The 48,836-nt window shown below is 58.7% G+C and carries 42 protein-coding genes and 1 tRNA gene (1 of these 43 running past the window's edge); 27 read left to right on the forward strand and 16 right to left on the reverse strand.

The annotated features are described in order from the left end of the window. The 3 genes from AAHA39_RS14645 to mscM form a co-directional block, all read right to left on the reverse strand. A protein-coding gene (locus AAHA39_RS14645; protein WP_201929108.1) for a methyl-accepting chemotaxis protein crosses the window boundary here: on the reverse strand, positions 1 to 253 show its start. Its footprint begins 1,625 nt before the window's first position; 253 of the gene's 1,878 nt are visible here — the first part of the coding sequence; its start codon is at positions 251 to 253; its stop codon lies off the left edge, out of view. A gap of 153 nt (positions 254 to 406) precedes the next feature. Next, positions 407 to 1,090 (reverse strand): glycerophosphodiester phosphodiesterase, encoded by a 684-nt coding sequence (locus AAHA39_RS14650; protein WP_320657261.1) that lies wholly within the window; start codon positions 1,088 to 1,090, stop codon positions 407 to 409. A gap of 26 nt (positions 1,091 to 1,116) precedes the next feature. Further along, positions 1,117 to 4,398: a miniconductance mechanosensitive channel MscM gene (gene mscM, locus AAHA39_RS14655; protein ID WP_320657260.1), complete on the reverse strand. Its 3,282-nt coding sequence runs from the start codon at positions 4,396 to 4,398 to the stop codon at positions 1,117 to 1,119. A gap of 155 nt (positions 4,399 to 4,553) precedes the next feature. Between mscM and AAHA39_RS14660 the strand changes: the two genes are divergently transcribed. Further along, positions 4,554 to 5,888 (forward strand): MATE family efflux transporter, encoded by a 1,335-nt coding sequence (locus AAHA39_RS14660; protein ID WP_320657259.1) that lies wholly within the window; start codon positions 4,554 to 4,556, stop codon positions 5,886 to 5,888. Positions 5,889 to 5,944: 56 nt separating this feature from the next. On the opposite strand, the gene AAHA39_RS14665 is transcribed toward AAHA39_RS14660, so the two are convergent. Further along, positions 5,945 to 6,766, reverse strand: coding sequence for a M23 family metallopeptidase (locus tag AAHA39_RS14665; RefSeq protein ID WP_320657258.1), 822 nt, complete (start codon positions 6,764 to 6,766; stop codon positions 5,945 to 5,947). Between the two features lie 263 nt (positions 6,767 to 7,029). Between AAHA39_RS14665 and AAHA39_RS14670 the strand changes: the two genes are divergently transcribed. Then, complete coding sequence (locus AAHA39_RS14670; protein WP_320657257.1) at positions 7,030 to 7,806, forward strand: BPSS1780 family membrane protein; 777 nt, start codon at positions 7,030 to 7,032, stop codon at positions 7,804 to 7,806. Between the two features lie 65 nt (positions 7,807 to 7,871). On the opposite strand, the gene AAHA39_RS14675 is transcribed toward AAHA39_RS14670, so the two are convergent. Continuing rightward, the gene (locus AAHA39_RS14675) at positions 7,872 to 8,771 is read right to left on the reverse strand and encodes a LysR family transcriptional regulator (protein ID WP_041210011.1); all 900 of its coding nucleotides are present in this window, start codon (positions 8,769 to 8,771) and stop codon (positions 7,872 to 7,874) included. Between the two features lie 123 nt (positions 8,772 to 8,894). Between AAHA39_RS14675 and AAHA39_RS14680 the strand changes: the two genes are divergently transcribed. The 4 genes from AAHA39_RS14680 (at position 8,895) to oxyR (ending at position 13,335) form a co-directional block, all read left to right on the forward strand. Then, a complete protein-coding gene (locus AAHA39_RS14680) occupies positions 8,895 to 9,755 on the forward strand; it encodes a Vmh family MBL fold metallo-hydrolase (RefSeq protein ID WP_041210044.1) in 861 nt (286 codons plus the stop codon). Between the two features lie 78 nt (positions 9,756 to 9,833). Beyond that, positions 9,834 to 10,472, forward strand: coding sequence for a DsbA family protein (locus AAHA39_RS14685; protein ID WP_320657256.1), 639 nt, complete (start codon positions 9,834 to 9,836; stop codon positions 10,470 to 10,472). Positions 10,473 to 10,643: 171 nt separating this feature from the next. Beyond that, positions 10,644 to 12,284 carry a methyl-accepting chemotaxis protein gene (locus AAHA39_RS14690; RefSeq protein WP_320657255.1) on the forward strand — a complete coding sequence of 547 codons (1,641 nt, stop codon included), beginning with the start codon at positions 10,644 to 10,646 and terminating at the stop codon, positions 12,282 to 12,284. A gap of 151 nt (positions 12,285 to 12,435) precedes the next feature. Beyond that, on the forward strand, positions 12,436 to 13,335 hold the full coding sequence (oxyR, locus tag AAHA39_RS14695; protein ID WP_108570795.1) for a DNA-binding transcriptional regulator OxyR: 900 nt from the start codon (positions 12,436 to 12,438) through the stop codon (positions 13,333 to 13,335). Positions 13,336 to 13,385: 50 nt separating this feature from the next. On the opposite strand, the gene AAHA39_RS14700 is transcribed toward oxyR, so the two are convergent. Next, entirely contained in the window at positions 13,386 to 15,845 is a 2,460-nt protein-coding gene (locus AAHA39_RS14700) for a penicillin-binding protein 1A (RefSeq protein ID WP_104014096.1), read from the reverse strand. Positions 15,846 to 16,143: 298 nt separating this feature from the next. On the opposite strand from AAHA39_RS14700, the gene tapM reads away from it, so the two are divergent. The 19 genes from tapM (at position 16,144) to AAHA39_RS14795 (ending at position 34,429) form a co-directional block, all read left to right on the forward strand. Next, a complete protein-coding gene (gene tapM, locus AAHA39_RS14705; protein ID WP_320657254.1) occupies positions 16,144 to 17,208 on the forward strand; it encodes a PilM family type IVa pilus assembly protein TapM in 1,065 nt (354 codons plus the stop codon). After that, positions 17,196 to 17,774, forward strand: coding sequence for a PilN family type IV pilus biogenesis protein TapN (gene tapN / locus AAHA39_RS14710; RefSeq protein ID WP_041210017.1), 579 nt, complete (start codon positions 17,196 to 17,198; stop codon positions 17,772 to 17,774). Before tapM ends, tapN begins: the two co-directional genes overlap by 13 nt. Further along, the gene (tapO, locus tag AAHA39_RS14715) at positions 17,771 to 18,367 is read left to right on the forward strand and encodes a PilO family type IV pilus biogenesis protein TapO (protein ID WP_033112649.1); all 597 of its coding nucleotides are present in this window, start codon (positions 17,771 to 17,773) and stop codon (positions 18,365 to 18,367) included. Before tapN ends, tapO begins: the two co-directional genes overlap by 4 nt. After that, complete coding sequence (locus AAHA39_RS14720) at positions 18,367 to 18,900, forward strand: pilus assembly protein PilP (RefSeq protein ID WP_033112648.1); 534 nt, start codon at positions 18,367 to 18,369, stop codon at positions 18,898 to 18,900. The genes tapO and AAHA39_RS14720 overlap by 1 nt, the downstream gene beginning before the upstream one ends. A gap of 16 nt (positions 18,901 to 18,916) precedes the next feature. After that, positions 18,917 to 21,118: a type IV pilus secretin PilQ gene (locus tag AAHA39_RS14725; protein WP_320657253.1), complete on the forward strand. Its 2,202-nt coding sequence runs from the start codon at positions 18,917 to 18,919 to the stop codon at positions 21,116 to 21,118. 191 nt (positions 21,119 to 21,309) lie between these two features. Continuing rightward, on the forward strand, positions 21,310 to 21,828 hold the full coding sequence (gene aroK, locus AAHA39_RS14730; protein ID WP_033113859.1) for a shikimate kinase AroK: 519 nt from the start codon (positions 21,310 to 21,312) through the stop codon (positions 21,826 to 21,828). A gap of 14 nt (positions 21,829 to 21,842) precedes the next feature. Next, positions 21,843 to 22,922 carry a 3-dehydroquinate synthase gene (aroB, locus tag AAHA39_RS14735; RefSeq protein WP_156853139.1) on the forward strand — a complete coding sequence of 360 codons (1,080 nt, stop codon included), beginning with the start codon at positions 21,843 to 21,845 and terminating at the stop codon, positions 22,920 to 22,922. Further along, positions 22,915 to 24,495, forward strand: coding sequence for an SPOR domain-containing protein (locus tag AAHA39_RS14740; protein WP_320657252.1), 1,581 nt, complete (start codon positions 22,915 to 22,917; stop codon positions 24,493 to 24,495). The genes aroB and AAHA39_RS14740 overlap by 8 nt, the downstream gene beginning before the upstream one ends. Positions 24,496 to 24,565: 70 nt before the next feature. Further along, positions 24,566 to 25,438: a Dam family site-specific DNA-(adenine-N6)-methyltransferase gene (locus tag AAHA39_RS14745; protein WP_033113856.1), complete on the forward strand. Its 873-nt coding sequence runs from the start codon at positions 24,566 to 24,568 to the stop codon at positions 25,436 to 25,438. 163 nt (positions 25,439 to 25,601) lie between these two features. Next, positions 25,602 to 26,276: a ribulose-phosphate 3-epimerase gene (gene rpe / locus AAHA39_RS14750; RefSeq protein WP_041210023.1), complete on the forward strand. Its 675-nt coding sequence runs from the start codon at positions 25,602 to 25,604 to the stop codon at positions 26,274 to 26,276. Continuing rightward, entirely contained in the window at positions 26,263 to 26,931 is a 669-nt protein-coding gene (locus AAHA39_RS14755) for a phosphoglycolate phosphatase (protein WP_182925985.1), read from the forward strand. The genes rpe and AAHA39_RS14755 overlap by 14 nt, the downstream gene beginning before the upstream one ends. 42 nt (positions 26,932 to 26,973) lie before the next feature. Beyond that, entirely contained in the window at positions 26,974 to 27,978 is a 1,005-nt protein-coding gene (trpS, locus tag AAHA39_RS14760; RefSeq protein ID WP_019446357.1) for a tryptophan--tRNA ligase, read from the forward strand. 119 nt (positions 27,979 to 28,097) lie between these two features. Next, positions 28,098 to 28,313, forward strand: a complete 216-nt coding sequence (locus tag AAHA39_RS14765) for a hypothetical protein (protein WP_019446358.1) — start codon at positions 28,098 to 28,100, stop codon at positions 28,311 to 28,313. A gap of 21 nt (positions 28,314 to 28,334) precedes the next feature. Continuing rightward, positions 28,335 to 28,916, forward strand: a complete 582-nt coding sequence (locus AAHA39_RS14770; protein ID WP_320657251.1) for an aminodeoxychorismate synthase component II — start codon at positions 28,335 to 28,337, stop codon at positions 28,914 to 28,916. Between the two features lie 276 nt (positions 28,917 to 29,192). Then, positions 29,193 to 30,410, forward strand: a complete 1,218-nt coding sequence (locus AAHA39_RS14775) for an aspartate aminotransferase family protein (RefSeq protein ID WP_041210025.1) — start codon at positions 29,193 to 29,195, stop codon at positions 30,408 to 30,410. Positions 30,411 to 30,485: 75 nt separating this feature from the next. After that, on the forward strand, positions 30,486 to 31,505 hold the full coding sequence (astA, locus tag AAHA39_RS14780; protein ID WP_043850131.1) for an arginine N-succinyltransferase: 1,020 nt from the start codon (positions 30,486 to 30,488) through the stop codon (positions 31,503 to 31,505). Positions 31,506 to 31,577: 72 nt separating this feature from the next. Beyond that, positions 31,578 to 33,047, forward strand: a complete 1,470-nt coding sequence (gene astD / locus AAHA39_RS14785; RefSeq protein ID WP_320657250.1) for a succinylglutamate-semialdehyde dehydrogenase — start codon at positions 31,578 to 31,580, stop codon at positions 33,045 to 33,047. Between the two features lie 64 nt (positions 33,048 to 33,111). Next, positions 33,112 to 33,909 (forward strand): DUF1338 domain-containing protein, encoded by a 798-nt coding sequence (locus tag AAHA39_RS14790; protein WP_071913116.1) that lies wholly within the window; start codon positions 33,112 to 33,114, stop codon positions 33,907 to 33,909. Positions 33,910 to 34,171: 262 nt separating this feature from the next. Beyond that, positions 34,172 to 34,429 carry a hypothetical protein gene (locus AAHA39_RS14795; RefSeq protein WP_320657249.1) on the forward strand — a complete coding sequence of 86 codons (258 nt, stop codon included), beginning with the start codon at positions 34,172 to 34,174 and terminating at the stop codon, positions 34,427 to 34,429. A 97-nt stretch (positions 34,430 to 34,526) separates the two neighbouring features. On the opposite strand, the gene AAHA39_RS14800 is transcribed toward AAHA39_RS14795, so the two are convergent. Next, positions 34,527 to 35,123 carry an HAD family hydrolase gene (locus tag AAHA39_RS14800; protein WP_041210029.1) on the reverse strand — a complete coding sequence of 199 codons (597 nt, stop codon included), beginning with the start codon at positions 35,121 to 35,123 and terminating at the stop codon, positions 34,527 to 34,529. Positions 35,124 to 35,294: 171 nt separating this feature from the next. Between AAHA39_RS14800 and AAHA39_RS14805 the strand changes: the two genes are divergently transcribed. Next, positions 35,295 to 36,659 (forward strand): MDR family MFS transporter, encoded by a 1,365-nt coding sequence (locus AAHA39_RS14805; RefSeq protein ID WP_042029753.1) that lies wholly within the window; start codon positions 35,295 to 35,297, stop codon positions 36,657 to 36,659. Positions 36,660 to 36,770: 111 nt separating this feature from the next. On the opposite strand, the gene nifJ is transcribed toward AAHA39_RS14805, so the two are convergent. The 8 genes from nifJ to pnuC form a co-directional block, all read right to left on the reverse strand. Beyond that, positions 36,771 to 40,316 (reverse strand): pyruvate:ferredoxin (flavodoxin) oxidoreductase, encoded by a 3,546-nt coding sequence (gene nifJ, locus AAHA39_RS14810; RefSeq protein ID WP_342690023.1) that lies wholly within the window; start codon positions 40,314 to 40,316, stop codon positions 36,771 to 36,773. A gap of 228 nt (positions 40,317 to 40,544) precedes the next feature. Beyond that, complete coding sequence (locus AAHA39_RS14815; protein WP_320656631.1) at positions 40,545 to 42,185, reverse strand: alpha-glucosidase; 1,641 nt, start codon at positions 42,183 to 42,185, stop codon at positions 40,545 to 40,547. 199 nt (positions 42,186 to 42,384) lie between these two features. Next, positions 42,385 to 42,765: a DUF1622 domain-containing protein gene (locus AAHA39_RS14820; protein ID WP_033115688.1), complete on the reverse strand. Its 381-nt coding sequence runs from the start codon at positions 42,763 to 42,765 to the stop codon at positions 42,385 to 42,387. Positions 42,766 to 42,826: 61 nt separating this feature from the next. After that, positions 42,827 to 43,747: an alpha/beta hydrolase gene (locus AAHA39_RS14825; RefSeq protein ID WP_320656632.1), complete on the reverse strand. Its 921-nt coding sequence runs from the start codon at positions 43,745 to 43,747 to the stop codon at positions 42,827 to 42,829. Positions 43,748 to 43,834: 87 nt separating this feature from the next. Continuing rightward, positions 43,835 to 44,161 (reverse strand): N(4)-acetylcytidine aminohydrolase, encoded by a 327-nt coding sequence (gene yqfB / locus AAHA39_RS14830; RefSeq protein WP_320656633.1) that lies wholly within the window; start codon positions 44,159 to 44,161, stop codon positions 43,835 to 43,837. A 42-nt stretch (positions 44,162 to 44,203) separates the two neighbouring features. Then, entirely contained in the window at positions 44,204 to 44,875 is a 672-nt protein-coding gene (locus tag AAHA39_RS14835; protein ID WP_320656634.1) for a Crp/Fnr family transcriptional regulator, read from the reverse strand. A 104-nt stretch (positions 44,876 to 44,979) separates the two neighbouring features. Next, a complete protein-coding gene (locus tag AAHA39_RS14840; protein WP_320656635.1) occupies positions 44,980 to 45,705 on the reverse strand; it encodes a nucleoside phosphorylase in 726 nt (241 codons plus the stop codon). Between the two features lie 3 nt (positions 45,706 to 45,708). Beyond that, positions 45,709 to 46,425 (reverse strand): nicotinamide riboside transporter PnuC, encoded by a 717-nt coding sequence (gene pnuC / locus AAHA39_RS14845; RefSeq protein ID WP_320656636.1) that lies wholly within the window; start codon positions 46,423 to 46,425, stop codon positions 45,709 to 45,711. Between the two features lie 259 nt (positions 46,426 to 46,684). Here pnuC and AAHA39_RS14850 point away from each other — a divergent pair, with 259 nt between their 5' ends. Further along, entirely contained in the window at positions 46,685 to 48,517 is a 1,833-nt protein-coding gene (locus AAHA39_RS14850; protein ID WP_182925993.1) for an SLC13 family permease, read from the forward strand. A gap of 175 nt (positions 48,518 to 48,692) precedes the next feature. On the opposite strand, the gene AAHA39_RS14855 is transcribed toward AAHA39_RS14850, so the two are convergent. Further along, a tRNA-Leu gene (locus AAHA39_RS14855) sits at positions 48,693 to 48,776 on the reverse strand. Positions 48,777 to 48,836: the final 60 nt, after the last annotated feature.

Consider the following 48,836-nt stretch of genomic DNA (forward strand, 5'->3'; position numbering starts at 1 on the left):
GGGCCAGATGGCTGATGGGATTATCCTCTTTGGCAAACGCCTCCTTGGTGGAGCTGACCATGTTGACGCGGGCATCGAGCCAGCGGGATATCCCCTTGACGTTGGCGGCTGAACTTTCGTCGATAAAGCTCCAGATCAGTCGCTGGGTTTCGCTGCGCAGCTGCGAGGTGTTGTACCAGACCTGCAGGCCGGTGATCACCAGAATGATGATCCCGATAGCCAGAACAAGTTTGTTTTTAATGGATAAGTTCATAGTTACTTCCTTGTGAGCGTCAGTCTGAAGTGTGTTCGAGCGAATTATTGTTATGTGCCATCTCTTATCGGCCGAAGTTGGACTCTTTTTATCCCGGTCTACGACTTAAAGTTAGCGGTTAACCTCACGCTTATCCATACGGATGCTGGTTGCTCACTGCGTTAAAAAACGGTCGGGCCGATTGGTGAAGATGCCGTCGACCCCCATAGCGGCCAGCTGTTGCTGGTCGGCAAGGTGATCGACCGTATAGACCAGTACCTTTAATCCACGGCGATGTGCATCATCGACCAGTGCAGCATCGATGAAATCAACATCGCAATTGATGGACCAGGCTCCCAGCTTTTCGGCAAAGTGCGCCAGTTCGAGCGGCAGATTGGCCGTAAGAGCGCCAATCCGGATATCGGGTCGCAGGGTCGCAAAGCGAGCCAGCTCTGGATGGTGGAATGAGGAGACCACCCATTGGTTGGCGGTGAAGCCGAGCTCGTTCTCGGCCCGTTTGGTCAGTGCCGCGACGGCATCGGCGGTATTGGTACCCTTAAGTTCGATATGCAGCTCACAGCTGCCGTCAATCAGGCTCATCACCTGCCACAAGGTCGGAATGCTCTCCCCCTCGCCAGCATCGAGCTGTTCCAGATAGGAGCGGGATTGCTCGGTCAGAACGCCCTTGCCGTTGGTACAGCGCTCAAGCCGCCGATCGTGGAATACCCACAGCTCGCCATCGGCCGCCTGCACGTCGATCTCGATAGCGGTGACCCCCAGTTCCAGCGCTTTGGCCATTGCTTTGAGGGTGTTCTCGGGGGCCAGGCCGCTGGCCCCCCGGTGAGCAATGATCTGCATGGTTTGCTCCTTTCTCATTGGCCGGGTTAGCCCCTGCTCAAGTGAATATCAATCTGTTGGTGGGGCAGGGTGAGCCCCTGTTGCTGCATCTTCTCCAGCACCAGCGAGTGAACTTCGTGGGTGATGGGCATCCGATGATCCATGTTGTTCACGTAGAGCCGGATCTCGTAGATCAGTGCCGAGTCGGTGAACTCGATCAGGAACACTTCGGGAGTCGGGGTATCGAGCACCAGTGTCGATGCCTTGACCGACTCTTCCAGAATAGTCTGAACCAGTTTGGGATCCCGGGTCAGGCCGATGCGGATCCGCAGTCGTACCCGGGTGATGGCATCGGAGAGCGACCAGTTGATGAACTGCTCGGTGATGAAGGCCTTGTTGGGGACGATGATCTCCTTGCGATCCCAATCCACTATGGTGGTGGCGCGAGTCTTGATCTTGGTCACTGTGCCGGTCAGATCGCGGATGGTGACGGTATCACCCAGCCGGATCGGTTTCTCGAACAGGATGATGAGGCCAGAGACGAAGTTGGCGAAGATCTCCTGCAGACCGAAACCCAGACCGACCGAAAGGGCTGCAACCAGCCACTGGGTCTTGGACCAGTCGATGCCGAGCATCGAGAAGCCGGTGAGGGCGCCGATCAGGATCACCAGATACTTGCTGGTGGTGGTGAGTGCAAAGCCGGTGCCGGGGGAGAGGCTCAGATGCTGCAGCAGGGTCAGCTCCATCAGGCTCGGCAAGTTGCGAGCGGTGACCACGGTCAGGATGAAGACGAAGGCGGTCAGCATCAGATCCTGCAAGGTGATGGCTGAGAGCTGCTCTATGCCGCCAATCTTGCTGCTGACCTGCCACACCTCGATGTTGCTGAGGAAGCTGAAGGCGGAGTTGAGATCCGACCATTGCACCACCACCAGCAGGGTGAAGCCGAGCATCAGCAGAGTGCGGATCAGCCCTAGCGACTGGGTGCTGAGGGTATCGAGGTCAAGCTCGGTCTCCTCGACCACATCCGGGATCTCCGAGCTCAGTTCCTCGTGCGATTCATCCCGGCCGCGCAGGGCCAGGATCTCCGCCCGCTTGCTCTTGGCCCGATCGAAGGCCAGCCGGCGACGCTGGATCAGCATCCAGCGTCTGGCCAGATAGTAGACAAGCAGGCAGCCAAGCCCCATCAGCAGGCTCAGCTCCAGCTGCCGTAGCAGAGTGCGCGAGGTATAGAAGTAGCCAAACAGAGTGCCGATCACTGCCAGCAAGGGGGCCAGCATCAGGCTGTTCCAGATGAAGTGGTGCAGCAGGTGTGGTTTGGTCATGTCGCTCTGGCCCCAGGTGAGCGGCAGCCGCTCCCGGTTGAGACGGGCGAAGAAGAGCAGTAGCCAGAGGGCGCCGATGATAAAGGCCAGACGTCCGAGCGAGTCGTAGAAGGCGTGCTCCTGATAGCTGTTGGCCATCCCCTGCACGAAAAAGCTCGGGATCAGTACCAGCAGCAGGGTGCGAAACTGTCCCCACACTTTCTGCACCTGCTCTTTTGGCCAGCGGAAGTGGTGGATCAGGATCCCCTTCTCAAGGGTGAGATGACGAGCCAGCACCAGTGCCAGCAGCAGAAACCAGATCTCGCCTAGGCCGCGGCCGATAGCCACGGCAAAGGGGTATTGCCAGGCACCGCCCAGCAGCCCCCGCACCATCAGTACCATGGCGGGGAGCGGCATGGCTGCAAGCAGAGAGCGCAACAGCAGCCGGCTGGTAAGGCTGAACTTGTCCTGGGTTACCTTGCCGATCCGTGGTGCTATGTGGTCGCAATATTGGGTCAGATGGCGAGCCAGTTTGAACCAGCTCCAGGCCAGTACCAGCAGTCCCAGCGTGGCCAGGGTCAGACTGAGTGGCGTGTTTTCGGCGATAGCGTGGGGGACTTGCAGCCAGTTCTCCGGATTGAAAGCCAGCGAGAGGGCGGCAGGCACCCCGAGCATGACGGAGGGGGTGAGCGGCCGCACATCCGGCATCCAGAACAGGTGACTGGCGCTGAGCTCACGGATCTCGTCGATCTTGCTGTTGCGATGGCTGTAGAGCAGCTTGAGTCTGGTTTGCTCCTGAATCAGGGTGTCGGACGCGTCGTTGAGACGGGTCAGCAGCTGGCGGCGAGCCTTGAGCAGATTGTCGAGCACTGCCTGCTGCGGGCGGTCAAGGGAGACCTCTTCATTGGCGAGGAGCTGGTCGCGCAACTGGCGGGGATCCTTGAGGGTATCCTGCTCGGTCTCGTACTGGTATTTGGCCATGCGGGCGCTGACGATTTCGGATTCGAGTTTGTCGAGGGGGTAGTAGGCGGGCAAATCGGCTAGCTTGCTGCGCAGGTTCTCGCCGTAAGCGTCGCTTATCTGCAGCCATTCAAGCTGCTCGCGCACTGAGTTGACCAGTTCGTTGAGCTCAAACAGATTCTTGTCGACACTGCGCTGTCTGTCCTGCACCTCTTCGATCTGCTCCTCCAGCCGGCCGAGCTGGATGGAGAGAGCCTGATTCTGTTGCTGCTGCTCCAGCAGCAGGGGCATATCGTCCGAGAGCTGTTTGCGCAGTCGCTCGCTCTCTTCCAGTGCCTGCTCGGTCTTCTCCCGACGCAACTGGTTTTGCTGGGCCATCAGGGTCGCTTGCCACTCGTCCTCATCGGCAATGGTCAGATTGAGCTCCTGCAATTTGAGTTTGCCAAGATCGCTGCGCTGCTGGGCCGAGAGCTGCTCCAGCTCCAGCATCTGGATCCGGTCGGAGATACTCTGCTCCTTGATCCGGGTCAGCAGCAGCTGTGCCTCCTGCAGCCGATCCGATTCGCTGCTGAAGTTGAGTCGCTCCAGCTGACTGCGGGTGACTTGCAGCTGTTTGCGCAGATCATCCACCCGCAGATGGTAATCCTGCCCGGTGCTCTCCAGCTGATTGAGGCTGTCCATGATGCCCTGACGCTCTTTGCGCAGCATCATCTGGCGGTTGCTGCTAAGGCCAATGGCCTGGCGCAGGCTCTCCTCCTTGAGACTGGAGAGGGCTGGACGGCTCTTGGGCTGATAGTTGCGCAGGCTCTCCTTGAGGCGGGCCGACTCCTCGGGATAGTCGATCAATACCTGCTGATAGGCTTTGCCCTGCTCCCGGTAACGTTCTGCTTCCCGGGCAAACTGCAGTGCCTGCTGATAGCTCTCCCTTAATTTCTGATTTTCCGGCGTATCGCTCTTGGGGACGCTTTGCAGCAGCGCTTCGGCCTGGGCGATGGTGTCATCGGCCTGTGCATTGGTCGTGAGCAGAGCGAGGGAAAGAAGCAGGAGGGCGAGCAGGCGTTGCAACATGAAGCACGTGTCCGTTCATAAGAGGTTGCCCTAGCCTAAAGCAGGGGCAGAAGAGGGTAAAGCGTTCAATATTAATGATTTGTAACACAAATAACGGGCGATCCCGGCCCGATTTGGCTATTATTCTGGCCGTTTTTCCCTCCATTGAGCATTTTATGTCCGCAGTCGATCTGGGCACCGCCCCTCTTTCCCGCCTCTTTTGGCGCTATGTCACCCCGACCGTGGCCGCCATGCTGGTCACCGGCATCTATGTCACCATCGATGGCATCTTTGTCGGCCATATTCTGGGGCAGGATGGCTTGGCCGGACTGATGCTTGCCTATCCCATCTGCGCCGTGCTTTACGCTGTTGGTGCGCTGATCGGCATGGGCTCCTCCTCGCTCGCCTCTTTCTATCTTGGCAAGGGGGAGCAAAAACGGGCGCGCCATATCGTCGGCAATGCACTGGTGATGGTGCTGGTGGCCGCGGCCGTGCTCGCCTTCATCGGCATCAACTATGGCGATGAGATGCTGGCCTGGATGGGGGCAGAAGGGGATATTTTTACCGCCGGTCTGGCCTATCTGCAGTGGTATGCCTGGCTCGGCGTCTTTGCCGTGCTCTCCATGGCCTTTACCGCCCTGCTGCGCAACGACGGGCGGCCGGGACTGACTACCTGGATCCTGGTCGGGGGCGGCCTGCTCAACGTGCTGCTCGACTATCTGCTGATGGCAGTCATTCCATGGGGGCTGGCGGGTGCCGCGATTGCCACCATGCTCTCCCAGGCTGTTACCGGTGGCCTCTGTCTGTGGCACTTCTTTACTCCGCGCAGCAAGTTGCGTATCGGTTGGGATACCCTGCTGCCCGACTGGCGGCTGATGCTGGAGACGGTGAAACTCGGCTTCTCCAGCTTCCTGATGTACCTCTATCTCTCGGTGGTGCTGGCGCTGCATAACAAGGCACTGCTGGCTGTCGGCACCTCTTTGCATGTCGCTGCCTACGGGGTGATCAGCTATACCGAGGCCTTCTTCTATCTCATCTTCGAGGGGATTGCCATGGGGATCCAGCCCATCGCCAGCTTCAATGCTGGTGCGGGCAACTGGCAACGGGTGTTGCGGATCCGCAATCTGGCGCTGGGGGTGACCGTCGCCATCGCTCTTTGTGGCATGGTGCCGCTCTACCTCTGGCCCGAGGGGGCTGTCTACCTCTTTGCTGGCGACAATGCGACTCTGCTGCCGGTGGCAACGCTCGGGATCTGGCTCTACTTCTGGGGGCTGCCGATGGAGGGATTGCTGCTGGTGGGCGCCACCTATTTTCAGGCGATCAACCGTCCCCGCATTGCCTCGCTGCTGACCGGTGGCAAGCTGCTGCTGATCGGTGGCTTCCTGTGGGGATTCTCGACCATGTGGGGCGTGGCCGGGGTGTGGCTGGCACTGCCGACCTGCAGCACTCTGCTGGTGTTGCTGATGTGGCGGGCGATGCGTCAGGAGTCCGGCTCCCACACACCGGTCTAGTCAGAATACCGGGCGTTTTATACAACAAAGGCAGCCATTGGCTGCCTTTGTCATTATCAAGGCTTGAACGCGCCGATAAAGATGGCGGGATCGACCCGGGTGTCGTTGAGGCTGACGTTCCAGTGCATATGGGGCCCGGTGGCGCGACCGGTTGAACCGACCCGTCCGACAATGCCGCCGCGCGGCAGACTCTGGCCGAGCTTCACATCGATTTTCGACATGTGGCAGAACATGCTGATGAGCCCCTGACCGTGATCGACAAAGACGGTATTGCCGTTGAAGAAGTAGTTGCCAATCAGGATCACCTTGCCGGCAGCGGGGGATTTGATCGGGGTACCGGCGCCGACGGCGAAGTCGAGCCCGGAGTGCGGATTGCGTTCCTCACCATTGAAGAAGCGGCGCAGGCCAAACGGGCTCGACAGCGGGCCATTGACCGGCTTGTCGAACATCAGGTTGCTCGGCTGGTTTGGACTGAAGGTCTGGTAGGCATGGGTTTGCTCGGCCAGTTCACGGTTGATGCGGGTCATGTCTTCGGCGAGCGGATTGACCTGACGGCTGTTTTTTAGCTTGATGTGCTGCTCGCGGTAGTGCTTCGGCGTAACGGTGAAGGCGAGGGTGCGACCATCGCTTGTGGTCAGGTTTTGGTTACCAAGCGGGCTTTTGAGGGAGATGCCTACGATGGCGACCCACTGGCCATCTTCCTGCACGACCAGTACGGGCTTGCCCTGATAATGGGCTTGTGGCGCCGGGGATGCCTTGCCAAGGGGGACAACGGCCACGCCGCCCGGCACCGGATGGTTGAGCAGACGGCTGATAAAACCTTCTGCAAGCGCCGACTGGCTGGCCAGCAATAATAACAGACAACACACAACTCTCATGACGATACCACTCGCTGTTAAAACGCCTCAGATGGCGGAAAGTGCGCCCCGTGGGCTGGCTGATTGGCCTGCGGGCGCAGGGAGACGATTTTGCCCTCTCTGCGTAGTTGCAGCCAGTGCCGGGTGGTGAAAAGAGCGGACAATCGGGGTTGGCTGCGTCAGGTTTTATGTCGCTGACACCCCGCTTCGCCATTGAGTCACTGGTGTCCAGCCTCTAGAATCGGCATCCGGCACTGATGCCTGCGATACACCGAGGAGACGACATGAATGGATTATCCCCTTTGCGCCAAGCACCGGCCCGCCACCCGCTCAGCCGTGGTTGGGTATGGGTTCGCAGCGGGTTCGATATCTTCAACAAGGGGATGGGTGCCAGCGTCGCCATGGTGGTGTTCTGGTTCGGCGTTGGCATGGTGCTCGACCTGCTGCCAGCCGGTGGGCTGATCTCCCAACTGCTCTACATGGTGTGGGGGGCGGGGTGGGCCGTCGTGGCTGCCAGGGGATACCGCGGTGAAGCGCTCAACTTCAACGACCTCTTTGCCGGTTTTCGCCACAAGCTGACCCCCCTGATGCTGGGTGGTCTGCTGGTATTGGCACTTTTCACCCTGATTGGGCTGGTTTGCGTGGGGTTGCTCTCCATGTGGGGTCTGCTTTCGGTGCTGACCCAGGATCCCGATAGCATGGTGGTCTCTGCTCTGCAGGTGCAGCAGCTGTTGATCGTGCTGCTGGTGGGGATGATGCTGGTTATTCCGGTGCTGATGGCGGTCACCTTCGCTCCGGCTCTCATCTATTTCCACGATATGGGTATTTTGCAGGCGGCTCGCCTCAGCTTTGCCGGTTGCTGGCGCAACATGTGGCCCTTCTTCTGGTGGGGTATCCTCTGCGCTATCCTGCTGCTCTTTGGCGCTGTGCTGTTACTGGTGGGTCTGCTGGTGGTGATCCCGGCGCTCAACTACTCCATCTATGTGGCGTACCGTGACATCTTCGTCGATGAAGAGGGGGAGGTGACGCCTCCGGTGACTCCGTTTGGCTTCGAAGCCTGACGCAGCCTTGAACAGTTGATTAAAGAAGGGGCCCTCTGTGGCCCCTTCTGCATTGCCGGATGTTGTCACTCCCGCCAAAGCGGGTCGGCCGCCATCCGGGCCAGCAGAAAATCGAGGAAGCTGCGCAGCAGCGGTGACATCTGTTTTCGGGTGGCATACACCCCGTAAACGCCGAGTCGCTTGGGCTGCCACTGGGTCAGCAGAGGAACCAGCTCTCCCCGCTCAAGATAGGGCTGGGCCGAGTAGCGTGGTTGCAGGCTGATCCCGGCACCGCCCAGGGTCGCCTCCAGCAGCAGGTTGGAGATATTGGCACTCAGGTTGCCGCTGACCGGTACCGACTCGGGGCCGTCCGGGCCGTTGAACTCCCACAGACTCTTGCCGAAGTAGGTGTAGGTGAGGCAGTTGTGCAGTGCCAGATCCTGCACTTTTTGCGGTGCCGGGTGGTTGGCCAGATAGGCCGGGCTGGCGCAGACCACCGAATGGCAGGTGCCAAGTCGGCGAGCCACCAGATTGGGGTCGAGATCGTTGGTGATGCGCACCGCCAGATCGATCCGCTCCTCAACCAGATTGACGGTTCTGTCCAGCAGCAGGATATCGATGGCGGTGCCCGGGTATTGCGCCAGATAGTCGTTGGCTGCGCCAACCAGCAAGGCTTCCGAGAGGGAGTAACTGCTGGTGATCCGCAGTTGCCCCTTGGGGGCATCATCCCCCTTCACGGCGATCTGCTCCATCTCCTCTCCCAGCGCCAGCATGGCGCGGGCCCGGTTCAGCGCCTCCTCGCCCGGGCCGGTCAGGCTCAGACGCCGGGTGGTGCGATGCAGCAGCCGGGCACCCATCCAGCTCTCCAGCTCGGCCAGATAGCGCGACACCATAGCGCGCGACATATCCAGTTTCTCGCCGGCGCCACTCAGGCTCCCCTGTTCGACTACGCTGACGAAGACCCGTAAAGCGGTCAGTCGATCCATGTATGGCTCTCTATATGTTCGATTTGTGCAACAGTGATGCGCTGTTAGTGCTGTATTTGCACCTTAAGTGATCTAATAAACTCTGTCCATCAAATGAACCCCCGAATGATTAATGAGGAAAACATGATGAACAACCTGATCCGCAACCTGACTCTGACCACCACCCTGCTGAGTGGCGCCGTTCTGGCGGGCCCGCTGAGCGTGACCGTTTACAACCCCGGTGAAAAGGCGATCTTCCCGGTCTCCTCCTCGCTGGTAGCGGGCGATAAAGAGGCCATCCTGATCGATGCCCAGTTCGACGTACAGAATGGTCAGGCGCTGGTCGACATGATCAAGAAGAGTGGCAAGCAGCTGACCACCGTTTATATCAGCGCTGGCGACCCCGACTTCTACTTCGGTCTGGAGCCGGTACTGGCAGCCTTCCCGAACGTGAAGGTGCTGGCCGACCAGCACGTGGTCGACCACATCAAGGAGACCAAGGATGCCAAATTGGCTTACTGGGGACCGATCCTGGGCAAAGGGGCACCGAAGAGCCTGACCGTGCCGCAAGTGATGACTGCCAGCCAGCTGACCCTTGATGGTGAGAAGATCGAAATCAAGGAGATGAACACACCGAATGCTTACCTCTGGGCGCCTTCCATCAAGACCGCTTTTGGTGGTGTGCCGGTTTACCACGGGGTGCATGTCTGGATGGCCGACAGCCAGACCAAAGCGGCCCGCAGCAACTGGGTTCAGGCTCTCGACAAGCTGCTGGCGCTGAAACCCGAGCGGGTAGTGCCGGGCCACTTCCTGGGGGCTGAACCGAAAGGGAGCGAAGCTGTGACCTTTACCCGTGGCTATGTGCAGCGTTTCGAGCAAGAGCTGGCGAAAGCGAAGAATTCTGGCCAGCTGATCGATAGCTTGAAGAAAGCCTACCCCTCCCTGCCGGTTGACGATGGTCTGGCCATCGGTGCCAAGGTCAATACCGGCGAGATGAAGTGGTAATTCACTGAGCCGTATCCCTGTGTTTTTTTACCGGGCCAGAGGGCCCGGTTTTTTATCCTGAATGTGAAGAGAGATACCATGAAGCAACAGAATCCCGTTCTCCATTATGTTTATGACCCCCTCTGTGGCTGGTGCTACGGTGCGGCGCCCCTGCTGCAAAGTGCCGCCACCATTACCGGACTGAAGATTGAGCTCCATGCTGGCGGACTCTGGCTGGGTGTGCGTCGTCAGCCGATGGGCGAAGCGCTGCGCGACTATGTCCGGCCTCATGATCAGCGGATCGAAGCGCTGACCGGTCAGCCTTTTGGCGAGCGTTATTTCAACGATCTTCTGCTGCGTGAGGGTTGTCTGCTGGACTCCGAACCGCCGATCCGTGCGGTACTGGCAGTCACCGCACTGGGTGGTGATGGCCTGAGCATGCTGCACCGGATCCAGCAATCCCATTATCGGGACGGGGTCTGGGTGGGCTCTGCCGAACATCTGGCCACGCTGGCTGCAGAGCAGGGGATCAGTGAAGAGGCGTTCCAGCAAGCCTATCTGCAGGCCCCTCTGCTGCAACATCTGGCTGACAGCCAGGGGTGGATGAAGAGGGTTGGTGGTCAGGGCTACCCCACGCTTGGGCTGGAGTGCGATGGCAAGCTGAGCCCTGTCCGAGTGTCCGACTTTTTGGGCGACCCAGCCGGGTTACGTCAGCAGTTGCTGGAGCTGATGAAATAGTTATTAAAGTGTGAACAGACAAGGAGCCTTTAGCGCGGAGGGGGCAGGCCGATATTCCGGTATGCAGAAGCGATATGAAACACTTCGATTTTCTGCTTGCAGGCTATGCTCTATATGACCATTCCCGAAGGATGTCGCGGGAGTGAAGACCTATTTCAAGGAACCCCTCCTATGTTCAAAAACATGTCTATTGGTCAGAAGCTGAGTGCTGGATTTGCCATTCTGGCTTTGCTGGTTCTGGGCTTGGCCTGGTTCTCCATCAGCCAGTTGGCCAAGCTCTACGGTGATACCGAAACCATTACCACCAATTTGCTGCCTTCCACCCGCTATGCCAGCCAGATGCACGTGGCCATTCTGGATGCTCGTCGCTCCGAGCTGTCTCAGGTGATTGCGGGGCTCAACAAGGATGCGCAGGAGGTGAGTGAACGGACGCTCACTTTCAACAAGGCCAAGCAGGCGTTTGATACTGCGGCTCAAAAATATGGTGCAATGCCTTTTACTACCGATGAAGAAAAGCAGACCTATGAGCAACTGCTGAGTGCTGGCGCCAAATATTTCTTGGTGCATGAGGAGTTGGTCAATGCGTTTGCTGCCGGTGATCTCGATAAAGTCAGAAGTCTGCGCAAAAACGAGACGAGAGCTGCGTTGGAAGAGGCAGGGGCCAAATCACTGCGACTGCGCGAAATCAACAATGAAATCGCCGAGCAGATGACCAAAGGGGTGGCCGATCTTTACGACAGTGCCAGAACCATGAGCATCGTCGTCAGCCTGATCACCCTTGGCTTTGTCGTGGTGATTGCCTGGTTGCTGACCGGCCAGATCCGCAATCCGGTGATGGCTCTCCTTGAGCAGACTCGCAGAGTCTCTGCCGGGGATCTCACCTCTCGCATTGATATGCAACAGTTCAACAACGACGAATTGGGAACGCTGGCCAAGGGGTTTGGCGAGATGCAGACCAATTTGCGAACTCTGGTCAGCGAAGTATCAGGTTCCGTGGTGCAACTGAGTTCGGCTGCCGAGGAGATTAGCTCGGTCGCCAGCCAGTCTGCCAACAACATGCATTCCCAGCAGCATGAACTCAATCAGCTGGCAACGGCGATGAACGAGATGCAAGCCACAGTGCAGGAGGTATCGCGCAACACCAGCGATGCCGCCAGTGCGGCCACTTCTGCCAGTGAAACTGCTGAACTGGGGGCCAAGACAGTCAATGACTCCATCCAGCGCATTGAGCGGGTGGCGAGTGCTATCGAGAGTACCGCGGTGGTGATCCGCCAGTTGGGTGATGACAGTCGCAACATCGGCATGGTGCTGGAAGTGATCCGCGGCATTGCCGAGCAGACCAACCTGCTGGCGCTTAACGCGGCTATCGAGGCTGCCCGTGCCGGTGAACAGGGGCGCGGGTTTGCGGTGGTGGCGGACGAGGTGAGAACCCTGGCCAAACGTACCCAAGACTCCACTTCCCAGATCAACAACATCATTGCCGAGCTGCAACAGCGTGCCGAGCAGGCTGGCAGCACCATGCAGCAGAGCCAGGATCTGATGAATACCACTGTGGCCACGGCGCGGGAAGCTGGCGAGTCAATCTCCCAGATCAGTGGTTCGGTCAGCAGCATCTCTCACATGAATATCCAGATCGCGACAGCGACCGAAGAGCAGGGGGCGGTGAGCGAGGAGCTCAACCGCAACGTGGTCAATATCAGCCACGCCTCCGAGGAGGTCGCTTCCGGTGCAACCCAGATGGCGCAGGCGTGCAACGAACTGAACCATCTGGCGACCCAGCTGCAGGAGATGGTACGCCGTTTCCGGGTTTGATTGTTACAAAAGCAAGGCCGACAACCGCAAGGTTGTCGGCCTTTTTTATTAGCGCAGTAAGATGTCGTAAGCCCTGGGATGGCGATAGCTTGTTCCTGGTGCGTATATTGGGCATTCTGTTGACCCATTTGCCGGGCAGGACCCTTGCTGTATGAACCTTCGTGATCTCGAATATCTGGTGGCACTGGATGAGGAAAAGCACTTTCGCAAGGCGGCCGAGCGCTGCTTTGTCAGCCAGCCAACCCTGAGCGGCCAGCTACGCAAGCTGGAGGATGAACTCGGGGTGATCCTGATTGAGCGCACCTCACGCAAGGTTCTGTTTACCCCTGCAGGGGATGCCATGGCCCAGCAGGCGAGACGTGTGCTCAAGGAAGTGCGTGAGCTCAAGAGTATCGGCCAGCATTTTTCAGAACCCATGTCGGGGGAGATCCATATCGGATTTATCCCGACGGTGGGGCCTTACCTGTTGCCCCGTATCATTCAAGCCCTGCGCGAGAGCTTCCCCCAGCTGGAATTCTACCTCTATGAAGAGCAAACCCAGAGCTTGCTCAAGCGGCTGGAGGAGGGAGAGCTGGATTGCGTCATTCTGGCCGAGATGGCTGGCATGGAGGGCTTTGGCTCTATCCCGCTTTATCACGAACCGATGTGGCTGGCAGTGCCTTGCCAGCACCCGGAGGCAAGAGCCAAAGAGGTGCCGCTCGGACATCTCAAGGGCAAAAAGTTGCTGATGCTGGAGGATGGCCACTGCCTGCGGGATCAAGCTATGGGCTTCTGCTTTGCCGGCGGCATCGGTGAGGATCAGCGGTTCAAGGGAACCAGTCTGGAGACACTGCGCAACATGGTGGCTGCTGGTAGTGGCATGACCCTTATCCCCCGTCTGGCCGTGCCTGCCGATCGTGATGAAGGGGGCGTCAGTTATCGACCTGTTATCGATCCGGTTCCCGGTCGCACGATCTCTTTGCTCTACCGTCACTACTCGGTACGTCGCCCATGTTTCAATGAACTGGCAACCAAAATCGCGGGCTTGATGAAGGTCGCTCTGGCGCAATAAAAAAACCGGCAGCGCAGGCTGCCGGTTTGATTTGAACCATTTGAGCTGATTTAGAAGATATCGTCGGTGGAGACGGGGCCTTCTACATTCGGATTATCTCCGCCATACACCTGATTGCCATCAGAGGTCGGTGTCGCATAGCGGGTCGGTTCGGTTCCTTCCTTGAAGTATTCATCGGTACCGCCACCTGTGGCCAGCAGTCCTGTCTCACTGTCAATCTTGACGGTCATGATCCCTTCCGGCACCGGCATCTTGTGCTCGGGGATATTCTTGAGCGCCACCTTCATGAAGTCGATCCAGATAGGCTGAGCTGCGCCACCACCAAACTCGGCACGGCCCAGACCACGCTGGTGGTTGTCAAACCCGATCCAGGATGTGGCGACAATATCCGGGGTATAGCCGGAGAACCAGGCATCACGAGATTCGTTGGTGGTACCGGTTTTACCGGAAATATCGTGACGCTTCAGGTCACGCGCTGCACGCCAGCCGGTACCGCGCCAACCGTTACCACCCCAGATGGCGGTGCTCAGGGTATCGGTAATGAGGAAAGAGCTCTGGGCACTGATGGTATGCGGAGCTATGGCAGCAGTGGCACTGGGTGCAGCTCCTTCAGTGGCAGGTGCAGTTTGTACGGTCTGCTGCTGCGGGTCGCTCTGCTGTTCGCAGGTGGTGCAGGCGATCGCCGGATTGGCTTGATAGAGGGTGTTCTCCTGGCTGTCGGTTACCTTGTCGATAAAGTAAGGGGTGACAAGGAAACCGCCGTTGGCCAGTACCGAGTAGCCGCGCACCACTTCAAGAGGCGTGAATTCGGCAGCGCCCAGCGCCAATGCTTCATGAGGTGAAATGAAGTCGCGCGGGAAACCGAAGCGGGTCAGGCCGTCGATATAGGTATCGAGGCCAATGGCGCGCATCAGACGTACCGACATGACGTTCTTGGACTTGGCGAGACCCAAACGCAGCGGTGTCGGACCATCGTAGACGGCCGGCGAGTTTTTGGGTTGCCACATTGGCCCCTTGGAGGGATCCCACTGGTTGATCGGGGCGTCGTTGATTAGTGACGCCAGGGTATAACCATGCTCCAGCGCGGTGGCATAGAGGAAAGGCTTGATGTTGGAACCAATCTGGCGACGTGCTTGATCAACCCGGTTGAACTTGGAGAGTTCGAAGCTGAAGCCACCGACCAGCGCTTCCAGCGCACCATTTTTCGGGTTCATGGCAACCAGTGCCGCGTTGACATCCGGGATTTGAGCCAGCAGCAGCTCTTCGCCCTGCTCGCGAACCCAGATCCGGGCGCCCACTTTCAACACATCCCGCGCTGATTTGGGGGCATAGCCCTGGCGGTCGTCGGTAATAAAGGCGCGAGCCCACTTGATGCCATTCCAGCCAAGGGTGGCTTCTTTGCCATTTTTTAGAACCAGGGTGGCATTACGGTCATCCAGCTTGGTGACGACGGCAGCCATCAGCGGATCATAGGTAGGCTGTTTGGCCAGATGGGCGACGATCTGCTCGTAGTCCCAGCTCGGCTCGCCAGCTTTCCACAATTGTTCGCTCGGTCCGCGGTAGCCGTGGCGCATGTCGTAGGCAAAGACACCATCCAGCAGGGCCTGTCTGGCCGCGCGCTGACGTTCGGCAGAGACGGTGGTGTAGACATGCAGGCCCATGGTGTAGGCATCTTCACCAAACTGCTCGACCATTTTCTGGCGCACCATCTCACCCAGATAGGGGGCATGCAGGGTCACTTCGGCGCCGTGATAACGAGCCTTGATCGGCATCTTGGAGGCTTCGTCAAACTGGGCCTGAGTGATCTTGCCTGTTTCCAGCATCCGACCCAGCACCACATTGCGGCGTGCAAAGGCGCGCTCCGGCGAACGGATTGGGTTGAGCATGGAGGGGGCCTTTGGCAGACCGGCGATGATGGCGATCTCGTCGAGTCCCAAATCTTTTACTTCTTTACCGAAGTAGACCTGGGCTGCTGCGCCGACACCAAATGCACGGTAACCAAGGGGAATCTTGTTGAGATAGAGCTCGAGGATCTCATCTTTGGAGAGGTTTTGCTCAATCCGCCAGGCAAGGAAGACCTCCTTGATCTTGCGGATCAGGGTCTTCTCGTTGCTCAGGAAGAAGTTGCGGGCAACCTGCTGGGTGATGGTACTGGCACCCTGACGGGCTTGGCCGGAGACAGCCCAGACAGTTGCTGCGCGCAGGATGCCGATGGGGTCGATCCCCGGGTGCTCATAGAAGCGGGCATCTTCCGTTGCCAGCACGGCATCGATCATCGGCTTTGGAATTTCATCCAGACGCAACGGAATGCGACGGATCTCGCCATATTGGGCGATCAACTCGCCATCACGACTATAGACCCGCATCGGAGTTGCCAGTTTGACGTCACGCAGTGCAGTAACGTCAGGCAGTTGAGGCTTGATGTAGAAGTAGATACCGATGAGGCTGGCAACACCCAGCACAGCACCCAGCATCATGACAATAAACAGGCGAACGAGCCATTTCAGCATGGAAGAACTACCAATCGTCTTAAAATTAGCCAACGGGCGCAGAGTATAGCCCTTTTGCTATCTGGAATTCGAGGTTTTCCTGTGGCGAGCCACCCACCTCGAAGGATGCGAGAGGTTAGCACTCCGGGGCGCAATAACCAAGGAGACGCCTTCCGATTAAGAAAGCGAGGCAAGTCACTTTTCGGTATAAACTTTATGACATTGATAGATAGAGCATTTAGGATAGCCAAAGACCTCTTCGGGTGGGCTGTCCTACACTCAACCCAGAAACCAAACCCAATAACGCATGGATGTGTATATGTTTGGGCTATTCAACAAGGGATCCCTCCTCCCGTTGGTGGGCGTTGATTTTGGCAGTCAGACCATCAAGGCGGTCACCCTCAGTGGACGTCCCGGCAAGCTGCATATCGATTCCGTCGCAGATATCGTTACCCCGAAGGGGACACTGGTGGATTACCAGTTACAGGATATCGAGCGAGTCAGCCAGTCCCTCAAAAGCCTTAAACGCCTGCTCCCCGGTAACAGCGACTATGCCGCCACGGCTGTGACTGGTTCCAATGTGATCACCAAAGTTATTCAACTTGATGCCGCTCTCAGCGATAAGGAACTGGAGAATCAGGTTCAGCTCGAGGCCGAGCAAATCATTCCTTTTCCGCTTGATGAGGTCAGCCTCGATTTTGAGGTGCTGGGTAATAGTCTTAACAATGAAGAACGTCTTGATGTGCTGCTGAGTGCAGCACGAACCGAAAGTGTGAATGGCAGGGTTAGTGCGCTTTCAGAGTCAGGTTTTATGGTCAAAGTGGTTGATATCGGGTCACACGCACTGGGACGTGCTGTGGTGACTTGTCTGCCTGAGCTGCTGGAAAACGAACGGCCTGTGGGGGTAATTGATATCGGTGCCACCTCAATGACCTTTGCTGCACTGGTTAAGGGAGAGGTTATCTACTCCCGGCTGCAAAACTTCGGTGGCGATCAATATAGCCAGGCACTCTCCTCCTTTTATGGCATGACGCTGGAAGAAGCAGAGCAGGCCAAGACCAAGGGCACGCTACCGGTGGATCACGAACTGGATGTACTGATGCCCCATATCAACTCACTGCTTCAGCAGGTTCGCCGCAATATTCAACTCTTTTGCAGCTCTTCCGGCTATCGGGAAGTGTCCAGGCTGGTGTTGAGCGGTGGAGGGAGCCTGTTGCCGGGCCTGGTGGTGCAGCTGAAAGAGGAAGTCAACTGCGAGGTATTGCACCCGGATCTCTTTGCCTTGTTTGGCAAACCCAAAAGTGAAGTCGAGCAGTCACATGGTGCCAAATATATGACTGCTTTCGGGCTGGCCTTGAGGAGTTTCACTCCATGTCAAATATAAACCTCCTGCCCTGGCGCGAGGTACGAGCACAGCGCCAGAAGAAACAGTTCGGTGTCTTATTGGGAGCCTTTGTGCTGGCGACGGTTGCACTCGGGTTTTTTGTCGACTGGTTGGTTGAACATCAGGTGGGCTCACAGCAGCAGCGAAATCAGCGTCTTGTTCAGGAGATGGCTATTTTGGATGCGCATCTGGGTGAGATCCGGTTGCTCAAGGAGCGGCGCAAAGAGCTGATCGACAGAATGCAACTGATTGAGCAGTTGCAGATGCGCCGCAACTTGCCGGTTCGCCTCTTCAACCAACTGCCATCTTTGGTGCCTAACGGGGTTTATCTCAACACTCTCGCCTTGCAGAACAATACGATAGATGTAAATGGCAAGACGGAGGCATATGGTCGGGTAGCCAGCATGATGCGCAGGATTGATGCTTCCGGTTGGCTGGGGCAGTCCAAGATCAGCACTATTTTTACTGCCGACGTTGAGCCTGTTTCCCTCAGTCAGTTTTCCATGATGTTCCTTATCGCCAACAATGCGGCAGCTGCCGATGATGCGAACAAGGAGAAAAAATGAATCTGCAGCAACTCAATGAGCTGGATTTCAACAACATAGCGAGCTGGCCCAAGGCTGCAAAAGTGATCTTTATTCTGTTTTGCTGTGTGTTGACTGGTGGGCTCCTCTACTACTACGTGATAGCCAATTCACTGGCTGTGCTGACACAAGAAACGGAGAAGGAGACTGAACTGAAGTCTCAGTTTGAGAGCAAAGCGATGCTTGCTGCGAACTTGGGGGTATACAAGGCTCAGATGGTTGAGCTGGAGCATCTGGTTGATACCCAGCTTAAGCAGCTGCCCAATACTCATGAAGTAGCGGGGTTGCTGGATGACATCAGTTTTATTGCCACTGATAACGGCTTGAAGCTGAATCGAATTAATTGGGAACCTGAGGTGAAACACGAATTTTCGACCGAGCTTCCCATGCGTATCGAGGTGGTAGGAACCTATCATGAACTTGGCAAGTTCACGGCTGACATGGCGGCGTTACCTCGCATCGTCATCCTCGACTCCTTTACGCTCGATCAGAACAAGGATTCGGGAGACCTGATCTCGATGTCGATGCTGGCCAAGACCTACAAATATAACGGCAAAACAGTGGGGTCTAAATAATGAAGCGTATCTGCTGGTTGTTACCTGCTCTCCTGCTGGCGGGGTGTGGTGGCCAGGAGGACATGGATTCCTATATTGCCGACGTTAAAGCAAGGCCGCCAATCCCCATTGAACCATTGCCGGAGCTCAAGCCATTTTCTCCCATGCACTACCAACAACAGGAGTTGCGTAGTCCCTTCATGATGCCTCAGCCCGAGGCGAGCAGTGGGGCAGAGAATAGTGCCAAGCTAAAGCCTGATTGTGCACAAGTAGTAAGCGATCGGGAAAAAGAGGTGCTGGAGAATTACTCGTTGGCCAGCCTGTCGATGCAAGGTTCATTGGCCAAGGCCGGACAATTGTGGGCGTTGATCCGAACTCCCGATGGTCAGTCTATGCGGGTCGGGCTAAACCAGTATATGGGGCTTGATCAGGGGCGGGTCATCAAAATTACCGATACTGCAGTGGATTTGCTGGAAACCATACCGGATGGGAAGGGGTGCTGGGTAACAAGAGAAACCCAGTTGGCCATGGCCAATACGCAGGCAAAACAATAATCAGGGATGAGCAGCAATGAGAAGAACAATGGAACATGTAACCAAGGTGGCCCTGCTGTTTTGTGCCAGTGCCTTTACCCAGGCCTGGGCGGTTGCAACCCTGCAAGAGATCAAGGTCAATCCTCTGCTTGCTGACCAACTGCAGCTTGAATTGAGTTTTAGTGAACCAGTCAGCAGTTTTACCGATCGTCTCTCTTACCAACCCAATCAGCTACTGTTACATATTCCCGGTGCAGTAGGTGCCCTCAAGGTCAATCCGTTACCAATCCAGAGACAGGGGGTTGATAACATCAAGGTGGAGGGTAAAGGCGCCGGACTTGATATCAAGATCGCGCTTGATCAGCTGGCCCCCTACCAGGTACAGCAGCAGGGGAGCAAATTGCTGGTATCGCTGGGGGAGGGGGCATCAACTGCGTCTTTTAGTGCACAGAGTGCTCTGCTGACCCCAGCTGCGACACCTGCTTCTACTTCAGCAACGCCTGTCACCACATCGGCATTGATCAATTCCAACGTTGTAGCCAGTTCGCAGTCTATTCAACCGCAGGCGGCCTCAACGTCCTCAGCCAAACCCGTTCTCAATAATTATCAGAACAGCGGCAGTGGCGCCTATTTCAATACGGTAACTGGCGTTGATTTTCGTCGTGGCAAGGATGGTCAGGGCGAGTTTCTGGTAACACTGGACAACAGCTCCGCAGCGGTGGATGTGAGCAGTCGCGGCCAGACTGTGATGGCCAAATTCCACGGTACCAGCGTGCCTGACGGCTTGCTCAACCTTATCAATGTGCAGGATTTCGCGACCCCGGTTTCTCAGGTCGAAGTGTCCCGTCAGGGCAGTGATACCCTGTTCGAATTATCGGTAAATGGTCAGTTTGATTATCGTTATGATCAGGCAGACAAAATGTTCACTATCGAGGTGAAAAAGCGCACGGCTGCGGCTGGTTCCAAGCAGTATCAAGGAAAACCCATCTCATTGAACTTTCAGGATATTCCTGTAAGGACCGTGCTGCAGCTCATTGCTGACTTCAATAACCTAAATCTGGTTACCACCGATTCGGTGTCCGGTAACATCACGCTGCGTCTTGATGGCGTACCCTGGGAGCAGGCACTCGATATCATCCTGAAGGTGCGTGGGCTGGATAAGCGGCTGGACAACAATATTCTGCTGGTTGCTCCTGCTGACGAGATTGCTACTCGCGAGAAACAGCAGTTGGAGAGTCGCAATCAGGTTGCTGATCTGGCACCGCTTTACACCGAATATCTGCAGATCAACTATGCCAAAGCATCTGAAGTCGCGGCGTTGCTCTCCTCCCAGAGTACCAAGCTGCTCTCGTCCCGCGGTGCGGTCAGTGTGGACGAGCGTACCAACGTGCTGGTGGTAAAGGATACGGCTGAGGTGATCAGCAATATCAAGCGAATGCTGGATATTCTCGATATACCTGTCAAGCAGGTCGTTATTGAAGCTCGCATGGTGACCATTGACGACGGCTTCGATGAGGCGCTCGGGGTGCGTTGGGGAGTGACCAAGAATGATGGCCATGGCAACAGCACCTCGGGCTCCATCCAAGGTAACGATACTTCGGGTAATAACAACGGTACGTCGGCGATTACCAGACCTACCGTTGATGATCGTATGAACGTCAATCTGCCTGTGACCAATGCTGCAGGCACACTGGCCTTTCAGGTGGCTCGTCTGGCTGATGGCACGCTTCTGGACCTTGAACTCTCTGCGCTGGAGAAGGAGAGCAAGGCCGAAATCATCGCAAGCCCCCGGGTAACCACCGCCAACCAGAAACCGGCGCTGATTGAGCAGGGTACCGAGATCCCCTATGTGGAGTCCTCTTCCAGTGGTGCTACCTCTGTTACCTTCAAAAAGGCGGTACTGAGTCTGAAGGTGACTCCGCAGATCACTCCCGACAACCGGGTGATCCTCGATCTGACCGTGACGCAGGATACCAAGGGTGAGACAGTGCCGACCGGCACTGGCGATGCGGTATCCATCAACGCCCAGTCCATCACCACCCAGGTGCTGGTGAACAATGGCGAGACCCTGGTGCTTGGCGGTATCTACCAACAGACCATCAAGAGCGATGTGACCAAGGTGCCGCTACTGGGGGATATTCCCGGATTGGGGGCCCTGTTTCGCAAGACAACCAGCGAGAACAAAAAGCGTGAGCTGCTGATTTTCGTCACACCCAAGATAGTCACCGACGCTTTTTGAATGCTTTACATGTGAGGGTAAAACACATATAACCTTACGCCCCAACAAGGCTGGGGCGTAAGGGCTGCGGTTGCCAGTCCCGATTTCTATTGAGATAATCCCCCACCTGATCCATCGCAAGATAAGGTTCACAGGTACCCCGATCCAGTATTTATCGGGGTCGTACAGTTTGTAATTACTAACGAAAAGACATGGCTGAGAAACGCAATATTTTCCTGATAGGTCCCATGGGTGCGGGCAAGAGCACCATAGGTAGACATCTGGCAGAACAACTGCACATGGAGTTTTTCGACTCAGATCATGAGATTGAGCGCCGCAGTGGTGCTGATATCAGCTGGGTGTTCGATGTTGAAGGCGAAGAGGGTTTTCGGATCCGCGAAGAGAAGGTGATCGGCGAGCTGTCCGAACAGCAGGGTATCGTGCTGGCGACCGGTGGCGGTGCCATCAAGAGTCGCGAAACTCGCAATAAACTCTCTGCTCGTGGCATCGTGGTCTACCTCGAAACCACCATTGAAAAGCAGCTGGCGCGTACACAACGCGACAAGCGTCGCCCTCTGCTGCAGACCGAAGAGCCAGCTCGTGAAGTGCTTGAGCGTTTGGCACAAGAGCGTAATGCCCTGTATGAAGAGGTTGCCGACTTTGTTGTGCATACCGATGAGCAGAGTGCAAAAGTGGTTGCCAATCAAATCGTCAAGCTGATCGGTATGTAAACAAGAGGACGTCCATGGAACGGTTGAAGGTTGAATTGGGTGAACGCAGCTATCCCATCGAGATAGCTGCAGGCTTGTTGCAGCGTGCTGATGTGCTGACATCGGCTATCAAGGGCAAGCGGGTAATGATAGTGACCAACACGGTCGTTGCCCCGCTCTATCTTGAGCTGGTTACCTCCCGACTCTCCGGTTTTCAGGTCGAGCACCTGATCCTGCCGGATGGCGAGGCTTACAAGAACCTGGCAACCTTCGAGCAGATCATGTCTGCTCTGCTTGAAACCAACCATGGGCGCGATACGACACTGATCGCTCTGGGGGGCGGTGTGATCGGGGATGTGGTGGGCTTTGCGGCAGCAAGCTATCAACGTGGCATTCCTTTTATCCAGATCCCGACCACCCTGCTCTCCCAGGTTGACTCCTCTGTGGGCGGTAAAACCGCTGTCAACCACCCCCTCGGCAAGAACATGATTGGGGCTTTTTATCAGCCCAAACAAGTTGTTATCGATACCGAATGTCTGAGTACCTTGCCCGCCCGCGAATTTGCCGCAGGGATGGCCGAGGTGATCAAGTACGGCATCATTTGGGATGCTGATTTCTTCAGCTGGCTGGAGCAGAACATGGTTCTGCTGCAACAGCTTGATCCTGCCGCGCTGGCCTACGCCATCAAGCGCTGCTGCCAGATCAAGGCGGATGTGGTCGGTCAGGACGAGACCGAGCATGGCGTACGAGCACTGCTCAATCTGGGCCACACCTTTGGTCATGCTATCGAAGCGGAACAGGGCTACGGCAACTGGCTGCACGGTGAAGCGGTGGCGGCCGGTATTATGCTGGCTGCCTGGACGGCTCAGGCCCGTGGCGAGATGACCGAGCTGGAAGTTGCTCGCGTTCGCGCTCTGCTGCTGGCGGCAAACTTGCCGATCAAGGCACCGGCCGAGATGGATTTTGCTGCTTTTATTCGCCATATGCGTCGCGACAAGAAAGTACTGGAAGGCAAGCTGCGTCTGGTTTTGCCGGTCGGTATCGGTCATGCACAGGTGGTTGCAGATGTCTCCGACGCAGAGCTGTTGGCGGTGATCGAGTCAGGTCGTGAGTAAACTCCTTCAATTTCCTTCCCAGCGGCAGCTGGTTGACCGGCTGCTGCATCTGATTGAGTTCAATCACCCTTTTATCTTTCTCTCCGGCAAGCCCGGGAGCGGTCGCGGTACCCTCTGCGAGTCATTGCTCGGCAAACTGCCGGAAAAAGTACGCGTCGTCAGCCTGATAGGCACTCCTGCCATGAAGATGGTGGATGTGCGTCAACTGCTGTTGCCTCAAGTGGTGGCCCGCCCGTTGTTCAACCCGCAGGATGCGCTGGCTGACAGCTTCTTTCGCATGCTGGAGGGGAGCAAACCTGCCACCCTGTTGCTGATGATTGAGCGGGCAGACGAGCTGCCTGCCGAGCTGCTGGGTGAGCTGTGGGCCATCAGCCGCCACAACGATACGCTGGCGGCACCGCATCGCCTGGCCATCATCGTCTCCGGGAGCGATCACTGGTGTCGCAGCCAGCGGCCTCTGCTCAAAGGGCGAGCCATGCCGGCGCTGGAGCTGGAGGTGCCGCCACTGAGCCCACCGGAGCAACGCATCTTCTTGTATGAAAAGGCCAAAGAGCTCAAGATCCCCACGACCCTCTTGCCCAAGGTCAAAGTGGAAGAGATCCTGACTACGGCGAATGGACATCCGTCCACCATCATGCAGTTATTGGAGGATATCATGACCGACAGAAGGCCCAAGAAGCGCCAGGCCGAGTTGCCCGTCAAGAAGATTGCCACCGTCATCGCGGTGGTGGCTGGTGGTCTGCTGGCGATGAGCTATCTGCTGCCTGCGCTGTTTAGCAGCGACAGCAAACCTGCCATGCAAGACCCGGCTCAGACAACCCCCTTGCCCATTCAGGTTTCAGGCGGCGATCCCCTGACCGTCGGCAGTGGCAATAGCAGCCAGCAGGCTGCGCAGGATAATGGCAGCGGCGGTGCAAGCAGTGCCACTGGCGTAGTGAAGGATTGGCAGCCGGAGGCCAAGGTACTGCCCAAGTCGGTCGACAGCGATACCGTCACGACCGAATCCACCAACTACGAGGGGCGCCGGGTGGTGATCTCCGATGAGGTGGTGCAAAAGCTGATGAGCGAGCCCAAGGTGAGCGGTGCATTGCCGACCGATGTGGTTGACGAGCTGACCGGCAAAGGCCCTGCGGTGGCGAGTGGTGCTGGTGCGACTGGCACGGCCACGACCACTGCCAAGGCAGTGACCAGTGCGCCGGTTACCGCAGCGAGCAAAACTGCTACGCCTGCGGCAACCACCCGCAGTGAACCGGCCGCCGCGCCAGCGCCCAAGGTGGAGCTCACGCCCGTGGCGACTCTCACCAAGAAGCCGCGCAACCACTACAGCATCCAGTTGATGGGGGCGAGCAACACCAAGGCGGTGGATCAGTTTGTTGCCGAGCATGGTTTGGCGGGCAAGGTGTGGGTCTATCAGACCAAGTTCCGCGGTAGCCCCTGGTATGTGGTTCTGCAGGGGGATTACGCTGGTTTGAGCCAGGCCAAAAGCGCCATTCGCAAACTCTCCCCCGAGCTGCTGAAAGGGCAGCCCTGGCCCAAGTCGTTTGCACAGGTACAAAAAGAGCTGAAGCAATAGCCTTGATACCGGATAAGGGGGTAGAATCGACCCCCTTTTTGGGTCTTGCCTTCTTACACACCGGATTTCCATGAAAAAAACACGCGCTTTTTTAAAATGGGCCGGGGGAAAATACTCCCTGGTTGAAGAGATCGCCGAGCGTTTGCCAGCCGGGCGTGTGTTGCTGGAGCCTTTCGTCGGGGCCGGTTCTGTTTTTCTCAATACCGACTACGACGCCTATGTGCTCAATGACATCAATCCGGATCTGATCGCCCTCTATAACCATCTCAAAGAGACACCGGATCATTTCATCGACGAAGCGCGCAAGCTGTTTGTGGCCGAGCATAACCACAAGGCTGCCTACTACCGGCTGCGAACCCAGTTCAACCAGACCGATACCAGCTTCGAGCGCTCCCTGCTGTTCCTCTTCCTCAACCGCCACGGCTTCAATGGCCTGTGCCGTTACAACAAGAAGGGGGGCTTCAACGTCCCGTTTGGTTCCTACAAAAAGCCCTACTTCCCGGAGAAGGAGCTGTGGGCCTTTGCCGAGAAGGCACAGAAAGCGACCTTTATCTGCGAAAGCTACGCCGATGCCATCAAGCGGGCCGAAGAGGATTGGGTTATTTACTGCGATCCTCCCTATGCGCCGCTCTCGACCACGGCGAGCTTCACCACCTATGCAGCCGGCGGCTTTACGCTGGACGATCAGGCGGTACTTGCCCGTCTGGCGCGGCACACCGCGGCCCATAAGGGCGTGCCTGTTCTGATCAGCAATCACGACATCGAACTGACCCGCGAGCTCTATCGCGGCGCCCGTCTCGACGAGATCCTGGTCAAGCGCACCATCAGCCGTAACGGCGGTACCCGCAACAAGGTGGCCGAGTTGCTGGCGCTCTATCCGCCCGGAATCGAACCTGAGCAGGGCTACTACCCCAGCGACAGCGAGCTGCTGCCGCTGAGCTAGCAACAAGACGGCACCTTCGGGGGCCGTTTTTGTTTGGCGAGCCGACCTGAATGGAAGCAGGGTAGGGGATTGCCCCATTTCTCCCGGTTTCGAGTCGTTTTCGCCCGCCATTTACGTTAAAATTGCGCCGCTTTTTCTCCCTGGCTGCCAATGGATGATGCTGATGAAAGACTTTCTGATTGCCCCCTCGATCCTCTCTGCCGATTTTGCCCGTCTGGGTGACGACGTAGCCAAGGTACTGGCTGCCGGTGCCGACGTGGTTCACTTCGACGTGATGGACAACCACTATGTCCCCAACCTGACCATTGGCCCCATGGTTTGTCAGGCGCTGCGTGACTTTGGTATCGAGGCCCCCATCGACGTGCATCTGATGGTCAAGCCAGTGGATCGCATCATTCCCGATTTTGCCAAGGCGGGTGCTTCCCTCATCACCTTCCATCCGGAAGCCTCCGACCACGTTGACCGCTCTTTGGGCCTGATCAAGGAGATGGGCTGCCAGGCCGGTCTGGTGCTCAATCCGGCCACCTCACTCTCCTGCCTCGAGTATGTGATGGACAAGCTGGATGTGATCCTGCTGATGTCGGTCAACCCGGGCTTCGGTGGCCAGAGCTTCATCCCCGGGACCCTCGACAAGCTGCGTCAGGTGCGTCGTCTGATCGACGAGAGCGGCCGTGACATTCGCCTCGAGATCGATGGTGGGGTCAAGGTCGACAATATCCGTGAAATCGCCGAAGCGGGTGCCGACATGTTCGTCGCCGGCTCTGCCATCTTCGGCAAGCCCGATTACAAAGCGGTGATCGACCAGATGCGTGCGGAGCTGGCTCATGTCAAACGCTGAGCGCGCATTTGATCTGGTGCTGTTCGACCTGGACGGCACCCTGATCGACAGCGCCGCCCAACTGGCGCTGGCAGTCAATCTGACTCTGGCTGATCTGGGTCTGGAACAAGCTGATGAAGCGGTTATTCGTACCTGGGTCGGCAATGGTGCCGACAAGCTGATCCAGCGGGCCCTTGCCTATCGCGAGGCCGACCCCGAGCTGTTTGCCAAGGCCCGTCCGATCTTTTTCCAGCACTACAACGCCTGTTTGCTGCAGGGATTGGCCATGTATGATGGGGTTGCCCGGAGTCTGCGCCGCTTGCAAACCCTGGGCTACAAGCAGGCGATCGTCACCAACAAGCCGAGCGATTTCGTGGCCCCTATCCTCGATGCCCTTGGCATCAGCGATTGCTTCGAACTCTGGCTTGGCGGCAACTGCGTGCCGGTCAAGAAACCGAGTCCGGAGCCCTTGCTGCACGCCTGCCAGGAGCTGGGGGTGAGTCCGGCTCGTACCCTGATGGTGGGTGACTCCGAAAATGATGTGCTGGCTGCCAAGGCGGCCGGCATGAAGGTGGTGGGGCTCACCTACGGTTACAACTATGGCCGCCCCATTGCCGACTCCCGGCCCGACTGGGTGTTCGAACACTTTTCCCAGCTCGATGCGCTGCTGAGCTAAGCGCGCCGCCGGACTGGCTGAATTACAAGGATTACTACTCTTATGACCAAACCAATCGTATTGAGCGGGGCGCAGCCCTCCGGTCAGCTGACCATCGGCAACTACATGGGCGCGTTGCGTCAGTGGGTCAATATGCAGGATGAGTACGACTGTCTCTACTGCATCGTCGACCTGCATGCCATCACCACCCGCCAGGATCCGGTTGCCCTGCGCAAGGCCTGTCTCGATGCGGCCGCCCTCTATCTGGCGGTCGGAATCGATCCCAAGAAGAGCACCGTTTTCATCCAGTCTCACGTGCCGCAGCACGCCGAGCTGGGCTGGATCCTCAACTGCTACACCCAGATGGGTGAGCTGTCGCGCATGACCCAGTTCAAGGACAAGTCCGCCCGTTTCGAGAACAACGTCAACGTCGGCCTGTTCGGTTATCCGGTGCTGATGGCCGCTGATATTCTGCTCTATCAGGCCAATCAGGTGCCGGTCGGCAACGACCAGAAGCAGCATCTCGAGCTGACCCGCGATATCTGCACCCGCTTCAACAACCTCTATGGTGAGGTGTTCACCATGCCGGAGCCCTTCATTCCGACCGAAGGGGCGCGGGTGATGAGCCTGCAGGATCCGACCAAGAAGATGTCCAAGTCTGATGACAACGAGGCCAACTTCATCGGCCTGCTGGAAGATCCCAAGCAGATCGTCAAGAAGATCAAGCGTGCGGTGACCGACTCCGACGATCCGGCCGTGGTTCGTTTCGATCCGGAAAACAAACCGGGCGTCTCCAACCTGCTGACCCTGATGTCCGGTGTGACCGGCCGCTCCATCCCCGAGCTGGAACAGCATTTTGAAGGCAAGATGTACGGTCACCTCAAGACCGAAACCGCCGAGGCGGTTGTCGCACTGCTGGAGCCGATTCAGGCCCGTTTCAATGAGCTGCGTCAGGATGAGGCCCATCTGATTGCGATTTTGGCCGAAGGGGCACAAAAGGCGCGTGAAAGGGCTGAAAAAACTTTGACCAGCGTATATGATGTAGTCGGCTTCGTTCCTCGAGCCTGACATACTGGGAAGGTGTAGTAGAAGAGAGCTGGGTATTTGCCTGGCTTTCTTTATTTTCCCCAGCTCTATTTTTGTTTGATTTTATTATTCCAACCCGGGATATATCCCCAAGAGTACCCATGTCTGTTCAACCGAATATTTCAATTGAAGAGCTGAGTGACAAAGGTCACTGGCTGCGCAAGTTTCGCAAGGCGAAAAACCTCAATACACTGCAATTGATGGTCTCCAATGCCATCGACAAGCATCACAAGACCGCTGCCATCGCTGCCGCCATCTATCTGGCCGAATGTCAGCGTGAGCGGGAAATGGAGCAGGGTCGTTTTCTCGATCGTTAATTCTCCGCTGCTGGTTATCTCATGTTGCTGTTAATTGATAACTACGACTCCTTTACCTGGAATCTGGTGCAATATTTTGGTGCGCTGGGTCAGGAGGTAGAGGTCAGACGCAATGATGAACTGACGCTGACCGATATCGAGCAGTTATCTCCCCGTTTTCTGGTTATCTCTCCCGGCCCCTGTACTCCCAACGAGGCAGGTATCTCTCTCGACGCCATCACCCATTTCGCTGGCAAGCTGCCCATTCTCGGCGTCTGCCTTGGTCATCAGTCGCTGGCGCAGGCGTTTGGTGCCCGCGTGATTCGCGCGCGTCAGGTGATGCACGGCAAGACCTCCCTCATTCGCCATCGCGGCGAAGGGGTATTCTGCGGCCTCAAGGATCCCCTGCGGGTGACCCGATATCATTCGCTGGTGGTGGAGCGCGAGACGCTGCCCGACTGCTTCGAGATCACCGCCTGGAGCGAGCATGCAGATGGCTCGTTCGACGAGATCATGGGGCTGCGCCACAAGACGCTCAACATCGAGGGCGTGCAGTTCCATCCGGAGAGTATTTTGAGCGAACAGGGCCATTTGCTACTGGCCAATTTTCTGACCCGTTCATAAAAAGTTGTGACCGCCTTCTCAATATCGAGAGAAGGCAAAAAAAATTTCTCTGACACTTTATTCACCCCCTCTCCTGCCCAAATTATCTCTTGCCAAGCCCCCCTGAGTCGTTATGCAATGCGGTTGCCTAAAATATCAGGGGCAGTCGAACATTGTTCCTTACAGGCCCTCTTGTTACAGACTTTTTACTTTATTTCTGTGATAATCCCGTCACGTTTACACGGATTTAACTTTTGGGCGGTGGATTATTCTGTCGCCGAATCGAAGGAGAGCTATATGTCAGAGTTGTTGGCAGTGACACGTGAAGTGTTTGATGAAGTGATGGTTCCCAACTATGCACCGGCCAAGATCATCCCGGTGCGTGGCGAAGGATCACGTGTCTGGGATCAGGATGGTCGCGAGTATGTCGACTTTGCCGGGGGCATCGCCGTAAACGGCCTTGGCCACTGCCATCCCAAGCTGGTCGAGGCCCTGAAAAGCCAGGGCGAGAAGCTGTGGCACCTCTCCAACGTGATGACCAACGAGCCGGCCCTGCGTCTGGCCAAGAAGCTGGTCGCCGCCACCTTTGCCGACAAGGTCTACTTCTGCAACTCCGGCGCCGAAGCGAACGAGGCCGCCCTCAAGCTGGCCCGTCGCTACGCCATCGAGAAGTTCGGTGAGCAGAAGACCCAGATCATCGCCTTCAATCAGGGCTTCCACGGTCGCACCTTCTTTACCGTCAGCGTCGGCGGTCAGGCTGCCTACTCCGATGGTTTCGGACCCAAGCCCGGTGACATCACCCACGTTCCCTACAACGATCTGGCCGCGCTGGCTGACGTGATCTCCGACAACACCTGCGCCGTGGTGATGGAACCGCTGCAGGGGGAGGGGGGCATCATTCGTCCCACCGACGAGTTTGCCAAAGGGGTGCGCGAGCTGTGCGACAAGCACAATGCCCTGCTCATCTATGACGAAGTACAGTCCGGTGTCGGTCGTACCGGCGAGCTCTACGCCTATATGGGGCTTGGCGTCACGCCGGACATCCTCACCAGCGCCAAGGCACTGGGTGGCGGTTTCCCCATCGGCGCCATGCTGACTACCAACGAAATCGCCTCTTACCTGAAAGTGGGCACTCACGGCTCTACTTACGGTGGCAACCCGCTCGCCTGTGCGGTGGCGGAAGCGGTGATCGATGTGATCAACACCCCGGAGGTGCTGGCGGGTATCAAGCAACGCGAGCAGCTGTTCCGTGATGGGCTTGAAGCCATCAATGCCAAGTACCACTGCTTCAGCGAAATCCGCGGCAAGGGGCTGCTGCTGGGCGCCGCTCTGAGCGAAGAGTACAAGGGGCGCTCGCGCGACTTCCTGTTGGCCTCCATCGATCAGGGGCTGATGGCGCTGGTTGCCGGCACCAACGTGGTTCGTTTTGCTCCTTCGCTGGTGATCCCGGAAGCGGACATCAAGGAGGGGTTGGCCCGCTTCGAGAAGGCGGTCGCCCAGGTGGTTAACGCCTGATCCAAATTGAGGTGGGGAGCCCTCCCGGCAGGAGCCGGGACCCCACCTGACGTCAATGAAAGGGAGTTGTCATTTATGTTGGTTATCCGTCCCATCGAGCAAAAAGATTTTGCCGGGCTCAAGACCTGCGCCATCGAGTCCGGCACCGGCATGACCTCGTTGCCCGTCAACGATGAGCTGCTGCAGCGCAAGATCGATGCTTCCACCCAGACTTTTTCCGACAAGCCGGCCGGCAAGGGGGACTGCCTCTACTTCTTCGTAGCCGAGGATCTCGAGACCGGCGAGATGGTAGGGACCTGCGCCATCGATGCGGCTGTTGGTCTCTCCCAGCCGTTTTACAACTACCACATCGGCAAGGTGGTGCACTCTTCGCCCAAACTCGGTATCTACAATGTGGTCGAGACGCTGACTCTCTCCAATGACTACACCGGCAATACCGAGCTTTGCACCCTGTTCCTGCGCGAATGTGCCCGCGAGGGGCTCAACGGCCGCCTGCTCTCCAAGCACCGTTTTCTCTTTATGGCCGAGCACCCGGAGCTGTTTGACGAAACCGTCTTTGCCGAGATGCGCGGCGTCTCCGATGGCAATGGCCACAGCCCCTTCTACGAGTGGCTGCAGACCCATTTCTTCTCGATGGATTTTCCCACCGTTGACTACCTTACCGGGATCGGCAAGAAGCGCTTTATCGCCGAGCTGATGCCCAAGTACCCCATCTACGTCAACTTGCTGAGCAAGGAGGCGCGCGCTGTTATCGGCCAGACCCACGAGAAGACCCGTCCGGCTATCAAGATGCTGCAGGACGAGGGATTCGTGAATCGCGGCTATGTCGATATCTTCGATGCGGGGCCGGCGGTCGAATGCGAATTGAAGAACATCCGCAGCGTGCGTCGCAGCCAGAAACTGCGAGTGCTGGTGGGCGAGCCCATCGGCGGCCGCACCCATCTGCTTTGCAACAGCCGTTTCGAACAGTACCGCGCCTGCTACGGCAATATCCGGGTCGATCTCGACAAGCACGAGGCCATCATCCCGCCCAAGATGGCGGCGGCACTCAAGGTGCAGGATGGCGACATGGTGCGGGTAGTCGACCTCGACTGAGGCAGACAGGACCAGCAAACCGATTATCAAGCAGGCAGCCGAGGCTGCCTGTCAGCGACAGGGAGTGAATGGATGAGCCAGTTAGTGCAATTTATCGACGGTCAGTGGCTTGCCGGTGAAGGCAAGCCGTTCGAGTCACGGGATCCGGCCAAAAACGAGGTGATCTGGCAGGGCGCTGCCGCCAGTGCGGCTCAGGTCGATGCGGCCGTCAAGGCTGCCCGCGCCGCCTTCTACCACTGGTCTGATATGGATCTCGAGGATCGCCTGACCATAGTGCGTCGCTATGCCGACCTGCTGGGTGAGCACAAGGAGGCGTTGGCGCTGACTATCGCCCGCGAAACCGGCAAACCGCTGTGGGAGACCCGTACCGAAGTGGCCGCCATGCAGGGCAAGATCGCCATCTCCATCCGCGCCCATGACGAGCGCACCGGGACGGTGGAAAACCCCATGCCGGGCGCCAAGGCGTTTGTCCGTCACAAGCCCCACGGTGTGGTGGCGGTCTTTGGCCCCTACAACTTCCCGGGCCATCTGCCCAACGGCCATATCGTGCCAGCGCTGATCGCGGGCAATGCCGTGGTGTTCAAACCCTCCGAGCTGACCCCCATGGTGGCGGAAGCCATGCTCAAGGTGTGGCAGGAAGCCGGGCTGCCCAAAGGAGTCATCAATCTGGTGCAGGGCGAGGTCGAGACCGGCAAGGCGCTGGCTGGCAACCCCGATATCGACGGCCTCTTCTTTACCGGCTCCTCCCGCACCGGCCATTTCCTCCACCAGCAGTTTGCCGGCCAGCCGGGCAAAATTCTGGCCCTCGAGATGGGCGGCAACAACCCGCTGATCGTGAAAGAGGTGAGTGACATCGACGGGGCCGTCCATGCCATCGTCCAGTCTGCCTTCATCACTTCAGGTCAGCGCTGCACCTGCTCGCGCCGCCTGTTTGTCGAACGCGGCGAGCGTGGCGATGCCCTGGTCAAGCGACTGGTCGAGGTGGTGGGCAAGATCAAGGTCGGCCTCTACGACGCCGCCGAACAGCCGTTTATGGGGGCAATGATCAGCGAGAAAGCGGCGATTGGCATGGTCGAAGCACAAGCCAACCTGCAACAGCTGGGCGGCGAGAGCCTGCAGGTGCTTGAGCACCTGAAAGCGGGCACCGGCTTTGTCTCCCCGGGCATCATCGACGTGACTGCGGTCAGCACGCTGCCGGACGAAGAGTACTTTGGCCCGCTTCTGCAGCTCATTCGCTATGACGATTTCGATGCGGCCATCGATCTGGCCAATGCTACCCGCTACGGCCTCTCGGCCGGTCTGCTGGGTGACAAGGAGGCGGACTGGAATCACTTCTTCAAGCGGATCCGCGCCGGCATCGTCAACTGGAACAAGCCCATTACCGGTGCTTCCAGTGCCGCGCCTTTTGGCGGTATTGGCGCTTCCGGCAACCACAGGGCGAGCGCCTACTACGCCGCTGACTACTGTGCCTATCCGGTTGCCTCCGTGGAAGACAGCAAGGCGGCTATGCCTGAGCAGCTCTCGCCGGGCCTCTTCTTCTAAACAGACAACTACAAGGGGCACCCGTCGGGGCCCCGTTTCGTACCCGCAATCAAAGGAAAGAGAGATGCAAAAGGATATCGACACCCTGTTCAGTCATCTGTGGGACAACTACATCAAGGTGACGCCGAGCGCCCTTAAAGTGCATGCCCTGCTGGGGGGCGGTGAGCCCATCATCAACGACCACATCGCCTTTCGGACCTACAACCTGCCCAAACTGGGGTTGGAGAAGCTGGCCGCCCACTTTCTGGCGCTGGGTTACGAGCAGAAGGGGGAGTATGTGTTCAAGGCGAAGAAGCTCAACGCCAAGCACTTTGAGCACAAGGATCCCGATGCTCCCAAGGTGTTTATCAGCGAGCTGAAGGTCGAAGAGCTCTCCGCAGGCGCGCAGGCCATCATCCACAAGTTGGCGGATCAGGTGCCCGAGCATCTGACCGATACCCCGGCGTTTCTCTACGCCGGTGCCCCCTGGCAGGTCTCTTACGCCGACTACCAGACCCTGCTGGCGGAGAGCGAGTATGCAGCCTGGATGGCAGCCTGGGGTTATCGTGCCAACCACTTCACGGTCAATATCAACAAGTTGAAGGACTTCGATACCATCGAACAGGTCAACGCGGCGCTCAAGGCGGCGGGTTTTGTCCTCAACAGCGTGGGTGGCGAGGTGAAGGGAGATCCGCAGGTCATGCTGGAGCAATCCTCCACCATGGCCGACAAGGCGGATGTGCCGTTCAGCGATGGGGTGCGTACCATCCCGAGCTGCTTCTATGAATTCGCCCTGCGCTACCCGCAGCCAGATGGCGTGCTCTATCCGGGCTTCGTCGAGGCGTCGGCCGACAAGATCTTCGAATCGACCAACGCCATGTAAGGGTCGGTGATCGGCACGGGTTGTGCCGTGCCACTTGGCATGAGAACGTCTCCCCTGTGGAGGCGTTTTGTTTGCAGTTGGTGGCGGCTCCCTCTCCGGTTATCAATGACTTAAGAGGAGAGGGGGTATGGGTTTTGCTGGTGTTTGGTGTGGCCGAATTGTTGATAAAAATGTGAACGAGATCACTCGATACGCCACAGATTGACGCAGGCAAGCGGGCAAAAAGGAGTAGAATGACGCTTTATTTTTGCGGGGCCAATCGATGCCTAACTATCACTTTTTCAAGCAAGGTCAGTCGCTTACCTATCTCGATGCGAATGCACCCAGCTATAGCGATGAGCGTCGACATCTGGTTGCGCAGGGTTTTGCTGCCATTGCGGCGCCCACCTTTGCGGATAGTCCGAGCAAGGCGCTGGAGTTGCTGTGCGCTCATCAGAAGCAGCATGAGTTGCATGCCGATAGCTTTACTCTCACGGTGTCTGAAGTACCTGTATCTGCGGCCTCCCTCTCGGGCAAATAGGTTGGGCAAACAGGCGCCAGCCAGATACGAGTCGGGGAGCAGACAGGCTCCCCGAAAATGATTGCAGTTGTACCCTGGCGCGGTGGCGATGTCCCTGTTATCTCGGGTGCCACTCCCCCTCAAGCACCAGCACGGTATCCATACCTGCTGCCTTGCCAGCCTCAAGCCCGATCTGGGTATCTTCAAACACCAGACAGTTGGCCGGATTGGCCCCCAGCTGTTCGGCTACCTGCAAGAAGGTGTCCGGGTGTGGCTTGTGGTTGATGACGTCATCGGCGCTCACCACCACAGAGATATAGGCATCGAGACCGGTACTCTTCAGGATCGACTCCGCCTGATTGCGCGGTGAACCGGTACCAATCCCCATCGGCACCTTGCCGTGGTAGTGCCTGACCAGCTCCCACATCCGGGGGAAGACGCTGACCTTGTCGATATGCTCCATATAGAGGGCAATCTTGCGGCGGGCGAAGGCGTCGGTATCTACCTCCAGTCCCTGCTGCTCGGCCAGCATGGCGATGATCTTGCGAGTCGGAATGCCGCCGTACTGGTAGAGCTGCTCCCGCTTGAAGGGGATGCCGAATTCGGCGCAGGTGAGCTCCCAGGCATCGAGGTGGAGGGGCATGGAATCAACCAGAGTGCCATCCATATCGAAAATCAGGGCATCGTAGTGATCAAACCGGTACTGCTCGCTCATGGGGACTCCTTGGCTAAATAGGGCAGGCTAGCAGATCAGGGACCTGGATTGTGGGATCGGCCTCATGGTTGAGGATGGCCGGCCGTGGTTTTTTCTCTCTCTTGCTGATTTGTGAGACAATAATTCGCTCAATGCCGGATCCTTTGGCATATCAGATTAGCGAGTCCTCTTATGTCCCCGAAAACCATCTTCTCGAGTGTGGCGCTGGTGATCGCACTGGGATCACTGGAAAAAAGCATCGTCACTACCCCGCTGCCCATGATTGGCGCCGAGCTGCATGCCGGTGGCGCCCTCACCTGGGTGGTCACTGCCTACCTGCTGGCGGCCACCGCCGTGCTGCCCCTCTACGGCAAGCTGAGCGATCTCTTTGGCCGGGTGCGGATGCTCAATATCGGCATCGGCCTGTTTCTGGCGGGCTCGGTGGCCTGCGCCCTCTCCCAGGATCTGCAGACCCTGCTGGCAGCGCGGGTGCTGCAAGGGCTGGGGGGTGGCGGCCTGATTGCCCTCGCGTTTACCGTGATTGCCGACACCATTCCGCCGCGGGAGGTGGGCAAGTATCAGGGCTACATTTCGGCGGTCTATGCGGTCTCCAGCATCGCCGGCCCCTTGCTCGGCGGCTACTTCACCGAGCAGCTCAGCTGGCGCTGGATCTTCTGGATCAATCTGCCGCTCGGGGCGCTGGCAGTCTTTCTCATCAACCGCAACCTCAAGCAGCTCAACGTGCGTCGCCACAGTCGCTTCGACTGGAAGGGGGCGGGTCTGCTGATTACCGTCACCACGCTCACCCTGTTGTTGCTCTCGCCGGAGGCGGCGTTACCTGCCGTCTGGCTCTCGGCGGCGCTGGGCGTTGCACTGCTGCTGCTCATTCTGATTGAACGGCGTGCCCACGACCCCATATTGCCCGCCCATCTGGCCCGGCTGCCCGGCTATCTGGTGAGCGTGCTGCTGGTGATGCTCTCCCAGTTGCTGATGTTTGCCGTGCTGGTCTATCTGCCGTTGCAGATGCAGTGGCAGAAGGGGATGAGCGCCAGCGAGAGCGGCGCCATCATGGTCATCTTCATGATTTGCATCACTGCCGGTGCCTTTGTCGGCGGCAAGCTGATTGGCCGTACCGGCCACTACAAGAGCTTTGTCGCGGTGGGCTTTGGCCTCGCGGCGGTGGCTCTGTGGCAGATCCACTTCGATGCCTGGGTCAGGCTGGCGCTCGGGTTTGCCGGTATCGGTCTCGGTCTGGTGCTGCCCGCCCTCTCCGTGGTGGTGCAGAATGCCCTGCCGCGGCAGGATCGCGGCATCGGCATGTCTCTGTTCAACTTCGGACGGGAGCTCGGCGGTGCCGTCGGCGTGGCCATTTGCTCCATGCTGTTCCACTTCCGCCTGCCAGCCGGCAGTGATGGCGATCTGAGCCGGCTCGCCCCCGATCTGCTGGCTCCGGGCTTCAGCGCGACCTATATCGGCATGGCACTGATCGCCACGCTGGCGCTGCTCATCACATTGCTGGCGTTGAAGCGCCACGAGCTGGCCTCCATCAGTGCCTGATCAGGCCTGCGCCGACATTGGCTCACCATAGATAGCATCAGGGCTCCCCGCGGGGAGCCCTGATTGTTATTTGGCGAATAGAGTGGCTGTTGCCATCAAGCCATTCGCAGATTACTCCTGCGCCTGCCCCTCCTTGCCCGCCAGCTGGCTCAGCCAGGCGAAGCGGCGGTTGGCCTCCTGCTCCGCCTCTTGATAGAGCTGGCTGGCCACCTCCGGCAGCTGACGTTCCAGCCGCTGGAAGCGGGGCTCGTGGCGCAAGGTCTCGGCCAGCGAGGCATTGGGTGCTCGTGAGTCGAGCGCCAGCGGCAGTTTGCCCTCGTCAGCGCGGCGCGGATCGAAGCGGTAGAGCGGCCAGAAGCCGGTGGCGGTCAGCTGCTTCATCTGCTCGTGGCTCTCGGCCATGTCGTAGCCATGCTCCTCGCAGGGGCTGTAGGCGATGATGAGAGAGGGGCCCGGGTAGGCTTCCGCCTCCTGAATTGCCTTCACTGTCTGGTTCATCTGGGCGCCGAGGGAGATCTGCGCCACATAGACGTGGCCATACATCATCACGCTGGCCCCGAGATCCTTGCGTGCCTTGCGTTTGCCCTGCTCGCCAAACTTGGTGATGGCACCGAGTGGCGTCGCCTTCGACTGCTGGCCGCCGGTGTTGGAGTAGCACTGGGTATCGAGCACCAGCACATTGATGTTCTCCCCCAGACTCAGCACATGGTCGAGTCCGCCAAAGCCGATGTCGTAGGCCCAGCCATCGCCGCCGATGAGCCAGACCGATTTTTCCACCAGATAGTCCGCATCGCGAGCCAGCTCTTGGGCTGCCGGGATCGGGCTCTCCTGCAGCAGCGCTCGCAACTGCTGGATATGGGCCCGCTGCTCGGAAACCGGCAGGGTGGCATCGCCGAGCGCCTCGCGCAGCGCTGCTGGTATGGTGTCGCCCAGGCTCGCCAGCAGACGGCGCACCCGCTCCCTGTGCTGATCGACGGTAAGACGGAAGCCCAGTCCGAACTCGGCGTTGTCTTCAAACAGCGAGTTGGCCCAGGCCGGCCCGCGCCCGTCGGCGTTGGTGGTGTAGGGGGTGGTAGGCAGGTTGCCGCCATAAATGGACGAGCAGCCGGTGGCGTTGGCAATCAGCAGTCGATCGCCATAGAGCTGGGTCAGCAGCTTGATGTAGGGAGTCTCGCCACAGCCGGAGCAGGCGCCCGAGTATTCAAACAGCGGCGAGATGAGCTGGGAGGTGCGAATGTCGATGCGCTCCAGCTGCTCGGCGCTGCGCTCTGGCAGATCGAGGAAGAAGTCGTAGTTGGCCTTCTGCTCGTCGAGGTGATCGAGGCGTGAAGCCATATTGATCGCCTTGCGATCCGGGTTGCTGCGATCCTTGGCCGGGCACACCTCGACGCAGAGGTTGCAGCCGGTGCAATCCTCCGGCGCCACCTGCAGCACGTACTGCTGGCCGCGCATATCACGGGATTTCACATCCAGCGCATCCAGGGTAGCGGGAGCCGCGGCCAGCGCATCCGCTTCCACCACCTTGGCGCGAATGGCCGAGTGGGGACAGGCGGCGACACAGTAGTTGCACTGGGTGCAGAGCTCCGCCTCCCAGATGGGGATCTCCTTGGCGATGTTGCGCTTCTCCCAGCGGGTGGTGCCGACCGGCCAGGTGCCATCCGGCGGGAAGGCGGAGACCGGCAGGTTGTCCCCCTGCCCCGCCAGCATGGCGGCGGTGACGGTCTGGACAAAATCGGGGGCCTTGGCGGAAACCACCGGCGGGCGGGGGCGGCTGGCGGGATCCAGTTCACCCAGCGGCACCCGGGTCAGGGCGGCGCAGGTTGCCTCCAGTGCCATCCAGTTGCGCTCGAGCAGTGTCTGCCCCTTGTTGCCATAGCTGGTGGCGATGGCTTGCTTCAGCAGGCTGGTCGCCTCTGCGGGGGGAATGATGGCGCTGAGCTGGAAGAAGGCCATCTGCATCACGGTATTGATGCGGTTGCCGAGCCGGCAGTCGCGGGCAATTTTGGCGGCGTTGATGATGTAGAAACGCGCCTCTTTCTCGCGCAGGGCATGCTGCACCTCGCTGGGGAGGCGCTGCCAGATCTCCGCTTCGCTGTAGGGGGTGTTGAGCAGGAAGATTCCGCCCGCTTTCAAGCGTTCCGCCATCCGGTACTTGTCGACAAACTGCCACTGATGGCAGCCGATAAAGTCCGCCTCTTCCACCAGATAGGCCGACTGCAGCGGCCGCTCGCCCACCCGCAGGTGAGAGACGGTGAGGCCGCCCGCCTTCTTGGAGTCGTAGACGAAATAGCCCTGCGGATAGAGGTCGGTGTGGTTGCCGAGGATCTTGATGCTGTTCTTGGCCGCCGAGACGGTGCCATCGCTGCCAAGGCCGTAGAAGAGCGCCTCCAGCTTGTGTTGCTGGCTGTGGATCGGGCTTTGCGAATCCAGCGCGGGCAGTGGTAGCGAGAGACCTGTGATGTCATCGAAGATGCCGACGGTAAAGCGCGGGCGGGGGTTCTCTTGCGCCAGTTCGGCAAACACCGCCAGCGCGCAGGCGGGGCCGAACTCTTTGGAGGAGAGGCCATAGCGACCGCCGATAACCCGCGGCAGGCTTGCCCGCTCGCCCCGGCTGACCGCTTCGGCCAGCGCCGTCATCACGTCGAGATAGAGGGGCTCGGCCTGTGCGCCCGGCTCCTTGGTGCGATCCAGCACGGCGATGGAGCGGGCACTCTCGGGAATCGCGGCCAACAGGTGCCCGGCCGAGAAGGGGCGGAACAGCCGCACCTTCACCAGACCTACCTTCTCCCCTTGGGCCAGCAGGCGCTCGATCACCTCTTCACAGGTGCCGATGGCTGAGCCCATCAGCACCACAATCCGCTCCGCCTGCGGGTGGCCGACATATTCAAATGGCCGGTAGTGGCGGCCGGTCTGCTCGCCAAAAGCCTGCATCGCCTCGCTCACATGGCCATAGGCGGCGTCATACCAGGGGTTGCTCGCCTCCCGGCACTGGAAGTAGGTGTCCGGGTTGGCGGCAGTGCCGCGAATGACCGGTTTGTCGGGGGTGAGCGCCCGGTCACGATGGGCTCGGATGGCCTCTGCGGGCAGCAGGGCACGCAGGGTGTCGTCAGCGAGCGGCGCTATCTTGGCGATCTCGTGAGAGGTACGAAAGCCGTCGAAGAAGTGGATAAAGGGGAGGCGGCTGTTGAGGCTCGCTATCTGGGAGATCAGGGCAAAGTCCTGCGCCTCCTGCACATTGCTGGCACAGAGCATGGCACAGCCGGTCTGGCGCACCGCCATCACGTCCGAGTGATCGCCAAAGATAGATAGCGCGTGGGTCGCCACGGTGCGCGCCGCCACATGGAGCACGAAGGGGATGAGCTGACCCGCCAGCTTGTAGAGGTTGGGGATCATCAGCAGCAAACCCTGCGACGAGGTAAACGAGGTCGCCAGCGCGCCGGTCTGCAGGGCGCCGTGGACGGCGGCGATGGCGCCCCCTTCCGACTGCATCTCGACAACCCGGGGCACATCCCCCCAAAGGTTTTTGCCCCGCTCGCTCGACCAGGCCGACGACTGCTCAGCCATGGCCGAGCTGGGGGTGATGGGGTAGATGGCGATGACTTCGCTGGTGCGGTACGCCACCGAGGCGACTGCGTTATTCCCGTCTGTGGTGATCATGTGTTTTCCACTTTGCTATGCCAGTTTGAAGGCCGATAGTTGCATCGGCAATGGATAGGTCGCTGGCATAGTAAGAGGGGCAATGAGAGCGTATCAAACGGGATAAATAATCAATTAATAAGTCAGTAATAGTGGTTAATTTAATCCCACCGCGTGGGTGCATGATTTTCTGCTGACAGCAAACGGGAGGTGGCTGACGGGCCATTGACATGGCCCGTCAGCACGGGGTTAACCCTGCTCCACTTGCAGCCAGATGGCGCACTGATAAGGGGCGAAGAGCTGCATCGGTTCGCTTGGGTAATTGGCCAGCAGCAACCGCATCTCGTCTGCCACCTTGTCGAAGTGGGGCATCGGCAAGGGGTTCGCCGTGAGATTAGCGAGCAGCAGCAGGGTGTGCCGCTCTCCGCTGGCCGGATCCTGCCAGTGGCGGCGATAGCCGATGCGCTCGGGATCATCCCCATCCAGCAGTTCAAAATTGCCGTAGCGAACGACCGGGTGAGCCTTGCGCAGGGCGATGAGCTGGCGATAGCAGTGAAACGGCGAGTCGGGGCGGGCCAGCTGCTCGTCAGCATTTATCTCGACGTGGTTGGCATTGAGGGCAATCCAGGGCGTGGCCGTACTGAATCCGGTGTGGGGGCCGGCGTCCCACTGCATCGGGGTGCGGGCATTGTCGCGGCCGATGGCATCGAGCCGCCGACTCAGCTCGGCAGGAGCCAGCCCTGACTGGCTGGCGCGGTAGTTGATGGCTTCCACATCGCGCAGCTCGCCCGGCTGCCAGTGGCGGTTGGTCATGGCGAGCTCCTCCCCCTGATAGATGAAGGGGGTGCCCTGCATCATGTGCAGCACCATGGCCCACAGCCTGGCGCTGGTTTCCCGCCACTCAGGCCTGTCATCGCCAAAGCGGGAGACGGCGCGAGGCAGGTCGTGGTTGCCGAGAAACAGGCTGTTCCAGCCACGTCCGTGCAGCCCTTGCTGGTGGCGGGCCATGGCTCGCTTGAAGGCGAGGGGATCAAAGCGGGATGACCACTTGTCACTGCCGAGCCCCAGATGCTCGAAGTTGAACACCATGCTGAACTCGCTGCCATCGTGGTTCGAATAGTTCTGCATATGGGCGAGATCGGCCCCCCAGGTCTCCCCCACCGTAATGATCCCCTTGCCGCCGAAGCTCGCGGCATTGAGCTCGCGGATATAGTCGTGCAGGCGCGGGCCGTTGCTCATGGCAAGCCGGTCCCACTCCTTGCTCACCATGTCGATCACATCGAAGCGAAATCCCTTGATCCCTTTGCCCAGCCAGAAGTTGATCACCTCTGCCATTTCGGCACGCACATCAGGGTTGTCCCAGTCCAGATCGGCCTGACTGGGATCGAAGTTGTGCAGGTAGTAGCGATCAAGCGCTGGCACATACTGCCAGCCGCTGCCGCCAAAAATCGAGGTAATGGGGTGAGCATCGACAAAGGCTTGATCCCGGAATACGTAATAACCCTGATAACGGGGATCCCCGGCCAGTGCCTTCATAAACCACTCGTGCTCGGTGGAGGTGTGGTTGGCAACGATATCCATCATGATGCCGATGCCGTGGGCGGCCGCTTCGGCGATCAGCTGCTCCATCTCGGTCAGGGTGCCGAAGGCGGGGTCGATGGCACGGTAGTCCGCCACGTCATAGCCGTTGTCCCGCTTGGGGGATCGATAGATGGGGGTGAGCCAGAGCATATCGACCCCGAGGGTGGCCAGATAACCGAGGCGCTGACGGATGCCGTTGATGTCGCCCAGTCCGTCGCCATCGCTGTCCTGAAAACTCATGGGGTAGATCTGGTAGATGACACAGCTATCGAGGTCGATATCGGGCGTGTGAAGGGAGTGCGTATTCATCAGCTTGGCCGATTGGGGGAGAAGATTTTCTATCTTACGCAGATGAGCTGCTACTCGACAGGGCAGGGGAAACCTTGAAAAGGGTTCCATAGTTGGCTGATTGCCAAAAGTGCGGGAAGGGTCACAAAGGTGCCATCCCAAGCCACGGTAGTGGTCGGGATGGCATGGCACTTAGCGCTGATGCTATGCAGGAAACAAGTTATTGAGCAGCTTTGGCCTGCTCGCTGCGCTGCTCCTGCTGCCGTTCGGTCTGGGCTTCCAGCTCCTTGCCGAGGAAGTAGTTCAGGAAGGTGCGGATCACCGCGATGATGGCAAGGCGGATCAGCTCCTCCTTGCTTGGCGCGACCGTGGTGGCCAGGATGTCGGCGGCGAGCTGGAACTCCAGCGCCAAGATGAGCCAACTGCCGAAACAGAGGCGAATGCGCGGAAAGCCCGGTTCGTGATCCTCCATCCGTGCCGCCAGCCAGAGGGTCTTGCCAAGCCCTATCACCACACAGGCGATGGAGATGATCTCCAGCAGCAGCTGGAACAGCTCGACCCCGTGCATCATCCCTTCTCTCAGGCTCGCTATCTCAAACACTCGGGTCACCTCCATGATTCAAAAGAGGACACTATTAACATATCGCTCGGCAAAGGCCAAATCAGAGTCTCCTGATAAACAGTGAGAGCTGTTCAATGAGCTGACGCGCAGCGGGGCTGACTCCGGCCAGTTGGAAGAAGCCGTGTATAACCCCCAGTTGCCGCTGACAGGTGGTTGTGACACCGGCTTGCAGCAGTTTGCGATAGAGGGCTTCCCCTTCATCGCGCAGCGGATCATATTCCGCCGTTATGATATGGGTCGGTGGTAATCCTGATAGGTCGGAATAGTGGAGCGGGCTGGCTTCGGGATGAGTGGCGGGTAGCTCGCCCAGATAGGCGTGAAAACCGCTTAACAGCATGTCGCGGGTGATGAGGTAGTCATCCCCTAGCTGCCGATAGCTGTCACTGTCGCCCGCAGCATCGAGCATCGGATAGATGAGCAGTTGGGCTGCAGGCAAAGGGGCGCCTTGCTCCTTGAGTCGCAATGTTGTGATCAGGGCGATGTGCCCGCCGGCACTGTCGCCCGCAAGGAGAATCCGTGCCGGATCCCCATGCCATTTCTCCACATCGGCCATGATGGCGAGCGTAGCAGCCAGTGCGTCGTCGTGTGCTGCAGGATAGGTGTGTTCAGGGGCAAGGCGGGTATGTACCGCGAACACCAGTGCCTCGGCGCGATTACACAGCATGCGCATCTGGCGGTCGTGGGTGTCGAACTCGCCACTGACAAAACAGCCGCCATGAAAGTAGATCAGGGCCGGACGGCTTGCACTTGAGGTGGACGCTGGCTGATAGAGGCGAATGGAATAATGGCCATGTTGCCACTCTTCGATAGCGCCAACCTCCTCCCGTTCACCGCCCAAGATGGCCGAAGCAAGATAGCCTTCACGTCGCGCCTGCCAGCTCAGGCTACTCGCCTTGGGGCGGCCTGCAGCGATGAACTCCGCCACCATGGCCGCAATGGCCGGTTCAAGTTGTATATCCATAACGCACCAATAACTGTATATAAAAACAGTTATTTTGCGCCTTTAGCCAGAGAGCGCAACCGGTGTTAGCTGAGGCAGCTCACAAAATCATGCTTCAAGCAGCTGAAATTCAATCACATAGAGCGGCGGCAGAGCGGGGTAGATATCGCGGATTACCTGTTTGAGCTCGGGGAGGGTCATGTTCTCCTGACGGGCGTGTTCGTCATTGAGCTCATTGAAGGCTACAGCATTGACGGAGAGCACCTCGATGGTGCCAAAGGGCTGGTGTTCCGGGTTGGTGAACAGCGCCAGCCGCTGGCCGGGCTGCCAGTTGGCCTCGCTCTCGTCGCGGATGGTGATGGTCTTGCGGCCCGCCTGAATGTCGGCAACGAAGCGGCTGAAGAAGGTGAACTCTGGATAGGTGTGAGTAGACATGGTGACTCCTGACAGGGTGAATCGAAATGGGATGAATGGAAATCAAAGGTCGAGATAGGCGCGCAGCCTGGTCAGATCGGCGATAACGGGGCCGTCGCTGCCGTCGGCAACTATGCCCTGTTCAACCAGCTCCTTGAGGGCGCGGCGGTAAACCCGCTCTGTGGTGCCGAAGCGCGCCGCCTCGTGGGCCCGCTTGCGTGACCCCAGCATGGGGGTGCGCTGGCGTTCTCGCCACAACTCATAGGCGATGTTGTAGGCGATGGGGTGGAGCAGTCGGCTGGTGGTGATCTCCAGCGTATCGAGATAGTCGCTGGCAAGCGCCGCGGCGAAGAAGAGGGTCAGCTCTGGCTCGGCCAGCAGGCGCTGGGCCAGCTTGTCGGCACAGATGACCCGGGCGTCGAGTTCGGTCTCGGCCACCACGTTCCACTGCACCGGGGTGGCGCTGAAGAACTCCATTTCGCCGAAGATCTGGCTGTGACACTCAATCTCGCCGAGCTGGAAGATGCGGCCCGAGTGGACGGCGCTATTGAGGGAGACCCGCCCTGCGCCCACCAGATAGAGCTGCTCGCTCAGCACCCCCTGCCGCATGATGGATTCGCCCGGCAGGTAGCGACGCAGAAACAGGGTGCACGCTTCCAGCGCCGCGGCAAAGCGGGGTTCCAGTTTGGCGAGTTCGGCGTGAAAACGACCGAGGGGATAGGGCTGTTGCTGCATGACGTACCTGTCGCACCGATGACGAGGGCCATGAGGCTAACAAGAGCGCGGGCCGGATACCAGCCCGCCTCCTGTCGAATGTGCCGTGATTAACGGTTTGCGGGTTATTGCACCAGGGCGTGGAGGGCGGCGGCGATGGCGTTTCGCTCGCCGTTCATCATGGCCTGCTCGGCGTTGGCGTACTCATTGACCCCATCCTGCACATCCTGCTCGAACAGCACCACGTTGCAGAGCACGGTGGCAACCCGCACCTTGCGCAGGCGCCCCACGGCAAGCAGGGAGGCGGTCTCCATGTCTGCGCCCAGCACGCCACGGGCATGCCAGTAGCGGCACACCTCCTGCTCATCATCCCTATAGAAGCTGTCGTGGGAGCGCACCAGCCCGTGCCAATGAGGTTGGCCGCTGGCCGCCACCTGATTGAGCAGGGCGGCTTGCAGCCAGATGTCGGCACAGGCGGGGTACTCGGCGGGCAGATAGGCCTGCGAGGCCCCCTCATTGCGTACCGCCCCTTCCACCACGATAAGGTCGCCAAGACCGATGTCGTGCTGCAGGGCACCGGCCGAGCCGACCCGAATAAGCGAGCGGGCACCGGCCTGCACCAGCTCCTCCAGCGCTATGATGGCCGAGGCGCCGCCGATGCCGGTGCTGCAAACCGTGATGGGCACTCCCTGATAACGGCCGTTGATGAGACGAAACTCCCGGTGCTGGCCCAGGACTTCGCACTCGTCGAGCTGGCTGGCGATACGATCAACCCGGGCCGGGTCGCCGCACAGCACCACCCGCTCGGCAATCTGGTCGGGGCGGCACTGGAGATGGGGTAGCAGCGTCATGGCTTATACCCCCTGTGGCTGGCGCTTGGCGGCAATCACCCAGAGGCGTGTGCCGTTGGCGGCGATAAAGAGCAGGATCAGGTATTCGAGCGACATGGCGTAGACACCCTGCGCCGCATAGATACCGATGCTGATGATGTTGATGACCACCCAGAGGATCCAGTTCTCCACATATTTGCGGGTCATCAGGATCTGGGCGACCACCGAGAGCACCGTCATGGTGGCATCCCAGAACGGGAAGGCATCGGGGGAGGGCTCGGGAGTGGCAAGTCCGGCACCAAACAGGTTGAGCAACGCGACCGAGGTGCGCGCCAGCGCCGCGAATACCGGGTCGATATAGCGGGCCAGCAGGGCGATGGCCAGCACGCTCACCAAGGCAGTGACGATGAGCTTGGATTTGCTGAGCCAGCGGATCTGCAGGGTATCCCCCTGCTCGTTGGCGGGGCGGGTCCAGGCGTACCAGCCGTAGAGGTTGGCGCAGAAGAAGAACAGCTGCAGGAGCAAAAGCCCGTAGAGCTGGATCTGGAAGAAGATGATGGCAAACAGGGTGACGTTGATAAGACCGAACAGGTAGTTGATGGTCTTCTCCTGACTGGCGAACCAGATGCAGGCCAGCCCGAACAGGGTACCGATGGCTTCAATCCACGACATGGCGTAGCCGCCGCCCAGCGGGATGGTCACTAGCGTGTTATTGATGCTGAACAGCTCGAATATGCTCATTTTCTGATCCTTGGCATGGAGGTAGTGCGAGGGTGCCATTCTAGGTGGTGCGGCAGCTGCCGGGCAGGACTTTTGTCCCCCCTGTGCTTGGCACACATCAAAGAAATCCAATCCGATGACCGCCTATTCAAGCGCTGATGGGTTATGGTGCGATAGCTGGCCGGACTTTATTGATATGTAACAAGACCATAGCCTCATGGCTGTGGTCTGATAGAGTCCACTCTCCGGGAGGAGAATCATGTTGTAAAAGGAGGTTTCATTGAATTCCGAGCTTGTCTGGGTGCTCTCTCTGCTGGCGGGTGCCATCTATCTCTTCATGACCAATAAAGTCCGGATGGACGTGGTCGCCCTGTTGATCATCATCCTCTTTGTGCTGAGCGGCACCCTCACTCTGCCGGAGGCGCTGGCGGGTTTCAGCGATCCCAACGTTATTCTGATTGCCGCCCTGTTCGTGGTCGGGGATGGGTTGGTGCGAACCGGTATCGCCTATCAGGTGGGGGATGCGCTGGTGAAGGTGGCGGGCAGCAGCGAGACCAAACTGCTGGTGCTGCTGATGGTGGCGGTGGCGACGCTGGGGGCGGTGATGAGCAGCACCGGGGTAGTGGCCATTTTCATCCCGGTGGTGCTGAGCGTGGCGAACCGGATGGGGATCCCGGCTGGTCGGCTGATGATGCCGCTCGGTTTTGCCGGGCTTATCAGTGGCATGATGACGCTGGTGGCCACCCCCCCCAACATGGTGGTCAACAGTGAACTGATGCGTCATGGCATTCATGGCTTCACCTTTTTCAGCTTTACACCGCTCGGCGCCCTGATCCTGCTGTGCGGGATTGTCTACATGCTGCTGGTACGCGGCTCCCTGGTGGGCGAGGGGGAAGAGGGCAAAGGCAAGCAGAGCGGACGCCGAACCTTTCGCGACCTTATCCGCGACTATCGACTTACCGGCCGGGCTCGCCGGTTGGCGCTGCGGCCCGATTCACCGCTGATTGGCCATACCCTGGATGAGTTGCAACTGCGCGCCCGCTATGGCGCCCACGTCATCGGGGTAGAGCGCTGGCGCAAGTTTCGTCGAGTGATGGTGCCGGTCTCGGGGATCAGTGAATTTCAGGCCAGGGATGTGCTGCTGATCGACATGTCCGATCCCGAGATTGACATTCGCGAGTTTTGCAGCGAGGCGCGGCTCGAACCGATGATCCTGCGCGGCGAATACTTCTCCGATCAGGCGCGGGAGGTGGGGATGGCCGAGGTGTCGCTTATTCCCGAGTCGAGCCTGCTTGGTAAAACCGTGCGCGAGGTGACCTTCCGCTCCACCTACGGTTTGAGCGTGGTGGGGCTGCGCCGGGATGGCGAGACGATGGGTGGCAAGCTGGTGGATGAGCCGCTGCAGATGGGGGATACCCTGCTGGTGGTGGGCAACTGGAGTCATATCCGGCTGCTGCAAACCCACAGCCGTGACTTTCTGCTGATGGGGCTGCCGGCCGAGGTAGACGAGATGGCGCCAGCGCGCAGCCAGGCCATTCACGCCCTCATCTGCCTCGGGGTGATGATCCTGCTGATGGTGACCGACCCGGTGCCCAACGTCATTGCCGCGCTGATCGCCTGTCTGCTGATGGGCAAGTTTCGCTGCATCGACATGGAGAGCGCCTACAAGTCGATCCACTGGCCGACCCTGATCCTGATTGTCGGCATGTTGCCCTTCGCGCTGGCGCTGCAAAAAACCGGCGGGGTGGATCTCATCGTGGGCGGGTTGATGAGCGCAGTGGGGGAGATGGGGCCGCGAGTGATGCTGGCCAGCCTGTTTGCTCTCTGCGCCGTGATCGGTTTGTTCATCTCCAACACGGCGACGGCGGTATTGATGGCGCCGATTGCCTTGGGCACGGCGCAGCAGATGGGGGTATCGCCCTATCCGTTTGCCATGACCATCGCCATCGCCGCCTCGGCCGCCTTCATGACGCCGGTCTCGTCACCGGTGAATACCCTGGTTCTGGGGCCGGGCAACTACAAGTTCGCCGACTTTATCCGTATCGGCGTGCCCTTCACCCTGCTGGTGATGGCGGTGAGCGTGGTGGCCATTCCCTGGTTCTTCCCGTTCTGACCATTCGAGGCAAATAGGTGTTTATCTGGCGGCCTGTGGGCCGCTTTTTTGTGGGCAAGTGAAAGCCGTATTGAGAAGATCGGGAAGGGGGGGCCGCAGGAAAGTGGGCAAAAAGAGGCAAATTTCAGAGACAAAAAAACCAGCATAAAGCTGGTCTGTTTGGTACTTCGTTCAATGGTGCGGAAGGAGAGACTCGAACTCTCACGCCTAGGGCGCCAGAACCTAAATCTGGTGCGTCTACCAATTTCGCCACTTCCGCAAATTGATGGTGGCTATGACGGGATTCGAACCTGTGACCCCCGCATTATGAGTGCGATGC

The sequence above is a fragment of the Aeromonas sp. SE22 genome (genome assembly GCF_038739755.1).
GTDB lineage: Bacteria > Pseudomonadota > Gammaproteobacteria > Enterobacterales > Aeromonadaceae > Aeromonas > Aeromonas jandaei.

Bases quoted from the DNA above. Each gene is read 5' to 3' on its own strand.
- AAHA39_RS14650 (WP_320657261.1), bottom strand. From the start codon at position 1,090: ATGCAGATCATTGCTCACCGGGGGGCCAGCGGCCTGGCCCCCGAGAAC.
- mscM (WP_320657260.1), bottom strand. From the start codon at position 4,398: ATGTTGCAACGCCTGCTCGCCCTCCTGCTTCTTTCCCTCGCTCTGCTC.
- AAHA39_RS14660 (WP_320657259.1), top strand. From the start codon at position 4,554: ATGTCCGCAGTCGATCTGGGCACCGCCCCTCTTTCCCGCCTCTTTTGG.
- AAHA39_RS14665 (WP_320657258.1), bottom strand. From the start codon at position 6,766: ATGAGAGTTGTGTGTTGTCTGTTATTATTGCTGGCCAGCCAGTCGGCG.
- AAHA39_RS14670 (WP_320657257.1), top strand. From the start codon at position 7,030: ATGAATGGATTATCCCCTTTGCGCCAAGCACCGGCCCGCCACCCGCTC.
- AAHA39_RS14675 (WP_041210011.1), bottom strand. From the start codon at position 8,771: ATGGATCGACTGACCGCTTTACGGGTCTTCGTCAGCGTAGTCGAACAG.
- AAHA39_RS14680 (WP_041210044.1), top strand. From the start codon at position 8,895: ATGATGAACAACCTGATCCGCAACCTGACTCTGACCACCACCCTGCTG.
- AAHA39_RS14685 (WP_320657256.1), top strand. From the start codon at position 9,834: ATGAAGCAACAGAATCCCGTTCTCCATTATGTTTATGACCCCCTCTGT.
- AAHA39_RS14690 (WP_320657255.1), top strand. From the start codon at position 10,644: ATGTTCAAAAACATGTCTATTGGTCAGAAGCTGAGTGCTGGATTTGCC.
- oxyR (WP_108570795.1), top strand. From the start codon at position 12,436: ATGAACCTTCGTGATCTCGAATATCTGGTGGCACTGGATGAGGAAAAG.
- AAHA39_RS14700 (WP_104014096.1), bottom strand. From the start codon at position 15,845: ATGCTGAAATGGCTCGTTCGCCTGTTTATTGTCATGATGCTGGGTGCT.
- tapM (WP_320657254.1), top strand. From the start codon at position 16,144: ATGTTTGGGCTATTCAACAAGGGATCCCTCCTCCCGTTGGTGGGCGTT.
- tapN (WP_041210017.1), top strand. From the start codon at position 17,196: ATGTCAAATATAAACCTCCTGCCCTGGCGCGAGGTACGAGCACAGCGC.
- tapO (WP_033112649.1), top strand. From the start codon at position 17,771: ATGAATCTGCAGCAACTCAATGAGCTGGATTTCAACAACATAGCGAGC.
- AAHA39_RS14720 (WP_033112648.1), top strand. From the start codon at position 18,367: ATGAAGCGTATCTGCTGGTTGTTACCTGCTCTCCTGCTGGCGGGGTGT.
- AAHA39_RS14725 (WP_320657253.1), top strand. From the start codon at position 18,917: ATGAGAAGAACAATGGAACATGTAACCAAGGTGGCCCTGCTGTTTTGT.
- aroK (WP_033113859.1), top strand. From the start codon at position 21,310: ATGGCTGAGAAACGCAATATTTTCCTGATAGGTCCCATGGGTGCGGGC.
- aroB (WP_156853139.1), top strand. From the start codon at position 21,843: ATGGAACGGTTGAAGGTTGAATTGGGTGAACGCAGCTATCCCATCGAG.
- AAHA39_RS14745 (WP_033113856.1), top strand. From the start codon at position 24,566: ATGAAAAAAACACGCGCTTTTTTAAAATGGGCCGGGGGAAAATACTCC.
- rpe (WP_041210023.1), top strand. From the start codon at position 25,602: ATGAAAGACTTTCTGATTGCCCCCTCGATCCTCTCTGCCGATTTTGCC.
- AAHA39_RS14755 (WP_182925985.1), top strand. From the start codon at position 26,263: ATGTCAAACGCTGAGCGCGCATTTGATCTGGTGCTGTTCGACCTGGAC.
- trpS (WP_019446357.1), top strand. From the start codon at position 26,974: ATGACCAAACCAATCGTATTGAGCGGGGCGCAGCCCTCCGGTCAGCTG.
- AAHA39_RS14765 (WP_019446358.1), top strand. From the start codon at position 28,098: ATGTCTGTTCAACCGAATATTTCAATTGAAGAGCTGAGTGACAAAGGT.
- AAHA39_RS14770 (WP_320657251.1), top strand. From the start codon at position 28,335: ATGTTGCTGTTAATTGATAACTACGACTCCTTTACCTGGAATCTGGTG.
- AAHA39_RS14775 (WP_041210025.1), top strand. From the start codon at position 29,193: ATGTCAGAGTTGTTGGCAGTGACACGTGAAGTGTTTGATGAAGTGATG.
- astA (WP_043850131.1), top strand. From the start codon at position 30,486: ATGTTGGTTATCCGTCCCATCGAGCAAAAAGATTTTGCCGGGCTCAAG.
- astD (WP_320657250.1), top strand. From the start codon at position 31,578: ATGAGCCAGTTAGTGCAATTTATCGACGGTCAGTGGCTTGCCGGTGAA.
- AAHA39_RS14790 (WP_071913116.1), top strand. From the start codon at position 33,112: ATGCAAAAGGATATCGACACCCTGTTCAGTCATCTGTGGGACAACTAC.
- AAHA39_RS14795 (WP_320657249.1), top strand. From the start codon at position 34,172: ATGCCTAACTATCACTTTTTCAAGCAAGGTCAGTCGCTTACCTATCTC.
- AAHA39_RS14800 (WP_041210029.1), bottom strand. From the start codon at position 35,123: ATGAGCGAGCAGTACCGGTTTGATCACTACGATGCCCTGATTTTCGAT.
- AAHA39_RS14805 (WP_042029753.1), top strand. From the start codon at position 35,295: ATGTCCCCGAAAACCATCTTCTCGAGTGTGGCGCTGGTGATCGCACTG.
- nifJ (WP_342690023.1), bottom strand. From the start codon at position 40,316: ATGATCACCACAGACGGGAATAACGCAGTCGCCTCGGTGGCGTACCGC.
- AAHA39_RS14815 (WP_320656631.1), bottom strand. From the start codon at position 42,185: ATGAATACGCACTCCCTTCACACGCCCGATATCGACCTCGATAGCTGT.
- AAHA39_RS14825 (WP_320656632.1), bottom strand. From the start codon at position 43,747: ATGGATATACAACTTGAACCGGCCATTGCGGCCATGGTGGCGGAGTTC.
- yqfB (WP_320656633.1), bottom strand. From the start codon at position 44,161: ATGTCTACTCACACCTATCCAGAGTTCACCTTCTTCAGCCGCTTCGTT.
- AAHA39_RS14835 (WP_320656634.1), bottom strand. From the start codon at position 44,875: ATGCAGCAACAGCCCTATCCCCTCGGTCGTTTTCACGCCGAACTCGCC.
- AAHA39_RS14840 (WP_320656635.1), bottom strand. From the start codon at position 45,705: ATGACGCTGCTACCCCATCTCCAGTGCCGCCCCGACCAGATTGCCGAG.
- pnuC (WP_320656636.1), bottom strand. From the start codon at position 46,425: ATGAGCATATTCGAGCTGTTCAGCATCAATAACACGCTAGTGACCATC.